The sequence below is a fragment of the Streptomyces aurantiacus JA 4570 genome (assembly GCF_000414115.1).
In the GTDB taxonomy this organism is placed as follows: Bacteria; Actinomycetota; Actinomycetes; order Streptomycetales; family Streptomycetaceae; genus Streptomyces; species Streptomyces aurantiacus_A.
In genome coordinates this window covers 54,951-96,953 of the sequence record NZ_AOPZ01000019.1, presented here as the reverse complement: position 1 = coordinate 96,953, position 42,003 = coordinate 54,951, and the positions used below count along the sequence as shown (strand labels likewise).

35 protein-coding genes and 1 pseudogene (1 of these 36 cut by a window edge) are annotated in these 42,003 nt (G+C 71.8%); 19 read left to right on the top strand and 17 right to left on the bottom strand.

Annotated features, from left to right (window positions below; genetic code table 11):
• From STRAU_RS42845 to STRAU_RS03110, 4 genes and pseudogenes are all read right to left on the bottom strand, one after another.
• Positions 1-227, bottom strand: a pseudogene (locus STRAU_RS42845) (YIP1 family protein); the annotation flags it as partial.
• A gap of 126 nt (positions 228-353) precedes the next feature.
• Positions 354-1,859 (bottom strand): FG-GAP-like repeat-containing protein, encoded by a 1,506-nt coding sequence (locus STRAU_RS03120; RefSeq protein ID WP_016638774.1) that lies wholly within the window; start codon positions 1,857-1,859, stop codon positions 354-356.
• Between the two features lie 177 nt (positions 1,860-2,036).
• Positions 2,037-3,470 carry an FG-GAP-like repeat-containing protein gene (locus tag STRAU_RS03115; RefSeq protein ID WP_016638773.1) on the bottom strand — a complete coding sequence of 478 codons (1,434 nt, stop codon included), beginning with the start codon at positions 3,468-3,470 and terminating at the stop codon, positions 2,037-2,039.
• Positions 3,471-3,530: 60 nt separating this feature from the next.
• The gene (locus tag STRAU_RS03110) at positions 3,531-4,925 is read right to left on the bottom strand and encodes an FG-GAP and VCBS repeat-containing protein (RefSeq protein WP_016638772.1); all 1,395 of its coding nucleotides are present in this window, start codon (positions 4,923-4,925) and stop codon (positions 3,531-3,533) included.
• 219 nt (positions 4,926-5,144) lie between these two features.
• Between STRAU_RS03110 and STRAU_RS03105 the strand changes: the two genes are divergently transcribed.
• Together STRAU_RS03105 and STRAU_RS03100 are read left to right on the top strand one after the other, a co-directional pair.
• Entirely contained in the window at positions 5,145-6,407 is a 1,263-nt protein-coding gene (locus tag STRAU_RS03105; RefSeq protein ID WP_016638771.1) for a helix-turn-helix domain-containing protein, read from the top strand.
• Between the two features lie 87 nt (positions 6,408-6,494).
• Entirely contained in the window at positions 6,495-7,001 is a 507-nt protein-coding gene (locus STRAU_RS03100; protein ID WP_259299810.1) for a hypothetical protein, read from the top strand.
• A 174-nt stretch (positions 7,002-7,175) separates the two neighbouring features.
• Here STRAU_RS03100 and STRAU_RS03095 read toward each other — a convergent pair whose 3' ends face one another.
• Entirely contained in the window at positions 7,176-8,492 is a 1,317-nt protein-coding gene (locus tag STRAU_RS03095; RefSeq protein WP_016638769.1) for an FG-GAP repeat domain-containing protein, read from the bottom strand.
• Between the two features lie 151 nt (positions 8,493-8,643).
• Positions 8,644-10,911, bottom strand: coding sequence for a (Fe-S)-binding protein (locus tag STRAU_RS03090; RefSeq protein WP_016638768.1), 2,268 nt, complete (start codon positions 10,909-10,911; stop codon positions 8,644-8,646).
• A gap of 367 nt (positions 10,912-11,278) precedes the next feature.
• Between STRAU_RS03090 and dnaK the strand changes: the two genes are divergently transcribed.
• The 5 genes from dnaK (at position 11,279) to STRAU_RS03065 (ending at position 16,380) form a co-directional block, all read left to right on the top strand.
• Positions 11,279-13,150: a molecular chaperone DnaK gene (gene dnaK / locus STRAU_RS03085; RefSeq protein ID WP_016638767.1), complete on the top strand. Its 1,872-nt coding sequence runs from the start codon at positions 11,279-11,281 to the stop codon at positions 13,148-13,150.
• The gene (gene grpE / locus STRAU_RS03080) at positions 13,150-13,866 is read left to right on the top strand and encodes a nucleotide exchange factor GrpE (protein ID WP_016638766.1); all 717 of its coding nucleotides are present in this window, start codon (positions 13,150-13,152) and stop codon (positions 13,864-13,866) included. The genes dnaK and grpE overlap by 1 nt, the downstream gene beginning before the upstream one ends.
• Before the next feature lie 84 nt (positions 13,867-13,950).
• Positions 13,951-15,144, top strand: a complete 1,194-nt coding sequence (dnaJ, locus tag STRAU_RS03075; RefSeq protein ID WP_016638764.1) for a molecular chaperone DnaJ — start codon at positions 13,951-13,953, stop codon at positions 15,142-15,144.
• Positions 15,145-15,148: 4 nt separating this feature from the next.
• Positions 15,149-15,604 carry a heat shock protein transcriptional repressor HspR gene (locus STRAU_RS03070; protein WP_016638763.1) on the top strand — a complete coding sequence of 152 codons (456 nt, stop codon included), beginning with the start codon at positions 15,149-15,151 and terminating at the stop codon, positions 15,602-15,604.
• Between the two features lie 257 nt (positions 15,605-15,861).
• On the top strand, positions 15,862-16,380 hold the full coding sequence (locus STRAU_RS03065) for a hypothetical protein (protein WP_016638762.1): 519 nt from the start codon (positions 15,862-15,864) through the stop codon (positions 16,378-16,380).
• A 303-nt stretch (positions 16,381-16,683) separates the two neighbouring features.
• Here STRAU_RS03065 and STRAU_RS03060 read toward each other — a convergent pair whose 3' ends face one another.
• Positions 16,684-17,748 carry a helix-turn-helix transcriptional regulator gene (locus STRAU_RS03060; protein WP_016638761.1) on the bottom strand — a complete coding sequence of 355 codons (1,065 nt, stop codon included), beginning with the start codon at positions 17,746-17,748 and terminating at the stop codon, positions 16,684-16,686.
• 29 nt (positions 17,749-17,777) lie between these two features.
• A complete protein-coding gene (locus tag STRAU_RS03055) occupies positions 17,778-18,833 on the bottom strand; it encodes a helix-turn-helix transcriptional regulator (RefSeq protein WP_016638760.1) in 1,056 nt (351 codons plus the stop codon).
• Between the two features lie 908 nt (positions 18,834-19,741).
• Here STRAU_RS03055 and STRAU_RS03045 point away from each other — a divergent pair.
• Positions 19,742-20,356 carry an MmyB family transcriptional regulator gene (locus STRAU_RS03045; protein ID WP_158692001.1) on the top strand — a complete coding sequence of 205 codons (615 nt, stop codon included), beginning with the start codon at positions 19,742-19,744 and terminating at the stop codon, positions 20,354-20,356.
• 122 nt (positions 20,357-20,478) lie between these two features.
• Positions 20,479-20,796 (top strand): hypothetical protein, encoded by a 318-nt coding sequence (locus tag STRAU_RS03040; protein ID WP_016638758.1) that lies wholly within the window; start codon positions 20,479-20,481, stop codon positions 20,794-20,796.
• Positions 20,797-20,831: 35 nt separating this feature from the next.
• Here the strand turns inward: STRAU_RS03040 and STRAU_RS03035 are convergent, their stop codons facing one another.
• From STRAU_RS03035 to STRAU_RS03025, 3 genes are read right to left on the bottom strand one after another with little or no spacing between them, the layout of a single operon-like run.
• Positions 20,832-21,740, bottom strand: a complete 909-nt coding sequence (locus tag STRAU_RS03035) for a helix-turn-helix transcriptional regulator (protein WP_016638757.1) — start codon at positions 21,738-21,740, stop codon at positions 20,832-20,834.
• Between the two features lie 52 nt (positions 21,741-21,792).
• On the bottom strand, positions 21,793-22,668 hold the full coding sequence (locus tag STRAU_RS03030) for a helix-turn-helix transcriptional regulator (RefSeq protein WP_016638756.1): 876 nt from the start codon (positions 22,666-22,668) through the stop codon (positions 21,793-21,795).
• Positions 22,665-23,654: a helix-turn-helix domain-containing protein gene (locus tag STRAU_RS03025; RefSeq protein WP_106967790.1), complete on the bottom strand. Its 990-nt coding sequence runs from the start codon at positions 23,652-23,654 to the stop codon at positions 22,665-22,667. The genes STRAU_RS03030 and STRAU_RS03025 overlap by 4 nt, the downstream gene beginning before the upstream one ends.
• A gap of 316 nt (positions 23,655-23,970) precedes the next feature.
• Here STRAU_RS03025 and STRAU_RS03015 point away from each other — a divergent pair, with 316 nt between their 5' ends.
• Positions 23,971-24,363: a Rieske (2Fe-2S) protein gene (locus tag STRAU_RS03015; protein ID WP_016638754.1), complete on the top strand. Its 393-nt coding sequence runs from the start codon at positions 23,971-23,973 to the stop codon at positions 24,361-24,363.
• 108 nt (positions 24,364-24,471) lie between these two features.
• On the opposite strand, the gene STRAU_RS03010 is transcribed toward STRAU_RS03015, so the two are convergent.
• The gene (locus STRAU_RS03010; RefSeq protein WP_016638753.1) at positions 24,472-24,900 is read right to left on the bottom strand and encodes a pyridoxamine 5'-phosphate oxidase family protein; all 429 of its coding nucleotides are present in this window, start codon (positions 24,898-24,900) and stop codon (positions 24,472-24,474) included.
• A gap of 143 nt (positions 24,901-25,043) precedes the next feature.
• Here STRAU_RS03010 and clpB point away from each other — a divergent pair, with 143 nt between their 5' ends.
• Positions 25,044-27,635, top strand: a complete 2,592-nt coding sequence (clpB, locus tag STRAU_RS03005) for an ATP-dependent chaperone ClpB (RefSeq protein ID WP_016638752.1) — start codon at positions 25,044-25,046, stop codon at positions 27,633-27,635.
• Between the two features lie 89 nt (positions 27,636-27,724).
• Positions 27,725-28,267 (top strand): type III secretion system chaperone family protein, encoded by a 543-nt coding sequence (locus tag STRAU_RS03000; protein ID WP_016638751.1) that lies wholly within the window; start codon positions 27,725-27,727, stop codon positions 28,265-28,267.
• Between the two features lie 68 nt (positions 28,268-28,335).
• Here the strand turns inward: STRAU_RS03000 and STRAU_RS02995 are convergent, their stop codons facing one another.
• Both STRAU_RS02995 and STRAU_RS02990 read right to left on the bottom strand, forming a co-directional pair.
• The gene (locus tag STRAU_RS02995) at positions 28,336-29,529 is read right to left on the bottom strand and encodes a hypothetical protein (protein ID WP_397892052.1); all 1,194 of its coding nucleotides are present in this window, start codon (positions 29,527-29,529) and stop codon (positions 28,336-28,338) included.
• 90 nt (positions 29,530-29,619) lie between these two features.
• On the bottom strand, positions 29,620-30,837 hold the full coding sequence (locus tag STRAU_RS02990) for a pyridoxal phosphate-dependent aminotransferase (RefSeq protein WP_037657241.1): 1,218 nt from the start codon (positions 30,835-30,837) through the stop codon (positions 29,620-29,622).
• Positions 30,838-31,714: 877 nt separating this feature from the next.
• Here STRAU_RS02990 and STRAU_RS02985 point away from each other — a divergent pair.
• The 7 genes from STRAU_RS02985 (at position 31,715) to STRAU_RS02955 (ending at position 38,838) form a co-directional block, all read left to right on the top strand.
• Positions 31,715-32,269 carry a DUF2617 family protein gene (locus STRAU_RS02985; protein ID WP_016638747.1) on the top strand — a complete coding sequence of 185 codons (555 nt, stop codon included), beginning with the start codon at positions 31,715-31,717 and terminating at the stop codon, positions 32,267-32,269.
• Positions 32,270-32,295: 26 nt separating this feature from the next.
• Positions 32,296-33,885: a polyamine aminopropyltransferase gene (locus STRAU_RS02980; RefSeq protein WP_016638746.1), complete on the top strand. Its 1,590-nt coding sequence runs from the start codon at positions 32,296-32,298 to the stop codon at positions 33,883-33,885.
• Between the two features lie 164 nt (positions 33,886-34,049).
• Positions 34,050-34,922 carry an SRPBCC domain-containing protein gene (locus STRAU_RS02975; RefSeq protein WP_016638745.1) on the top strand — a complete coding sequence of 291 codons (873 nt, stop codon included), beginning with the start codon at positions 34,050-34,052 and terminating at the stop codon, positions 34,920-34,922.
• A 105-nt stretch (positions 34,923-35,027) separates the two neighbouring features.
• Entirely contained in the window at positions 35,028-35,843 is an 816-nt protein-coding gene (locus tag STRAU_RS02970) for an aldose epimerase family protein (protein ID WP_016638743.1), read from the top strand.
• 42 nt (positions 35,844-35,885) lie between these two features.
• Entirely contained in the window at positions 35,886-36,437 is a 552-nt protein-coding gene (pyrE, locus tag STRAU_RS02965; protein ID WP_016638742.1) for an orotate phosphoribosyltransferase, read from the top strand.
• A 103-nt stretch (positions 36,438-36,540) separates the two neighbouring features.
• Complete coding sequence (gene fbaA / locus STRAU_RS02960; RefSeq protein ID WP_016638741.1) at positions 36,541-37,563, top strand: class II fructose-bisphosphate aldolase; 1,023 nt, start codon at positions 36,541-36,543, stop codon at positions 37,561-37,563.
• 78 nt (positions 37,564-37,641) lie between these two features.
• A complete protein-coding gene (locus STRAU_RS02955; protein WP_016638740.1) occupies positions 37,642-38,838 on the top strand; it encodes a MalY/PatB family protein in 1,197 nt (398 codons plus the stop codon).
• A 48-nt stretch (positions 38,839-38,886) separates the two neighbouring features.
• On the opposite strand, the gene STRAU_RS02950 is transcribed toward STRAU_RS02955, so the two are convergent.
• From STRAU_RS02950 to STRAU_RS02940, 3 genes are all read right to left on the bottom strand, one after another.
• Complete coding sequence (locus STRAU_RS02950) at positions 38,887-39,780, bottom strand: alpha/beta hydrolase (RefSeq protein ID WP_016638739.1); 894 nt, start codon at positions 39,778-39,780, stop codon at positions 38,887-38,889.
• A gap of 142 nt (positions 39,781-39,922) precedes the next feature.
• Positions 39,923-41,206: a kynureninase gene (gene kynU / locus STRAU_RS02945; RefSeq protein ID WP_016638738.1), complete on the bottom strand. Its 1,284-nt coding sequence runs from the start codon at positions 41,204-41,206 to the stop codon at positions 39,923-39,925.
• Positions 41,199-42,003 carry the 3' portion of a tryptophan 2,3-dioxygenase family protein gene (locus STRAU_RS02940; protein ID WP_016638737.1) on the bottom strand. It continues 71 nt past the right edge of the window, so the window shows 805 of its 876 coding nt (coding positions 72-876); the start codon falls outside the window, past its right edge; it ends in the stop codon at positions 41,199-41,201. Before STRAU_RS02940 ends, kynU begins: the two co-directional genes overlap by 8 nt.

Sequence of the window (42,003 nt, the reverse complement as noted above, 5' to 3'; positions counted from 1 at the left end):
TGAGGCCCGTGCCCGCCGCCGTACTGGCCGGGGCCCGGGCCGCCATAGGGCGGCTGCCCGCCGTACGGGGGCTGCGGGGCCGGGCGGCCGCCGCCCTGCGCGGGCGGGTAGCCGTACGCCGGGCCACCGCCCTGGGGGCCCGGGTGCCCTCCCTGGTGCGGTCCCTGTCGGGGTCCTTGCTGTGCGCGGTTGTCCCGGCCGCCGCGTCCGCTCCTGAATCCAGCCACGGAATCGAACGTACCTGGTCTGGCGGGGTGCGGTCGTCCGTCCTGTGGAGGAGAGCGGGTTTGCGGCTGACCTGTGACAACCCCTAGGGGGACCCTGAAGGGATTGCCCCAGGTCAGCGGTGGTGGCTAGCGCCCGAGTACGGCTCCGTACGTCAACGGGGCGGAAGTGGCCGGAAGGGAGAGGGAGTTGGGAGTGAGGGCGGTGGTGCCGGGCGGCACGGCGCCGGGCGCGGCCCACACGCCACCGGACGAGGCGTTCTCACCGGGGGCCGAGACGGCCAGGTCGGGCTTGCCGTCCTTGTCGTGGTCGCCGGTGGCGAGGGCCGCGCCGAAGCGGTCACCGGCCTCGGCGGCACCGGGGACCTGGTAGGTGTCCTGGTGGAACGAGTAGCCGTTGGCGACGCCGTCGCCGAGTTCGTCGTCCGCGCTGAGGATGCCCTTCTCGCCGCCGAACAGGACGGTGGCGGTGCCCGCCGCCTTCTTGCCGCCGCCGCTGCCGATCGCCTCGCCGGGCGCTCCCACGATCAGGTCGTCGCGGCCGTCGCCGTTGACGTCCGCGGCGGCGACGGCCTCACCGAAGCCGTCGCCGGTCTCGGCGGCGCCGGGGACGCCCGGGGTGTCCTGGTTGAGGGTCTGGGCGCGGGAGCCGAAGGAGCCGTTGGGGTTGCCGTAGCGGATGTGCACGCCGCCGCCCTTGGTGAGCTCCTCGGGGCCGCACGGGTCGTCGATGTTCTCGTCGGCGATCTCACGGCAGTTGCCGAGGGCCAGGTCGTCGAGGCCGTCGCCGTTGAAGTCGCCGGTGGCGAAGGCGGAGGTGGCGCCGTTGCTGTTGGACCAGGAGAGGAGGAGGCGGCGCTCCTGCTTGTCGTAGCGGTAGAGCATGACGTGGGACTGGGTGTACGGCTGCTGTTTCGTGTAGTACGCGACGGCGAGGTCGGTGAGGCCGTCGTCGTCGAAGTCGCCGGTGGACAGGACGGGGGCGCGGCCGCCCATCCGGTTGCCCATGCCCGGCTCGGTCCGCGCGGCGCGCGGGTCGTAGTTGACGACGACCTTGTCCGTGCCGCCGATGGCCAGGTCGGCCCTCTTGTCGCCGTTGAAGTCGGCGGCGGCGAGGGCGTTGCCGTACGCGTCCTTGGCCTTGGCGCCGCGGCCCGCGGAGTTGGCGGCGCCGAAGCCGCCGTCCGCGCCGTACACCACGGTCACGTTGCCGGCGTCCACGCGGCCGTCGACGTCCTCGCCGGGCGCGCCGATCGCGAGGTCCGCGTGCCCGTCGCCGTTCACGTCGGTGACGGCCACGGCCGCGCCGAACCGGTCCCGGGCCTCCGGGGTGCCCGGCACGTTCGCGGTGGACTGCGTGATGCGTACGTTGCCACTGGCGCGCAGGCCCCGGGGGCCGCCCCAGACGACGCTCACGTACCCGGCCGCGGCCTTGCCGCCGACGGTCGCGGCGGGGACGCCGACGGCGAGGTCGGCGTAGCCGTCGCCGTTGAAGTCCGCCTTGGCGGGGGCGGGGCGTTCGGCGCGGGGGGCCGCCGTTGCCGGCGGGGCTGCGACCGTGAGCAGGCCGCCGGTCAGGGCCACGGTGGCCGTGGCGGCGGCCAGGTGCAGTCGGCGGCCGGGTCTGTGAGGCATGGGGTCTCTCTTCTGTGGTGTGGTGTGTGGGGTGCGGGTGGGTTGGTTCTCGCGGGGGCGCCCCAGTCCCGCCCCTTCTCCGAAACCGGGCGTCCGGCGATTGAGGACGAGGCGCGGAGCGCCGAAGGGCGGGGGAAAGGGGCGCAGCCCCAGATACAGCAGGAGGGCCGGGGAGCGTCAGCTCCCCAGGACCGCCCCGTACGACCGCGCCCCCGCGAGCCCCAGCTTCGCGGGCGTCACCGACACCTGCGCTGCCGGCCGGTCCTTCGGGGTGCCGTACCAGACGCCGCCGGACGAGGCGTTCTCGCCGGGGGCGGCCACCGCCGAGTCGGGGTACGTGTCGCCGTTGTAGTCGCCCACGGCGACCGCCGCACCGAAGCGGTCACCCGCCTCGGCCGTGCCGGGGACGCCCGGGGAGGTCTGGTTGACGCCGCTGCCGTAGAGCTCCTTGCCGGTGCCGGTGGACTCCAGGATCCAGTACGCGCCGGCGGCCTTGTCGCTGCCGACCGACTCGGCACTCGCGCCCGCGATCAGCTCGTCGCCGTCCTCGCGGTCCAGGTCGCCCACGGCGAGCGCCGCGCCGAAGTTGTCCTCGGCCTCGGCGTTGCCGTCGACCCGGGGCGTGTCCTGGTTCGTGCAGGAGACGGCGCCGCCCAGCGTCGTACCGGACTTGCCGTACACGGTGGCGATCGCGCCGCCGAGACGGTCCGCGCAGAAGCCCTCGTCGCCCTCCTCGGCCTCGGGGTTGGGCTGGACCTGGCCGAGGGCGAGGTCGGCGGTGCCGTCGCCGTCGAAGTCGCCGGTGGCCAGGGACGTCGCGGTGTCGCCCGCGCGCCACGTCGCCTTCCACGCCCCGGACCCCGTGCCGTACACCGCCGTGCCCGCGATCTCCATGCCCCCGTACGTCACCGCGAGGTCGTCGCGGCCGTCCGCGTCGAAGTCCCCGGACGTCACCGCGCGGGGGCCGCTGAAGTGCCAGCTGTCGACGCGCTGCAGGGCCGCGGGGGACCCGGCCTTGAACGGGCCGGGGCGCGTCTCCATCGCGGCGCTCTCGTCGTTCTTCGAGCTCAGCGCGATGTCCCGGTCGCCGTCCCCGTCGTAGTCGCCGGTGGTGACGAGGCCGCCGATCTGATGGCCCGCGTACGCGCCGTTGGCGGCCGTGAAGCCGCCCTTGATGCCGGACTTCGCGCCCCAGAGGATGGTGAGCGTGCCCGCGGATGCCCCTGCGTCGTTGTCCTCGCCGGGTGTGCCGACGACGATGTCCGTGATGCCGTCGCCGTTCATGTCGGCGGGCGACACCGCGTATCCGAAGCCGTCGTCCTTCTCCACGGTGCCGGGAACCCCGGCGGTGCCCTGGCTGACGGTCGTCGAACCGTGGCCGCCCAGGCCCTTCTTGCCGCCCCAGACCACGTTCACGTAGCCCGCTTTGGCCTTGCCGCCGACGGTCGCGCCGGGGACGCCGACTGCGAGGTCCGCGTAGCCGTCGCCGTTGAAGTCCGACTTCGGCTTCGGCGCGGGCCCGGCCGCGGTGGCCGACGTCGCGGACAGGCCCGCGACGCCGAGTACGGTCGCCGCGCACAACACTGCGGCGGAGAGGGTCTTCTTACGCAAGGTGTCTCCAAGTAGCCGAAGAGGTACGTGAGTTCGAGGGCCGCGGGCGGGAGTCGGCGTTCAGCGCAGCGTCTCGCCGAAGCCTCGCCCCGCGCCGCCCACGCCGAAGTCCGAGCCATTGAACGAGGTCGCGTACGACGACGTGAGACCCGTCGTCGTACCGCGAAGGACCCACACGGCGCCCGCGTCCGCCGAGCTGCCGATGTCTTCGCCGCGCGCGCCGGTCGACAGGTCGGCCCTGCCGTTCTTGTTGATGTCCTTCAGGCGCACGGAGGACCCGAAGTGGTCGTTCTTCTCGGCGACTCCGGGGACGCCCGCCGTCTCCTGGTGCCAGGACTTGCCGCCGGTCAGGCCCCCGTTCGCCGCGCCCTTGAACAGGGTCACGCTCCCCGTGCCCGGAATGGTTCCGACCTGTTCGCCGGGCGCGCCCACCGCGATGTCCGCGCGGCCGTCGCCGGTCACGTCGCCCGCGGCCACCGCCGAGCCGAAGGCGTCGCCCGCCTCGTCCGCGCCGGGCACGCCCGCGGTGTCCTGCGTGTACGTCACGGGCGCGCCGAGCTTGCTGTCGGCGCCGTAACGGACGCTGAACGAACCGCCCTTGCCCGCGCGCGGGTTGCCGGTGACGAGGTCGTCGTAGCCGTCGCCGTTGACGTCGGCCCCCGCGAGCGGGCCGCGCGTCGCCGTCGCGTCGTCGCCCTCGGCCAGCACGCCGGACCAGTAGCCGAGGTCGCCCGCGCCGCCCTTCATGTACGCGGTGTAGGCGCCGCCGTCCGCGCGCTCGCCCGCGAGGATGTAGGTGTAACCGTCCTTGTTCGTGAAGTGGCCCGCGGCCATGTCGTCCAGGCGGACGCCCTTGGGCAGGAAGTCGGTCTCCAGCGGGATCGCGTGGCCGTCCTGCGGGTCGCCGTCGGCGTAGAACCACCAGTGGCTGCCGCTGATCACCGCGAGGTTGGCCACCTCGTCGCCGTCGATGTCGACGAAGGACGCGGCCTCGCCGAAGCGGTGGTCGCCTGCGCTCGGCGCGGTGAGGGTCTTGCCGCCCGTCTTGAAGCCGTTCTTGCCGCCCCAGACGAGGGTGACCGTGCCGTCGGGCTTGTTCGCCACCTTCTCGCCGGGCGCGCCGACGATCAGGTCGGCGTAGCCGTCGCGGTTCACGTCGCCGCTGGTGACGTTCTCGCCGAACTCGTCGCCGGTCTCGGTGGTTCCGGGGACCCCGGCGGTGTTCTGCGTGACGGTCGTCGCGTGCGACGTGCCCACTCCGGAGGCCGAACCGTACGTGACCGTAACGGAGTTGCCGTTCGGCGCGCCCACCGCCAGGTCCCGGTAGCCGTCCCCGTTGAAGTCGTCCTTCAGGGCGGCCGGGGCCGCGGTGGCCGTGCCCGCCAGGGGCAGGGTCAGCCCTCCGGCGGTGAGGGCTGCGGCGGCGACCGCAACGGCCAGGTTCCTTGCGCGCACGTGGGGCTCCCGGGAGGGGACGGGGAAGTGGACGGGGGGTGAATGCGTGGTGAGGCTCGGGGGGTGTGACTGGCGGCGCGGGGGAAAGGTTGTGCGAGCCGGGGGCTTCTGGGCCCGGCTGCTTGCTTCCTCGCGCGAGGGCGGTGGCTGCTGTTCCGCCCAACGGGGCGGCTTCCAGGGGTACGTTCGAGGTGTCCAGCTTTGAACGGAGGCGCCGGTATGCCCGAGACCCCCGACACCGGTGAGGTACCTCAACTCACCTTCGGCCAGCGCGTCCAGCGCGCGCGGACCCGTACGGGCAGGACACGTGCGTACGTCGCGGACGTGATGGGCCACTCCGAGGAGTGGGTGAAGGCCATCGAGCGGGGCACCATCGCCATGCCCCGGCTGCCCAAGCTGCTGCGGCTCGCGCAGGTCCTCGGGGTCGAGGACATCGCGGAGCTCACCGGAGACGACCGCATCGCAGCCGCCAGTTTCACCAAGGCCGAGCACCGGCAACTGCCTGTCGTCAAGCAAGCCTTGAACAAGCACCAGCTGGCTGCCGTCGACCGACCGGCCGAGCCGGTCGAGGTGCTCGACGCCAGGTTGCGGCAGGCGTGGAAGCTGTGGCACGCGGCTGAACGGCCCGCATCCCGGCGGGATTTGGGCGAGGGCAACCGCACCCGCATCGGCCGCCTCCTGCCCGCACTGCTCGCCGACACCAGGCACGCCGCCCGCACCCTCGAAGGAGCGGACCGCCGCAGGGCGCTCATGGCGCAGGCCGAGGCGTACCACCTGGCGCAGTTGTTCCTGTCCTTCCAGCCCGCCCCGGACCTGATCATGCTCACCGGAGACCGGGCGATGACGGCGGCGCAGGACGCCGACAGCCCGCGCGCCATCGCCGCCGCGGCCTGGTACGTCAACCACGTCCACCGCGACGCGGGCGAAGCGGCCGAGGCGCGGGTCGAACTCGCCGAGCAGGCCGCCGCCCTGCTGCCGGACACGGAGGACCCGGAGAGCATCGCCCGCCGTGGGCTGCTGTACCTGGCGGTGGCTCTGTCCTACGCCAAGACGGGGCAGGCGGGAGACGCCTGGCGGTACTGGGACAAGGCCGACGCGGCCGCGCGCAGGCTCGGTGACGACTACGCGCACCCGTGGCTGATCTTCGGCCGGGGAATCGTCGGCGGGTACGCCATCACCATGCACAACGACCTGGTGCAACCGGGCAAGGCGTTGGAGGTCGCGGACGCCCTGAACCTGCGCCAGATCCCCTCGGCCACCCGCCGCTCGTACCACCTCATCGAGACAGCGCGGGCGCACGGCCTGCTCAACGAGGGCGCGGCCGTCGTGTCGTACCTGCAACGCGCCCATCGGGAGTCCCCGGAGACCATCCAGTTCAACCTCTACACGCGGTCGGCGCTGCCGGGCCTGGTGACGTCGGGGCCGCGGATGGTGAGGGAGGACGCGGAAGAACTGGCGCGGGAGCTCGGCGTGCCTGTCTGATCACGTAGGGGGTAGCAACGCTGCCCCTTGGCGAGGGGGTACGGGCCCTGCCCCTGGCAGGGCCCGGGCGCATTTACGGTCAGTCCCGTGACCCGAATCCCCCCGCCCCCGAGGCCCCCGGTGACCCTGCCCGAACGCGACAAACGCCTGATCAGCGCATGGCTCGCGGGGGCCGATGCCCACCCGGGCGCCGTCCACGCCGCCTGGGCGGACCGCGGCCTCGCCCTGCTCCCCCTCGGCCACCGGTTCGACGCGATCCGCGTACCCGCCGCCCGCGTGCACGCCGCCGTCCACAGCGACGATGCGCGAACCGTGGCCGCGTTCCTGGGCGACTGGCTCGCAGGCACCGTCATCCGCGACACCCGCAGTGGCCTCGGCCCGTACTACGTCCTTATCGCCCCGGACTCCGCCTGGAACGGCATGGAAGAACGGCTGAGCACCGGCACCTTCCTCGGCGTCCCGCGCCTCGGCCACCCCGTCTCGACGCTCACGCGCTGGGTGGTCCCGCCCACGGCCCCCGGCGACCTGTGCGACCCCGCGCACCTGAGCGCGTTGCTCATGACCGCCGAGACCCTGAAGGCGGTCGAGCCGTGAGCGCCGCCGCCACCGCCGCTGAGCTCGACGCGCGGGCGACGGCCGTCTACGCCGACTTCATGGGCCACTTGTACGGATGCCGCCCGTGCCAGCGCGGCGACTACTGCACTGCGGGCACGCGCATGCGAGCGGCGTGGAAGGCGGCCAGGAACACCTCCCTGCGAGCCCACCGGGCTAGTCGAACCCCTCCGTGGAGAACGTGACCCCCGGCTCCCGGGACACCGGACCCTCCGCCCCCGCCCTGCCGGGATACACCTCCACCCGGTCCCGGCCCTGCCCCCAAGCGGTGCGGACGACCAGATCCGCCCGCCGGTCCCCGTCGAAGTCGGCCACCTTCAGGACCTGGACGGCCCCCTCCCGGCCCCGGGAGGGCACCAGCGTCGCCGTGGCGTTGGCCGCGAGGCCCGTCGCGCGACCCCGGTACACCCACACCTCGCCGGGCCCGCCCCCGCCCACGACCAGCTCGCTGCGGCCGTCCCCGTCGAGGTCGCCCGCGTACACGGTCGCGTTCCGTACGGCGAGCGCCCCGCGCGCGGCGCCCGGCACGTCGTACCGAAGCGCGATGCCGCCCGGCGCCGCGAGCGCCGCGTCCGTGCCCTTGCCCCGGCCGAACGCGCCGAAGGCCACAGCGGTGCTCGCGGGGAACAGGACGCCGGTACGGGTGGGGCCCTTGGGGCCGCCGAGGACCAGGCTCCCCTTCGAGGCGCGCCCCTCCTCGCGGACGACCAGGTCGTCGTAGCCGTCACCGTTCACATCGACGGCGGGCGCGCCGGTGGCGAGGTCGTTGCCGGGGGCGGTGATCGGTTTGCCCGCCGCATGCGGGGAGCCTTTGCGCGTGAACGGGCCGCGCAGATACGTCAGATGGGCCCCGCTCGCGTGCAGTACGAGGTCGTGCGCCCCGTCGCCGTCGAAGTCGCCGCACACCGGCTGGTCCGCCCAGTCGTTGCCGAGCCTGGCCCGCGCGGGCACCTGGAGCTTGACGGCCTTGCCGGTGAGCCCGGTGGGGGAGCCGAAGAGGAGCTGGAGCGGGACCGGGGGCTGCCCCTGTCCGTCGTAGGGCGGGTCCGTCGACACCAGGAGGTCCGTGAAGCCGTCCTCGTCCAGGTCGCAGGACGCCTCCGACTCGAACGCGGCGGGCAACTCACCTTTCGTACGGGCGCCGTTGGCGCGTGCGGTCAGCAACTGGCGGGCGCCGGGGACGAGGCCGCCGCGGCGGCTTCCGTAGACGACGCCGATGCCGGGGTCGTCGCCCTGGCCGCGGTGCGCGAGCGCGTCCAGGACCAGGTCGCGGGCGCCGTCGCCGTTGAAGTCGTCCGGCACCTTGCTGCCCTTGCCGCGGGGGACGGGCTGGTGGGGCGCGCTCTTGTTCGCGAGGTCGGCGGATGCGGGGCGGGAGGGGGAGTTGTCGCCGTCACCGCCGCCGCTGCACCCCGCGAGGACCAGGGTGCCGCCGATGACGGCGGCCAGCAGACGTCTTCCGGAACCCCTCATGCCCCATCCACCCCTACTCGTCCCTACGTCACCGCATGACTTCATGCTCACGACAGAACCGACAGCACCACAGGTTTACACGAACGACGAGGGGCCGGTCCCGCCCCCAGGCGAAACCGGCCCCTCGTACCGCGACTACGTGCCTACGTACCTACTTGACCGGCTCCGGCTCCGGCGCGTCCGCCGACTCCTCGTCGCCCGCCGGGTCCACCGGCGTCTTCACCGAGTCCAGGAGCAGCTGCGCCACGTCCACGACCTGGAGCGACTCCTTCGCGGCGCCATCGTTCTTCTTGCCGTTCACGGAGTCCGTGAGCATCACGAGGCAGAACGGGCAGGCCGTCGACACGATGTCCGGGTTGAGGGACAGCGCCTCGTCCACGCGCTCGGTGTTGATGCGCTTGCCGATGCGCTCCTCCATCCACATCCGCGCGCCGCCGGCGCCGCAGCAGAAGCCGCGCTCCTTGTGGCGGTGCATCTCCTGCTGGCGCAGGCCCGGGACCTTGTCCATGATCTCGCGCGGCGGCGTGTAGATCTTGTTGTGGCGGCCCAGGTAGCACGGGTCGTGGTAGGTGATCAGGCCCTCGACCGGCGTGACCGGGATCAGCTTGCCCTCGTCGATGAGGTGCTGGAGCAGCTGGGTGTGGTGGATGACCTCGTAGTCGCCGCCGAGCTGCGGATACTCGTTGCCGAGGGTGTTGAGGCAGTGCGGGCAGGTCGCGACGATCTTCTTCGCGGACTTCGGCTTCTTCGTCGACTCGTCCTCGTCGTCCTCACCGAACGCCATGTTCAGGGAGGCCACGTTCTCCGCGCCCAGCTGCTGGAACAGCGGCTCGTTGCCGAGACGGCGGGCCGAGTCACCGGTGCACTTCTCGTCGCCGCCCATGATCGCGAACTTGACGCCCGCCATGTGCAGGAGCTCCGCGAACGCCTTGGTGGTCTTCTTCGCGCGGTCCTCCAGGGCGCCGGCGCAGCCGACCCAGTAGAGGTACTCGACCTCGGTGAGGTCCTCGATGTCCTTGCCGACGACCGGCACCTCGAAGTCGACTTCCTTGGTCCACTCGAGGCGCTGCTTCTTGGCGAGGCCCCAGGGATTGCCCTTCTTCTCCAGGTTCTTGAGCATCGTGCCCGCCTCGGACGGGAACGCGGACTCGATCATCACCTGGTAGCGGCGCATGTCGACGATGTGGTCGATGTGCTCGATGTCGACCGGGCACTGCTCGACGCAGGCGCCGCAGGTGGTGCAGGACCACAGGACGTCGGGGTCGATGACGCCGTTCTCCTCGGCGGTGCCGATGAGGGGGCGCTCGGCCTCCGCCAGGGCCGCGGCGGGGACGTCGGCGAGCTGCTCGGCCGTCGCCTTCTCCTCGCCCTCCATCGTCTTGCCGCCACCGGCCAGCAGATACGGGGCCTTGGCGTGCGCGTGGTCGCGCAGCGACATGATCAGGAGCTTGGGGGAGAGCGGCTTGCCGGTGTTCCAGGCGGGGCACTGCGACTGGCAGCGGCCGCACTCCGTGCACGTGGAGAAGTCCAGCAGGCCCTTCCAGGAGAACTGCTCGACCTGGGAGACGCCGAACGTGTCGTCCTCGCCCGGGTCCTCCCAGTCGATCTGCTTGCCGCCGCTGGTCATGGGCTGGAGCTCACCGAGGGCGGTGGAGCCGTCCGCCTCGCGCTTGAACCAGATGTTGGGGAAGGCCAGGAAGCGGTGCCAGGCGACGCCCATGTCGGTCTTCAGGGCGACCGTGATCATCCAGATGAAGGAGGTCGCGATCTTCAGGCCCGCGAAGAAGTACGTGAGGTTCTGGAGCGTCGAGACGTCCATGCCCCCGAACCACGAGACGAACGGGTACGAGATGAAGAACGACGCCTCGTAGCCGTCCACGTGGTGCTGGGCGCCCTCCAGGGCGTGCAGCGTGAAGATGCAGACGCCGACGATGAGGATGACGCCCTCGACGAAGTACGCCTGGCCGGTGTTCGAGCCCGCGAAGCGGGACTTGCGGCCGGGCCGGCCGGGCCTGCTCAGCTGCCGTACGACGATCAGGGTCAGGATGCCGAGCACGGTCATGGTGCCGAGGAACTCGACGAACATGTTGTACGGCGCCCAGTCACCGATGATCGGCAGCATCCAGTCGGCCTTGAAGAGCTGGCCGATGGCGTTGACGATCGTGAGGAGCAGCGAGAAGAAGCCCACCGCGACGAACCAGTGCGCCACTCCGACGATGCCCCACCGGTTCATCCGGGTGTGGCCGAGGAACTCCTTGGCCACGGTGAGCGTTCGTTGGGCGGGCGCGTCGGTTCGGGTGCCGGCGGGCACGGGCTGGCCGAGCCGCATGAACTGGTAGATCTGCACGATGGCACGGCCGAACAGCGCGACGCCGACCGCGATTAGGACCAGCGACACGATGATCGCGGCGAGTTGCATGGGGGCTCCCCGGGCCTGCGAGGCGAACTATTACTAAGCGGTAACTTATGCAGTCCGTCTGAGACTACCCACTTACTTCGCCGCACTGTAGCCAGGCCGGCGGTGATCTGCGTCGCTCAGGTACGCCTTGCTCCCTGCGCGCTCTCCTCCGGCCGCCCGGCGTCGCGGCCTATGGGGCTTCGCCCCTTCCCCCCCCTTGTCGGCGCTTCGCGCCTCGCCCTCAAGCGCCGGGCGGGCTGGTCCCTCGACTTGCGCGTAAGGGCGGGATAAGAGTTGAGTCGGGGTGACTCAGCTCTGTTGACGCAAGGAAACCCCTGATGCATCCTTGAGTCAGTTCCACTCAAGTAGGTATCTGGAGGAAAACGAAATGGCACGTGCGGTCGGCATCGACCTGGGCACGACTAACTCCGTCGTCAGCGTTCTGGAGGGCGGCGAGCCCACCGTCATCACCAACGCCGAGGGTGCCAGGACCACGCCGTCCGTCGTCGCCTTCGCGAAGAACGGTGAAGTGCTGGTCGGCGAGGTTGCGAAGCGCCAGGCGGTCACCAACGTCGACAGGACCATCCGCTCCGTCAAGCGCCACATGGGCACTGACTGGAAGGTGGACATCGACGACAAGAACTTCAACCCGCAGCAGATCAGCGCCTTCATCCTGCAGAAGCTGAAGCGCGACGCCGAGTCCTACCTGGGCGAGAAGGTCACGGACGCGGTCATCACCGTGCCCGCGTACTTCAACGACTCCGAGCGCCAGGCGACGAAGGAGGCCGGCGAGATCGCGGGCCTGAACGTCCTGCGCATCGTCAACGAGCCCACCGCCGCCGCCCTGGCGTACGGCCTGGACAAGGACGACCAGACGATTCTCGTCTTCGACCTCGGTGGCGGCACCTTCGACGTGTCCCTCCTGGAGATCGGTGACGGCGTCGTCGAGGTGAAGGCCACCAACGGCGACAACCACCTCGGTGGTGACGACTGGGACCAGCGCGTCGTCGACTACCTGGTCAAGCAGTTCAACAACGGCCACGGCGTGGACCTCTCCAAGGACAAGATGGCGCTCCAGCGCCTGCGCGAGGCCGCCGAGAAGGCGAAGATCGAGCTGTCCTCCTCCACGGAGACCACGATCAACCTGCCGTACATCACGGCGTCCGCCGAGGGCCCCCTGCACCTGGACGAGAAGCTCACGCGCGCCCAGTTCCAGCAGCTCACGTCCGACCTCCTGGAGCGCTGCAAGACGCCGTTCCACAACGTCATCAAGGACGCGGGCATCCAGCTCTCCGAGATCGACCACGTCGTTCTCGTCGGCGGTTCCACCCGCATGCCCGCCGTCGCCGAGCTCGTCAAGGAGCTGACCGGCGGCAACGAGGCCAACAAGGGCGTGAACCCGGACGAGGTCGTCGCCATCGGCGCCGCCCTGCAGGCCGGTGTCCTCAAGGGCGAGGTCAAGGACGTCCTGCTCCTCGACGTCACCCCGCTGTCCCTCGGCATCGAGACCAAGGGCGGCATCATGACGAAGCTCATCGAGCGGAACACGACGATCCCGACCAAGCGGTCCGAGATCTTCACCACCGCCGAGGACAACCAGCCCTCCGTGCAGATCCAGGTCTACCAGGGCGAGCGCGAGATCGCGGCGTACAACAAGAAGCTCGGAATGTTCGAGCTCACCGGTCTGCCCCCGGCGCCCCGCGGCGTCCCGCAGATCGAGGTGTCCTTCGACATCGACGCCAACGGCATCATGCACGTGACCGCGAAGGACCTCGGCACGGGCAAGGAGCAGAAGATGACCGTCACCGGTGGCTCCTCGCTGCCGAAGGACGAGGTCAACCGGATGCGCGAAGAGGCCGAGAAGTACGCGGACGAGGACCACGCCCGTCGCGAGGCCGCCGAGTCCCGCAACCAGGGCGAGCAGCTCGTCTACCAGACGGAGAAGTTCCTCAAGGACAACGAGGACAAGGTCCCGGGTGACGTCAAGACCGAGGTCGAGACCGCCGTCGGCGAGCTGAAGGAGAAGCTCAAGGGCGAGGACACGGCCGAGATCCGCACCGCCACGGAGAAGGTCGCCGCCGTCTCCCAGAAGCTGGGCCAGGCGATGTACGCCGACGCCCAGGCCGCGGGTGCCGCGGCCGGCGCCGAGGGCGCTGCCCCCGGTGACGAGGCGCCGAACATGTCCAAGGACGACGACGTGGTGGACGCCGAGATCGTCGACGACGAGAAGCCCGGTGACGCGAAGGGCGGCGCTGCCTGATGACGGAGGAGACCCCGGGCTTCGGCGAGAACGCCGAGCAGCCCGACGTCCCCTCCGGCGGCGCCACCCCTGACGACAAGGCGCCGCAGGCCGACGGGCCCTCCACCGAGGAGGGCCCGGCGGCCCCGGCCGGGGACGCGAACCAGGCGGCAGGTCTGACGGCCCAGCTGGACCAGGTGCGTACGGCGCTCAACGAGCGCACCGCGGACCTCCAGCGGCTGCAGGCCGAGTATCAGAACTACCGCCGGCGCGTCGAGCGGGACAAGGTGACGGTCAAGGAGATCGCCGCGGCGAACCTCCTGACCGAACTGCTCCCGACGCTCGACGACGTCGGCCGCGCGCGGGAACACGGCGAGCTGGTCGGCGGCTTCAAGTCGGTCGCCGAGGCGCTGGAGACCGTCGTCGCCAAGATGGGTCTGCAGCAGTTCGGCAAGGAGGGCGAGCCCTTCGACCCGACGATCCACGAAGCGCTGATGCACAGCTACGCACCGGACGTCACCGAGACGACGTGCGTCGCGATCCTCCAGCCGGGGTATCGCATCGGCGAGCGTGTCGTGCGCCCCGCGCGCGTGGCCGTGGCCGAGCCGCAGCCCGGCGCGCAGACGGTGAAGTCCGAGACGCCCGAGGGCGACGAGGCCGCGCCGGACGCGGAGGGCAAGGCCGACGGCGCCGAAGGCGCCCAGGACAAGGAGAGCGGTGGCCCGGACGAGGGCTGACGCCGAGACGGACGGCGGTGTCGGCACCGAGGGCGACCTCGGCGCCGGCGCCCGCCGGATGACAAGGAAGGAGGGACGTCGGGGATGAGCACCAAGGACTTCATCGAGAAGGACTACTACAAGGTCCTCGGCGTCCCCAAGGACGCCACCGAAGCCGAGATCAAGAAGGCGTACCGGAAGCTCGCCCGCGAGAACCACCCGGACGCCAACAAGGGCAACGTAAAGGCCGAGGAGCGCTTCAAGGAGATCTCCGAGGCGAACGACGTCCTCGGCGACCCGAAGAAGCGCAAGGAGTACGACGAGGCCCGCGCGCTCTTCGGCAACGGCGGTTTCAGGCCGGGCCCGGGAGGCGCCGGCGGCGGTTCGTTCAACTTCGACCTGGGCGACCTCTTCGGAGGCGGCGCCCCGGGTGGCGGTTCGGCGGGCGGGGCCGGCGGCTTCGGGGGCGGTCTCGGTGACGTCTTCGGGGGCTTGTTCAACCGCGGCGGCGCGACCGCCGGCACGCGTACGCAGCCGCGCCGCGGCCAGGACATCGAGTCCGAGGTCACGCTGAGCTTCACGGAGGCGGTGGACGGCGCGACGGTTCCGCTGCGCATGTCGTCCCAGGCCCCGTGCAAGGCGTGCTCGGGCACGGGCGACAAGAACGGCACCCCGCGCGTCTGCCCGACGTGCGTGGGCACCGGCCAGGTCTCGCGCGGCGGCGGTGGCGGCTTCTCGCTGACCGACCCGTGCGTGGACTGCAAGGGCCGCGGCCTCATCGCGCAGGACCCCTGCGAGGTGTGCAAGGGCTCCGGCCGCGCCAAGTCGTCGCGCACGATGCAGGTGCGCATCCCGGCGGGCGTCTCCGACGGCCAGCGGATCCGCCTGCGCGGCAAGGGCGGCCCCGGCGAACGCGGCGGCCCGGCAGGCGATCTGTACGTGGTCGTGCACGTCGACGCCCACCCGGTCTTCGGCCGCAAGGGCGACAACCTGACGGTGACGGTGCCGGTGACGTACGCGGAAGCGGCGCTCGGCGGCGAGGTCACGGTGCCGACCCTGGGCGGCCCGCCCGTCACCCTGAAGCTGCCCCCCGGCACGCCCAACGGCCGCACTATGCGCGCCCGCGGAAAGGGCGCGGTCCGCAAGGACGGCACCCGGGGCGATCTGCTCGTGACAGTGGAGGTGGCCGTGCCGACCACCCTGTCCCCCGCCGCGACGGAAGCCCTCGAGGCGTACCGCGAGGCGACTGCGGACACCGATCCGCGGGCAGAACTGTTCAAGGCCGCGAAGGGAGCGTGACCTCATGGAGCGGGACGGCCGCCGACGCAACCCGTATCAACTGACGGACGAGACCCCGGTGTACGTCATTTCGGTGGCGGCCCAGCTCTCCGGCCTGCACCCGCAGACCCTCAGGCAGTACGACCGCCTGGGCCTGGTCTCGCCCGACCGCACCGCAGGACGGGGCCGGCGGTATTCCGCCCGCGACATCGAACTGCTGCGCACCGTCCAGCAGTTGTCGCAGGAGGAAGGCATCAACCTCGCCGGCATCAAGCGCATCATCGAGCTGGAGAACCAGGTCGCCGCGCTGCAGGCGCGCGTGGCCGAACTCTCGTCGGCCGTCGAGGGCGCGGCCGCGGCGATGCAGCAGCGGGAGGCCGCGGTGCACGCGTCCTACCGCCGCGATCTGGTGCCGTATCAGGACGTGCAGCAGGCCAGCGCGCTCGTGGTGTGGCGGCCGAAGAGGCCGCAGGATCCGTAGGCCGCGGGATCCGTAAGTCGCAGGATCCGGGGCCCGCGTGCGGGCGTCCTGAGGGCCGGGTGGGTTTCCGCTGGTGCGGGAACTGCCCGGCCCTTTCACGCGTTGCGCCGGACGACTCTAGGCTGGTCGTCGGGGGGTCGACATCGGGCTGACCGCCGAGCCGACCGCTCCGTTTCACCTTTCACCTTCATCGTTCACCTTCATCGTTCGTCGTCATCGTTCATCGTTCATCGTTCATCGGGGGGAAGTGAGTTCTCATGGCCATGGTGGGGCTGTTCTGGATCGCCGAAGGCGATGTGTACGTGGGCGCGAAGCCGTCGGGCCTCGCGCCCGGGGTGCGGATGACGCCGGAGGGCGTCACGTCCCTCGGCCATCAGCAGTCCGGGCTGTGGCTGTGGGACGACGTCCACACGCTCACCGTCGAGGACGTCCCCGTGAAGTCCCTGAAGCGGCAGCTGGGCGTGGTCGTCGACATGGCGCTCTCGGTGGGCCTCGGCGGCCAGGACGCGGCCGCCACGATGACCGTGTGCGTCGGCACGGCCGACGAGGAGATCGAGCTGACGACGTACGTCGCCGCCGCGTCCGGCTACACCCAGACCGAGTACGACCTGTCCCGCGCCCTGCTGTCCCGGCTCACCGACGGCGCCGCCACGATGATGACCACGCTGGCGGCGATGGCCGAGTGGGGCCGCTCGCACGAGGGCGGCACCCCGCGCCAGGGCGAGCGGGAGCGGCTGCTGCGGGAGTGGGCGGGCGAGAACGCGCCGCGGGCCTGAGCCCCCCGGGCCGCCCGCGGTGCCGGGGCGCCCACCCCCCCGGAGACTGAGCGCCCCGGCCGGCCACGGGGCGTAGCCGAACCGGGGCGACCCTTAGGGAAGCGCGGCTCTGCGGGGGGAGACCACGACAGAGCCACATGGCGGCCGGGAACGCACCGGTTCCGGTACCGGATCGGGACCGGGCCCGTTCCCCGCCGCTGTCACCACGATGCAGTGCCGCGCCCACTCTCCGCTACCGTCATCTTGTTGCGGTGCAACGGGCGGAGGTGGGGGCAAGTGGCGGCAATTCCGGACGTTCGTGATTCAGCGGGTTTGCCCGGGGCCCAGGATTCCTGAGCGGCCGATGAGGAAGCCGAGTTGGGCGCGGCTGGTGCTGCCGAGGTTGGTGGCGAGCTTGGAGATGTGGACGCGTACGGTCCGCACGTTCATGCCGAGCCGGTCGGCGATGTCGGCGTCCGTGAGGCCCTCGACGAGGAGCTCCGCGATGGTCCGCTGCCGCGCGGTGACGCCGTTCTCGGCGGGCTGCGGGGCGGCCGGGTGCGGGAACATCGGCGTGGCGAGCTGCCAGAGCCGGTCGAAGAGGGCGGCCAGGTAGCCGACGAGGGCGGGGGCGCGGACCTCCAGGGCCTCGGCGAAGTCCCGGTCGGCGGGGAGGAAGGCGACCGTACGGTCGAACACCACCAACTGCTCGGTGACTTCACTCAGCGTGCGCACCTCCACGTCCCCCTCAAGGCGTTCGAAGTGCGCGATCACGGGAAAGGCGTGCCGGGTGGTGTGCTGGTACAGCGTGCGCATCCGGCACCCGCGCGACAGCAGGGCCTGCTCGCGGGGCGGCGCGGAACCGAGGTCGGAGACGGGGCGGAAGCCGCCGGGCTGGATGGTCAGGACCTCCCGGGTGCAGCGGGAGACGGCCGCGTCTATGGCGGCGGTGATGCGCGGGACGCCTCTGAGCGGCGTGAGGGCGGCGGGTCTGTCGCGGGCAGGAGTGCGCGCGGCTCCGGCACCGCTGCCGGCGACCGCGGTGGTGGCGCTCGGGCGGCCGAGGGCCAGCAGCGGCTCGAACGCCGCCGCCACCTCCGCCTCGCGCTGCCGCTCGTGCGCGACCTCCTCCTCGATCCCGCGCAACAGCCGCAGCAGCGCGTGCGCGGGCTCGCTCGGCAGCAGCCACCGCATGTCGTCGACGTCCGGGTGCAGCAGCCCGAAGTCGACGAGGCACGGCACTGGTTCGGCCTCCCGGCTGTGCACGCGGCCCTCGCGCAGGGCGCGGGCGTAGAGGGCGGAGCCGGGGGCGCACGGCTCGTCCGCGCGGTGCGGCCGGTGCCGCGCGGCGGCCGTGCCCGGTCTGTACGGTCCGGTGTCTCTGGACATGCTGATGCTTCCTCCCCGTGCCCGCGCGCCTAGCGCTGTCGGTCGAGCAGTCCCGACCGGCCGATGAGGAAGCCGAGTTGGGTGCGGCTGCCGCTGCCGAGCGCGGCGGCGATCTTCGCGATGTGCACGCGGACGGTGCGTACGTTCATGTCGAGGCGGCCGGCGATCTCCGCGTCGGTGAGGCCCTCGGTGAGCAGGCTCGCGATGGCCCGCTGGACCGGGCCGACCGCCTGGTCCGGGGGGCACGGGGTGGCTTCGCGGTACACCGGGCTCGCCAGCCGCCACAGGATGTCGAAGGCCGTCGCGACATAGGCGATCAGCGCGGGGGAGCGCAGCTCGAAGACGGTCCGGCCGTCCTCGGCGGCGGGGACGAACGCCACGTCCCGGTCGAAGACGAGCAGACAGGGCGGGAGTTCGTCGAGCGTACGGACCTCGCGGGCGGCCGTGGGCCGGTCGGGGTGCGCCGCCGCGGGCAGCGCCTCGTGGGCCGGGTGCGGCCGGGAGAGCGTCCGCGTCCGCCCGCCGCGCGCCGCGAACTGCGCCATGCGCCACGCCCCGTCGTGCGGCAGCAGCCGGTCCTGGCCGGGGTCGCCCGGCTCGATGCCGATGACCTCGTGCGAGGCGTCGGCGAGGGCCTGCCACACGGCCCGCCGGATGCGGGTCACGCCCTGGAGGACGGTGACGTGCGGAGCCGTCGAGCCCACCGCCGCGCCGGGCTCCGCGCCGCCGCCGAGCCGCAGGAACGGTTCGAAGGCGCCCGCGAGGCGGGCGGCGCGGCCGCGGTGCCGCGCGATGCTCTCCTCGATGTCCCCGAGCAGCCGCGGCAGGGCGAGCAGCGGGGTGGCGGGAAGCAGCGACGACGGGTCGTCGGGGTCCCCGTACAGGAGCCCGGCGTCGACGAGACAGGCCGCGCGGGCCGCCTCGGCGCGCGGCACCCGGCCCTCGGTCAGCGCGCGCGCATAGGCGGCGCGGCCCGCCTCGCAGAGCACCGTGTGGTCGTGGTCGTTGTGCCGCATGTGCGTCGTGCCGCCCCCATGGGTGCCGGTGGCGGGGCCGCCTCCCGCCGAGGCACCCGCCTCCCGCACCGCTCCGTCCTGCGCGGTGCTCCCTCGTCCCCCTGCCCGGGTGGCGGCCCGCCCGGCTGCCGACGTTCGCGCCCGTGCCGGATCATTCGCACGCGCGACGGTGTCGTACGTGGGTGGCCATTGTTGCCAGCGGCCCCCGCGTATTCAATGGCGGATCTATTTCTAGGAATCCTGCCCCAATTATTCGGGGCGCGGCGGAACTTAGGCTTCCGCGCGCGGGGGGCAGCCCACGGGCACGGGCGCATCGGCCCGGTAACCGGCGCCGCGCGTCGACGACAAGCGTGGCCGGATGACGCGCGCGCGGCGCCCGCGGATCCCGCGACAGGCTCCCGCAGTCGGCGTGAAGACTCCCGAAGACGCCCTGCGACACGCGAAGAGGGATGCGCGACAGGCTGCCCATACGTCCCAAACCGGCCACACATCAGCCATCGGGAAGAAAGCCGCACGAAGAGAATCGGCCCCGCCAGGTCAGTTCGAGCCGATCTTCCTTCGCGTTTCCGGGAGTTGACCATACGGCATGGATGACCTGCCCGCTTGGTGCGTGCGACGGCTGTTCGGACGACCGGGCCGCGTTGTGCGCGGGCTCCATTGGTTGACGAGGCGCTGGGGTTTATGGTGCAGAGGCTGCGCTCGGGGGACTTCGCGGCCGCAGCTGCGGGGAAGGGGGGTGAGGCGTGGCCGAGGACGGACTGCGCGCTCTACTCAGAAGACTGCGGGCCAGAATCCGGCCCGAGGAAGTGGGGTTGAATCCGAAACCTTCGGGACGGCCCGGACCACGGGTTATCGGGCTCTCGCAGCCCGATATGGACATTCTCACCGATCGGGCTGTGGGTACGTACCACCGATTCGAGGCCGGGAAGATATCGCCGCGCGACGACTATCTGCGCCGGGTGGGCCACATTCTCCGAATGAGCGAGGAAGAGTTCACGCACGTGTACTTGCTCGCCCTGGGCCAGCGCCCGCCCCATCCGCTGTCGCCCGACGGCGGGATCGCGCTCGCCTCCGTCGGGGCCTGGCAGCGCGCGGTGTCCGGGCAGCGCGAGATGGCGTACGTCAGCAACGTGCAGTGGGACCTGATCGCGTACAACGAGCCGTTCGCCGAGCTGTTCCTCGGCGGTGTCCCGCCCGAGAACCCGCTGCGCTGGATCGCGCTGTCCGACGAGGCCCGCGAGCACACGCTCGTGGACTGGGAGACCCGCTGGGCGCCGCTCGCGCTCAGCCGCCTCAGATACGCCCGCATCCAGAACCCCGGCAACCGCGCGCTCGCGCAACTGCACCAGGATGTCCTCAGGGACCGCCGCGCGGGCCCCATCTACCGGCGCGGAGCGGAGCTGAATCTCCATTCGGCGGACGACGTACGGCCGTTGCGGCACCCTACGAAGGGACCCGGAACGGTCACCGTGCTGACGTCGGAGCCGGAGAGTTCGCCGGGGGCGCGGCATGTGGTCCTGCTCTTCGACCCGCAGGGCGGGGGGTACGGGGGTGCCGCGGCCCCGGCGGGTGCCGGGCGGGCCATGAGTTGAGTGGACGATGAGGTGAGAACCGTATGGACGCAGCCCGGGTGAGGACTCCCGCCCCCTCTGCCGACGAGGCCGCCGCGCCGCCGTCGGCTCCGGGCCCCCCGACCGCCTGTTACTCCCTTCTCATGCACGCCATCGCCGCCGACCTCAACGGCCGTGGGTACCCCGTGACCTGGGTCGTGGACCGCCGGACGCTGGCCGGGGACTTCCCCCTCCAGGTCGTCGCCAAGGTGTCCGTCGTCCGCGTCCTGAACATAGCCCTCGACGACCGCCCGTCCCCGTGCGCGCCCTCCTGGCAGGTCAGCATGGGGCGCCCGTCCTCCGTGCGGTGGGAGCAGTCCGCCGTTCTCGCCCTCGGCCCGGGCGGCCTCGACGCGGAGTGCGTGGTCCGGGAGGCCCTGCGGGCGCTGGGGTTACCGCTGCAGCGGGCTGTCTACCACTGACGTGGCCGCCGCCTCCGGCCCGTTCCCGGGGCCGCTCAGCGGGGCTCGTCGAGAATTCCCGACTTGCCGATGAGATAGCCGAGTTGGGCCCGGCTGTGGCTGTCGAGCACGGCCGAGAGTTTGGCGATGTGGACGCGGGCGGTGCGGACGTTCATGCTCAGGCGCGCGGCTATTTCCGTGTCGGTCAGGCCCTCTGTCAGGAGGGCGGCTATGGACCGCTGGCGGGCCGTGATGCCGTTGCCTGTGGGGAGTGGTTCCGCGGGCGGGAACAGGGGCGTGGCCAGGCGCCACAGGATCTCGAAGATGGCGACCAGATAGTCGATGACCGCCGGCTGCCGGAGTTCGAGGGCCACGTCGTCACGGCTCTTTCCGGCCGGGACGAAGGCTGTCGCGCGGTCGAAGAGGATGAGGCGCCCGGGGAGTTCGTCCAGGGTGCGGACTTCGACGTCGCCGTCCAATGGTTCACAGTGGGCCGGCGCGGGCTGAGAATGCCGCGCGGTTCGCCGGCAGAGCGTGCGCATGCGGCCGCCCCGGTCGAGAACCCCTTGCGCGAGGGGCAGAGCAACCGCGAGTTGCGCGGTCGGCCGTGTGCCGCCGGGCCGAATGCCGGGCTGAATGACGAGCAGTTCCTCGGAGGCCCCGGCGCCTGCCCGGCCCATGGCCAGTTGGATCCGGTCCAGGCCGCGCAGGATCGTCACCCCGGAGGCGTGGGCGATGTGTTCCTTCACCCGGTGGAGCAGCTGGGGCAGGGCCACGGAGGGCGCGGTGGGGCGGAGCAGCGTCGAGTCCTCGGCGTCGGGGTAGAGAAGGCCCAGGTCGAAGAGGCACGTGACCCTTTCGGCGTCCGCGAGGCGCAGGCCGCCCTCCTGGAGGGCCCGGAGGTATGCGTCCCTGCCGGCCTCGCAGAGCAACACCGCCTCGTGCGATCCGTGCTCCGTCACCACGTCGCCGTACCTCCCCGCCCCCTCCTGAAGCCCCCGCCCCAGGTGCCCACAGCTAGTGATTCTGGTCGAGGATCCCTGACTGGCCAATGAGATATCCGAGTTGGGCACGGCTGTTGCTGCCGAGGATCGCGGCGAGTTTGGCGATGTGCTCACGGGCGGTGCGGACGTTCATGCCGAGACGGGCGGCTATCTCCGTGTCCGTGAGGCCCTCTATGAGGAGTTCGGCGATGGCCCGCTGACGGGTGGTCACGCCGTTTTCGGCGGGCAGCTGGGCCGCGTTCGGGAACATGGGGGTGGCCAGCCGCCACAGTCGTTCGAAGGTGGTGATGAGGTAGTCCACGATGGCCGGCTGGCGTACTTCGAGCGCCACCGTGCGGTCCTTGCTTCCGGGGATGAAAGCCACCGCGTGGTCCAGGACCACCATGCGCTCGGTTACCTCGTTGAGCGTGCGGACCTCTACGTCTCCGTCCAGTTGTTCGTAGTGGGCCAGGGCGGGGAGCGAGTGGCGCGTGGTGTGCTGGTACAGGGTGCGCATGCGGCAGCCGCGGGAGAGGAGCTCCTGTTCGCGGGGCAGCGCGTCGGCCAGGATCTCGGGGGAGCGGGCGCCGCCGGGCTGGACGGTCAGGAGTTCCTCGGTGGCGTCGGACATCGCCTGGGTGATCGCCGCGTTGATGCGCTCGAAGCCGTCGAGAACCGTGATCTCCGGGCCGCGCAGGAGCTGCGGCAGCGCGACGGCCGGGGCGGTGGGGCGCAGCCAGGCCGTGTCGTCGGTGTCCGGGTGCAGCAGGCCGAAGTCGAGCAGGCAGGGGGCGGCGTCGGCGTCCTGGTGCCGGACGCGGCCTTCGCGCAGGGCGCGGGCGTAGAGGGCCGAACCCGCCTCACACAACTCGTCGGGTCCGTGAGGGTGAGGGCGGGGTTCGGAGGTCATTTCGGTTTGTCCTGCTCGAGGATGCCGGACTGGGCGATGAGGTAGCCGAGTTGGGCGCGGCTTCCGCTGCCCAGGGCGGCGGCGATTTTGGCGATGTGGGCGCGGCAGGTGCGGACGTTCATGCCGAGGCGGCGGGCGATGGCTTCGTCTACGTGGCCTTCGATGAGGAGTCGGGCTATGGAGCGCTGGACACCGGTGATGCCGTCGGTGGACGGCGGGTAGGGAACTTCGTCCACCAGCGGCGTCGCGAGCTGCCATTGTTGCTCGAAGACCTTGGCCAGGTACTCGACAAGCACGGGATGGCGGATTTCCAGCGCGTCCTGACGGTCGGCGCGCGCCGGGAGCAGCGCCACGCTCCGGTCGAAGATCATCAGCCGGTCGATCAGCTCCTCCAGCGTCCGTATCTCCACGTTCTTCGACGTCATACGGGCCGCGTAGGCGAGGGTTCCCTGGCTGTGTCTGACCGTGTGCTGATAGAGCGTGCGCATCGTGATGCCGCGGTCGATGACGGACTGTCCGCGCTTCAGGGCGACGTTCAGGACGTTCTCGCTGCGGCCGCCTCCGGGCTGGACGGTGAGCACTTCGTGACGGCATTCCGCGGTGGCCCGTTCGATGGCCTCATTGATGCGGAGTTCGCCTTCCAGCAGGGTGATCGCGTGCGTCGTGGGCGCGGCCCTGGTGGTGATGGCCATGAATGGCTCGAAGACATCGGTAAGTTCTACCGCGAGGCGCCGCCGCTCCTGGATCTCCTGCTCGATGGGGTGGAGACGCTGTGCGAGTGCTGTGGAGGGAAGTACAGGACGCAACCAGTCCGGATCGTCCGGATCGGGGTGCAGAAGCGAGGAATCCAGTAGGCAGGGAGCGTTCTCAGCCTCGGCGCGGGTCAGACGGCCGTTGCTCAGGGCGCTGGCGTACAACCTCGCGCCCTCACCGCAAAGTGGCGTTGCGGGGTGAGGATGTGTCGGTTTCGTATCTGTTGTGAGCAATTCTCCACCCCCCAGGGTCCTGAACGTGCAGGAACATGATGCATCCACCCTGTGGCTTTGACGTGCTCGATTGAGACATCGTCTTGTTGTGCCGGGGGAGAGGAACCTACCAAGTGAGGACGAAGCCGACCATGTATCAGCGCATGCTTCGCTCGGTGCTTGTCACCACCCTCTCCGCAGGGGTGGTCTTGGGCGCGGTGAGCACTCTCGACCTTGGTTGGAACGCGCCAGCCAAGTCGGCCCCCGCCGAGACGACTTCGGCTTCCGTTGCGCCGCCCGACCTGGGCTGGATCGTGGCGCCGTCAGGAGGCGAGGCATGACCACGCCCCCTGATGACCGCACCTTCCGCCGCGAGATGGCCACCGCCTACCGCTCCGGCTGGCACTTCATCGACCTCGTCACCGCGATCCCCCACCCCGGCGACTCGTTGATGGTCACCCTGGTCGGAGAGCCCGTCATCATCGTGCGCGACGACGACGAGGACATCCGCGCCTACCGCTGCCTCCGCCGCCCCCGCGGCGCCCCGCAGCCGGTCCGGTGCGCCGTGCGCTACGGCATGGTCTTCGTGAACCTCGACCAGCGCGACCACCAGGTCATCGACAAGCGGAAGCGGGCCGCCGACCACAAGGCCGTCGAGCGGCACACCGCCGCCGACCCCCTCACTACCACCCCCCCCGCAGCGCCTGACGCGATTCCCCCGTCGTTGTAAATCGCGCAGGTGCTTCCCCCAGCAGCGGCGCCACCGTGGACCTGAACACGGTGGCGCCGCTGTGGTGTGCGCGCACCTCGGCCCGCGGGCTCACGCCGGCCCAGGCGCTCACCCGGCCGCCTTGCCCAGCGCCCGGTCCAGGTGGATCTCGATCACCACCCGGTCCGGGTTCACCCGGGGCGCCCGCCCGTACCGCTCCTCGTACCGCCGCTCCCCCTCGGCCACCCGCCCGGCCTCTGCCGACACCACGGCCCGCCCCTCCAGCGTCGCCCACCGCCGCCCGTCCACCTGGCACACCGCGACCCGCGCCCCGGGTCCGTCCGCCCCGGACGCCCCGGACGCCGCCAGGACGTGCGCCACCTTCCTGCTGGACTTGTTCGCGAGGACCCGGGCCAGGCCCGCCTCGGGGTCGTAGGTCACGCCGACCGGCACCACGTGCGGGGTGCCGTCCGGGCGCAGGGTCGTCAGGGTGCACAGATGGCGTTCGCGCCAGAAGCTGAGGTACGGGGCGGGCGGGGCGCCCGGATCGATGGCCATGGTCAGGAATGTAATCGCCGGGTCCGGTGGGCCTTCCTCGCTCCCCTTGAGTGGAATAGACTCAACTTTGTGTACGTTGGTTAAGTCAGTATTGGACGTGGGTACCCGAAGGCCCCCAGCCGACCCAGGAGGAGAACGCGCACGTGGACGCCGAGCTGACCAACAGGAGCCGGGACGCGATCAACGCGGCGACCAGCCGGGCCGTGTCCGGAGGCCACCCCGATCTGACCCCCGCGCATCTGCTCCTGGCACTGCTTGAGGGCCAGGACAACGAGAACATCACCGACCTGCTCGCCGCCGTCGACGCCGACCAGGCGGCCGTGCGCGCCGGCGCCGAGCGCGCGCTCGCCGCGCTGCCCAGCGTCACGGGGTCGACGGTCGCCCCGCCCCAGCCCAACCGCGACATGCTGGCCGTCGTCGCCGACGCCGCGCAGCGCGCGAAGGAGCTCGGCGACGAGTACCTCTCCACCGAGCACCTGCTCATCGGCCTCGCCGCGAAGGGCGCCGCCGCCGGTGACGTACTGAACCAGAACGGCGCGAGCGCGAAGAAGCTGCTCGACGCGTTCGAGACCAGCCGCGGAGGACGTCGCGTGACCACCCCCGACCCCGAGGGTCAGTACAAGGCCCTGGAGAAGTTCGGTACGGACTTCACCGCCGCGGCCCGGGAGGGGCGCCTCGACCCCGTCATCGGGCGGGACCAGGAGATCCGGCGGGTCGTGCAGGTGCTCTCCCGGCGTACGAAGAACAACCCCGTGCTCATCGGCGAGCCCGGCGTCGGCAAGACCGCCGTCGTCGAGGGCCTCGCGCAGCGCATCGTGAAGGGGGACGTGCCGGAGTCGCTGAAGAACAAGCGGCTCGTGTCGCTGGACCTCGGCGCCATGGTCGCGGGCGCCAAGTACCGGGGCGAGTTCGAGGAGCGGCTCAAGACCGTCCTCTCCGAGATCAAGGAGAGCGACGGGCAGATCATCACGTTCATCGACGAGCTGCACACCGTGGTCGGGGCCGGCGCGGGCGGTGACTCCGCCATGGACGCGGGGAACATGCTCAAGCCCATGCTCGCCCGCGGCGAGCTGCGGATGGTGGGCGCCACCACCCTCGACGAGTACCGCGAGCGGGTCGAGAAGGACCCCGCCCTTGAGCGGCGGTTCCAGCAGGTGCTCGTCGCCGAGCCGTCCGTCGAGGACTCGATCGCGATCCTGCGCGGGCTCAAGGGGCGCTACGAGGCCCACCACAAGGTGCAGATCGCCGACGCCGCCCTCGTCGCCGCCGCCACGCTCTCCGATCGGTACATCACCTCCCGGTTCCTGCCGGACAAGGCCATCGACCTCGTGGACGAGGCGGCCTCGCGGCTGCGGATGGAGATCGACTCCTCGCCCGTCGAGATCGACGAGCTGCAGCGCGCCGTCGACCGGCTGCGGATGGAGGAGCTGGCGCTCAGCAAGGAGACCGACCCGGCCAGCAAGCAGCGCCTGGAGAAGCTGCGCCGCGACCTCGCCGACAAGGAGGAGGAGCTGCGCGGCCTCACCGCCCGCTGGGAGAAGGAGAAGCAGTCCCTCAACCGCGTGGGTGAGCTCAAGGAGCGGCTCGACGAGCTGCGCGGGCAGGCCGAGCGGGCGCAGCGCGACGGTGACTTCGACACCGCCTCCAAGCTGCTGTACGGGGAGATCCCCACCCTGGAGCGGGACTTGGAGGTCGCATCCGAGGCCGAGGAGGAGGCCGCCAAGGCCGACACCATGGTCAAGGAGGAGGTCGGGTCCGACGACATCGCCGACGTCGTCGCCGCCTGGACCGGCATCCCCGCCGGGCGGCTCCTGGAGGGCGAGACACAGAAGCTGCTGCGCATGGAGAGCGAGCTCGGCAAGCGGCTCATCGGGCAGGGCGAGGCCGTGCGGGCCGTCTCGGACGCGGTGCGGCGCACCCGCGCCGGAATCGCCGACCCCGACCGGCCGACCGGGTCCTTCCTGTTCCTCGGCCCCACCGGCGTCGGCAAGACCGAGCTGGCCAAGGCCCTCGCCGACTTTCTCTTCGACGACGAGCGGGCCATGATCCGCATCGACATGAGCGAGTACGGCGAGAAGCACAGCGTGGCCCGCCTCGTCGGCGCCCCTCCCGGCTACGTCGGGTACGAGGAGGGCGGTCAGCTCACCGAGGCCGTGCGCCGGCGGCCGTACTCCGTGGTGCTGCTCGACGAGGTCGAGAAGGCCCACCCGGAGGTCTTCGACATCCTGCTCCAGGTGCTCGACGACGGGCGGCTCACGGACGGCCAGGGCCGGACCGTGGACTTCCGCAACACCATCCTCGTGCTCACGTCCAACCTCGGCAGCCAGTACCTGGTCGAGCCGCTGACCAGCGAGGAAGAGAAGAAGCAGCAGGTTCTGGAAGTCGTCCGCGCCTCGTTCAAGCCGGAGTTCCTGAACCGGCTCGACGATCTCGTCGTCTTCTCGGCGCTCACCAAGGACGAGCTCGCGCACATCGCCGAGCTGCAGATCGGGCGGCTCGCCAAGCGGCTCGCCGACCGCCGGCTCACCCTCGACGTCACGCCCGAGGCGCTTGCCTGGCTCGCCGACGAGGGCAACGACCCCGCGTACGGCGCGCGGCCGCTGCGCCGCCTCATCCAGACCTCCATCGGCGACCGGCTCGCCAAGGAGATCCTGGCGGGCGAGGTCAAGGACGGCGACACGGTCCGCGTGGACGTCTTCGGGGACGGCCTCATCGTCGGCCCGGCACAGGCGTAACCGGTCACTTCCGCGGGCGGGGGTTGCGGGCCCCCGCCCGGCATGGGAGAGGATGGCTCAATCCGTACGAAGTACGAAGGGAAATAACGGTGACCATCGACCCGTCCTCGATTCCGAATTTCGGGGGCCAGCCCGAACCGCAGCAGGGCGCAGGACCGGCGGGCCCCGTCGTCCCTGACCAGGACCTGGTCAAGCAGCTCCTGGATCAGATGGAGCTCAAGTACGTCGTCGACGACGAGGGTGACCTCGCGGCGCCGTGGGAGGAGTTCCGTACGTACTTCATGTTCCGCGGCGAGGACGACCAGCAGGTCTTCTCGGTGCGGACGTTCTACGACCGGCCGCACGGCATCGAGGAGAAGTCTCAGCTCCTCGAGTCCATCGACGACTGGAACCGGCGCACGCTGTGGCCCAAGGTCTACAGCCACACCCACGACGACGGCACGGTCCGCCTCATCGGCGAGGCCCAGATGCTGATCGGCACCGGTGTCTCGCTGGAGCACTTCGTCTCGTCGACGGTGAGCTGGGTGCGGGCCGCGATCGAGTTCGACCGCTGGCTCGTCGAGCAGCTCGGCCTCGAGCAGGCCGTCGACTCCGCCGACGGCGAGGAGAAGCCCGGGGACGACGAGGTCTGAGGACCCGTCGGTTCCGGCGGCGCGGCCGGCGGGGGCACAGGCCCCGGGCAGGCGCCGCGCATGAGCGACTACAACGGCATCCGGGCGATCGCCACCAGATACGTCCCGTACGCCACCGAGAGCCCGGCCAGGGCGCCCACCACCAGGTAGGCGTTCCTCGGCCGGGCTCTCGCCGTCCGGACCAGCGCCCCGGCGAGCGGGATCAGGAGCGGGAAGGCGGGCAGCAAAAAGCGCGGCTTGGACTCGAAGAAGCCGGAGCCGCCGACCGTGATCAGCAGCAGCACGCCGGTGTAGACGAGCAACGGCAGCGGCGCCCGGTCGGCCACGAGCAGCGCGTACAGCAGCACCGCCACCGCGACGATCACCAGCGTGACGGAGTGCACCAGCTTGTCGCCGTGCAGCAGCAGATGCTCGACGAAGGCGAGCGAGCCCGCGCCGAAGTCGAAGCGCGAGCCCCAGCCGCGCTGCACCGCGAAGTAGCCGCCGAGCGCGTCCCCCTCGCGGACGCCGACCCACAGGACGTACGCGGCCCAGCCGAGCGGGGCGAGCAGCGCGCCCGCCCACAACCCTCGGGGAACGCCGCGGCCGCGGCGCCGCACGATCTCGTACACCGCCACGGCGAGCACCGCCGCCGCGACCGCGAACCCGTTCGGCCGGGCCAGGCCCGCGAGCGCCGCGAGCGCGCCCGCGCACAGCCATCGGCGGGTGAGCAGCGCGTACAGGGACCAGGCCGCGAGCGCGGTGAGGACCGGCTCGGTGTAGCCCATCGACAGGATGACGGAGTGCGGCAGCAGACCCCACAGGACCACCAGGACGGTGGCGGTGCGGCGGTCGTACAGGCGGGCGGCGAGCAGGTAGATCCCGAGGGCGGCGGCCCCGGCGGCGAGCCAGGACACGACGAGCCCGGCCGCGCCGTGGGACAGCGGCGTGAGAGTGGTGACCGCGCGGATCAGGCCCGGGTACAGCGGGAAGAACGCCAGGTCGCTCTGGACCACACCCGGCTCGAAGTGGAGGGTGCGGCCGTAGCCGTGGGCGGCGATGCCGGTGTACCAGCGGGAGTCCCAGGAGCGGCCGAGCAGGCGGAAGGTGTCCTGGCCGGTGGCGTGCGCCACGGCCGTCACGGCGAGAAGGCCGGTGAGCCGCGCCGCGGCGAAGACGCCCAGGGCGCGCACCGCCGTCGGCCCCTCGGGCGCGTAGGAGCGGCACTGGGTGCGGGGTGGTTCGGTGAGCGGGGCCGGGACCGTGGGGCTCGGGTGGGTCACACCCGAACCCTCGGGGGTCGTGGCGGCGGACACCAGCGGGATGGGTCCGTGTGGGTGCGTGCCGCCACCCTCACGCGGCCAGGGCGTGTCCTACAGGGCCTTCAGCCGGTCCACCGCGTCCGCGAGGACCTCCGTGCGCTTGCAGAACGCGAACCGCACGAAGGGCGCGCCCGCCTCGCGGTGGTCGTAGAAGACCGCGTTCGGGATGGCGACGACACCGGCGCGCTCCGGCAGGGCGCGGCAGAAGGCGAAGCCGTCGCCGCCGCCCGAGCGGTCCGCGCCGAGCGGGCGGATGTCGGTGGTGATGAAGTACGTGCCCGCCGGGCGGTAGACCTCGAAGCCCGCCGCTGTCAGGCCCGCGGACAGCAGGTCCCGCTTGGCGCGCATGTCCTCGCGGAAGGACGTGAAGTAGCTGTCGGGCAGCGCGAGCGCCTCCGCGACGGCGTACTGGAAGGGGCCCGACGCCACGAACGTCAGATACTGCTTCGCCGAGCGCACCGCCGCGACCAGCTCCGGCGTGGACGTCACCCAGCCGACCTTCCAGCCCGTGAACGAGAACGTCTTGCCCGCCGAGCCGATGCTGACGGTGCGCTCGCGCATGCCGGGGAACGAGGCGAGCGGCAGGTGCGCGGGCGTCGTCCCGTCGGTCTCGTCGGTGAAGACCAGGTGTTCGTAGACCTCGTCGGTGACCACGAGCAGGTCCCGCTCGACGGCCAGCTTCGCGATCTCGGCCAGTTCCTCGCGGGTGAGGACGGTGCCCGTCGGGTTGTGCGGGGTGTTGAGGAGCAGCAGCCGGGTGCGCGGGGTGACGGCGTCGCGCAGCTCGTCCAGGTCGAGTACGAAGCGTCCGTCCCGCGGCCGCAGGGTGACGGGGACCCGGGTGCCGCCGGCCAGCGCGATCGAGGCGGCGTACGAGTCGTAGTACGGCTCCAGGGCGATCACCTCGTCGCCCGGCTCGACCAGGGCGAGCAGCGAGGCCGCGATGGCCTCGGTGGCGCCGGCCGTGACCAGGACCTCGCGGTCGGGGTCGTAAGCCAGGCCGTAGTGGCGCAGCTGGTGCTCGGCGACGGCCGTGCGCAGCTCCGGCACGCCGGGCCCCGGCGGGTACTGGTTGCCGCGGCCGTCGCGCAGCGCCCGCACCGCGGCCTCGCGCACCTCCTCGGGGCCGTCCGTGTCCGGGAAGCCCTGGCCCAGGTTGATCGCGCCGGTGCGCACCGCGAGCGCGGACATCTCGGCGAAGATCGTCGTGCCGAACTCGGCCAGGCGGCGGTTGAGCAGCGGGCGGGCGTTCATCGAAGAGGGCGTCATGGCCGTCATCCTGCGCCGAACCTCTGGACTTCCTCAACTCTGCTTTGGCCGGGTGTGGCCGGGGGCATTCCCTTGTCACGCGACGACGCGGGACGAGATCAGCACGGCGGGACCGGCCCGGGGGAACGGCTCCGGCCCGCTACGGGGGAACGGAAAGGAAGGTGAGGGCCATGATCCTGATCCTCTTCTTCATCTTGTGGCTCGTGATCGTGACGGCGATCGGCTACGGCGTCAGCCGGCGCACCAGGCGCCCGAGGATGAGCCGGGCGTCGGGCAGCAGCTGGTGGGCGAGCTCGGGCTCCCACAACTCGAGTTCGGGCGCGGCCAGTTGCGGCGGCGGGTCGTCCTGCGGTGGCGGGTCGTCCTGTGGCGGCGGTTCGTCCTGCGGTGGCGGGGGCGGCGGGGGTGGATGCGGCGGAGGCAGCTGACACGGGGCAGCTGGTCCACTGGGCGAAGCGCCCGGCGGGAGTCAACTCCCGGCGGGCGCTTCGTCGTTGAGGTGGCTTCCAGGTTTCGCCGACGAGGACCGGGCAAGAAGCCAAGAGGGCTGCACAAGGGGTTGTTGAAGGGCGACAGGGGGGATATAGGTCTATTGGCGACCGTACCGGGACGCTTCCGGATCGTCTGAGTTCGAAGAAACGTGAACAGATGAACTGTTCAGCCCTCTAGGGTATGGAAACCCTACGAAGTTGGGTAAAAACGCTGTGGCAGTGTCGCAGTTCATGATTCCCTCTTAACCGTCACACCGCCCTCGGACGTTCTCGGCTCAGCGATCGGGACTTCTCCGTGGGCACGAGCCGGCATTCCGACCTCCTGGTGTCCGACCGGGTGCGCCGGCCCTCCCCCCACCTCCATTGCGTGCTAGCGGAGCCGACCCATGCTCACGACCCTGAAGACTGTCTATACCGACACGCGCGCCGGGGACCTGGCCTGGGCCCTCGGCCGCGAGCCGTTGCCCGCACTTGCCACGCTCGACCTCGAACTGTCCGGCGCCGCCGTGCAGTTGAGACTTCTCGGGGCGTCGCACCAGGTGCTTCTGGAGGAGGAGCGGGGGACCTGCTCGGAGACGGTGGCCTGCATCCCCGGCAGCAGCACCCCGCTGCCGCTCGGCGTCTCCAAGCGGGTGGGCGAGTGGGAGTACGAGTTCGCGGCCTGCGTGGAGACCCTGTCGCGGGGTCAGTTCACGGGCCGCGCCCAGGAGTTGCTGGCCCTGGTCACCGAGCACCCGCACGGCCTCGCCGGCGTCTTCCCCGGCATCCCGCACGCCTTCACCGCCATGCTCGCCCAGCGCCACGAGGGCGCGGTCATGTGGCGTACGTGGCACGCGTACCCGCAGGACGGGCAGCTGGTGGCGACGCGGACCCGGGTGGGCGTGGCCGGCCGGTTACACGTTCCCACGGGCACCTCCACCCATGTGGGGGACTTGGTGTAAGCATTCGGTGACGTAGCGTTCGCAGCGTGATCGAGCCGCCCGTGCGCCTGCCCGTCACGCCCCGGACAGGCCGCTTCCTCGTCCTCGCGGGCGTGTTCATCTGTGCCGCCTGCGGCCTGGTGTACGAACTCGAACTCGTCGCCCTCGCCTCGTACTTGATCGGTGACTCCGTCACCCAGGCTTCCGTCGTGCTGTCCGTGATGGTGTTCGCGATGGGCGTCGGCTCGCTGCTCGCCAAGCGGCTGCGGTGCCGGGCCGCCGCCGGTTTCGGCCTCGTCGAGGCGGCGCTCGCGCTGGTCGGCGGGTGCAGCGCGCTGGTCCTGTACGCGGCGTTCGCCTGGACCGGCGACCGGGGCGAGATGTGGGCGAGCGGATCGCGCTACCTCTTCGTGGCGTTCTCCTTCGTCATCGGCGCCCTCATCGGCGCCGAGGTGCCCCTGCTCATGGTGCTGATCCAGCGCATCCGGCGGCAGGACGCGGGCGGCGCGGTCGCCGACCTGTTCGCCGCCGACTACGTGGGCGCGCTGGTCGGCGGCCTCGCCTTCCCCTTCCTGCTGCTGCCGTGGTTCGGGCAGCTCACCGGGGCGCTGCTCACCGGCGCCGTCAACGTCCTCGCGGGCGGCGCGCTGGTCTTCGGCCTGTTCGGGCGCGATCTGAGCGGCCGCGGCCGCTGGATACTGATCCTCGCCAACGTCACGGTCCTCGCCGTCCTCGCCTCCGCCGCCGTGCTCGTCGACGACTTCGAGCGCGCCGCGCGCCGCGCCGTGTACGGCTCGGACATCCGCGTCGCCGTGCAGACCGACGTCCAGGAAGTCGTCCTGACCGGCGGCGACCGCGAGTCCCTGCACCTGTTCCTCGACGGCCGGCTGCGCGTCAGCGGCCGCGACGAACGCCGCTACCACCAGGCGCTCGTCCAGCCCGCCATGCGCGGCGGGCCGCACGCGCGCGTGCTGATCCTCGGCGGCGGCGACGGCCTCGCCGCCGCCGAGGTGCTGCGGCACTCCGGGGTGCGCCGCGTCGACGTCGTCGAGATCGACCCGGGCGTCGTGCGGCTGGCCCGCAACGATCCGGCGCTCAGCGAGCTCAATGGACACGTGTACCGGGACCGCCGGGTCCGCGTCACCCACGCCGACGCGTTCCGCTGGCTGCGCGGGCCGCACGAGCGGCGCCGGCCCTACGACGTCGTGCTCGCCGACCTGCCCGACCCCGGCATCACCGCGAACACCAAGCTCTACTCGCAGGAGTTCTACGGCCTGCTCGCCCGCGTCCTCACCGACGCCGGCCGGTTCGCCGTGCACGCCGGGCCGGTCGTCACCCGGGGCCACACCTACTGGACGGTCGACGCGACGCTGCGCGCCGCGGGCTTCGTCACCACGCCCTACCGCGTGACGGGCCGTCACGCCGGCTTCGCCGCCGGGCCCGACCGGACCGCCGACGGCACCGCCGAGCCGCGCGACTGGGGCTTCGTGCTCGCCGCGCGCACCCCGGAGCGGCTCACCGGGGCCGGGGCGTCGGGGGTCCTGCGGGCTGGCGCCCGGGCCGCCGAACGGGTCCGCCCCGCCGCCGGTCACGGCATCGCGCCGTCCACCCTGGTGCATCCGCGGTACGCCGACTGACGGGTCGTCCGGCCGTGGACACGGTCAAGTGGCGTCAGGTCCTGTCCGATGGGTCGGCGTGGAGCAAGGAGCGGCGTCTGGCCAGGCGTCGCGACGCCGCGCCGACCCATCGGGCAGGGCCTAGGGCATACATCATGCGGCGGGCGTCGGTACGCTCGTCTGTCATGGAGCATGAGGTGTTCGTACCGGTTCCGGAAGAGCCGCTCCGCGAGGCGCTGGCCGACCCCGAGCGGGTCGCCGGTGCGGTGCCGGGGCTGCAGCGCGCCGCCGACGCGGACTCGCCGCCCGTGTCCGGGCGGCTGAGAGTGCGGGTCGGCGGGCACACGATCACCTATCGCGGTGCGCTGCGGGTCGCCGCGCGGGGCGACGGCGGGTTCTCCCTGGAGGGCGAGGGGGCCGAGGTCCGCGGCAGCGGGGCCGTGAAGTTCTCCCTCGTCCTGCGGCTCGCGCCCGCCGCGGAAGGGGGCACGAACCTCGCCTTCAGCGGGAGCGGGTCCGGGGACGGACGGGTCGCCGAGATCGCGGAAAGTTCTCCACAGGCTGTGGAGGGGGCGGTGCGGAGGCTGCTCGGGCGGTTCGCGGAGGGGCTCGCCTCGGGCGGGGCGGGGGCGGGGGCGTCCGGCTCCGCGAAGGCCGACGCCGAGCCGGCGGAGTCCGCCGAGGCCGCCGGGCCCTCCGATTCCGCCGAGCCCGCCGGGCCCGAGGAACCCATGGGGCCCACCGGGTCCGCGGACGGTTCGTACGGGATCTTCCGGGCCGAGGTGCCGCCTCCGCCGTTGGATCCGCTCTCCGACGATCTTGACGGGCCGTTGGACGCGGGGGTGCCGGCCGCGGAGGCCGCGCATGCTCGGCGGACGATGATCGGGCGGAGCGCGGAGGAGGTCGATCACGCGCCGCCGCGGGGGCGGTACGCGCCCGTGCCGGTGCCCGAGGCGATGTCTGGCGGGGTCGCCACGCTGCGGTGGGCCGCGCCCGTGGCCGCGGTGGCCCTCGCCTCGGCGATCGTGGTGTCGCGGGCGTTGCGTCGCCGCCGTTGAGCTTTCCCCAACCCCGCCCCTTCCCGAAACTGGGGGCTCTGCCCGGTTTCGGGAAGGGGTGGGATTGGGGAGCTCCCAGCCGGGCCGAGCCGTAAGGTCGACCCCGTGAGTAGCAGCAGCGAAGAGATCAGGCTGGCCGCGGGTACCGCGGAGGTCGGCGTTCAGCCGGGCAACGGCTGCCGCCTCGGCAGCCTCACCGTCGACGGAGTCGAACTGCTGCGGCAGGGTGAGCGCTACGGCAGCTTCCCCATGGTCCCGTGGTGCGGCCGCACCCGGGACGGCCGCTTCAGGAACGGCGGCACCCTCCACCAGCTCCCCGTGAACTCCCCACCGCACGCCATCCACGGCACAGCCCGCGACGCCGCGTGGAAAACGGCCCGCCAGAGCCCCACGGAGGCCGTGTTCACGTACGACCTGACGGACCCCTGGCCCTACCCGGGCCGCGTCACGCAGGTCGTCGAGCTGACCGAGGACGCGCTGACCCTGCGGATGGCGATCGAGACGTACGGAGACTCCTTCCCGGCGCAGGCGGGCTGGCATCCCTGGTTCAACCGCCACCTGGCGGGAGGGGACGGCGGGCAGGACGACTCCGGCGTACAGCTGAGCTTCACCCCCGCCTGGCAGGAGCAGCGAGGCGACGACCACCTCCCCACCGGCACCCGCGTCGCCCCCACCCCCGCCCCCTGGGACGACTGCTTCGGCATGCCGGGCGGCGTGGACGTGACCCTGACCTGGCCGGGCCGCCTGGAGCTGAACGTGGCCAGCCGCGAGGAGTGGGTCGTGGTGTACGACGAGCCCGCCGACGCGGTGTGCGTGGAGCCGCAGACCGGCCCGCCCAACGGCCTGAACACCCTGCCGCGCCTGGTGACCCCGCTGGAGCCGCTGGAGACGTCGACCACCTGGACCTGGCGGCGGCTGTGACCCCCGCGCCCCGCGCCCCGCGGCGCGCTTAAGCTCGTAGCCATGACGAACGACGTACGCGGCGACCTGCTGCAGCAGATCAAGGACAAGGCCGTCGTGCACGGCAAGGTGACGCTCTCCTCGGGCATCGAGGCCGACTACTACGTCGACCTGCGCCGCATCACCCTGGACGGCGAGGCCGCCCCGCTGGTCGGGCAGGTGCTGCTCGACCTGACGGCGGACCTGGAGTTCGACGCCGTGGGCGGGCTCACCATGGGCGCCGACCCCGTCGCCGCCGCGATGCTGCACGCCGCCGCGGCCCGCGGGAAGCGGATCGACGCGTTCGTGGTGCGCAAGGCCGCCAAGGCGCACGGCCTGCAGCGCCGCGTCGAGGGCCCGGACATCAGGGGCCGCCGCGTGCTCGTCGTCGAGGACACCTCCACCACCGGCGGCTCCCCGCTCACCGCCGTGGAAGCGGTGCGCGAGGCCGGCGCCGAGGTCGTGGGCGTGGCGACCATCGTGGACCGGGCCACCGGCGCCGCCGAGAAGATCACCGAGGGTGCCGGGGTCCCGTACCTCTTCGCGTACTCGAAGGACGAGCTCGGGCTGGACTAGTACGCGGACTGAGCACGTCCCGTAAGTCTGGAAAGATGGGGGCGACGACATCGCCGTCGCCGCCCCCAGAGCACTCACCCCGCACATCACAAGGAGCGGACACATGCCCATCGCAACCCCCGACGTCTACAACGAGATGCTGGACCGGGCGAAGGCAGGCAAGTTCGCCTACCCGGCGATCAACGTGACGTCCTCGCAGACCCTGCACGCTGCGCTGCGCGGCTTCGCGGAGGCGGAGAGCGACGGCATCATCCAGATCTCCACAGGCGGTGCGGAGTTCCTGGGCGGCCAGTACAACAAGGACATGGTGACGGGCGCGGTGGCCCTCGCCGAGTTCGCTCACATCGTCGCGGCGAAGTACGACATCACGGTCGCGCTGCACACCGACCACTGCCCGAAGGACAAGCTCGACGGGTACGTCCGCCCGCTCCTCGACGTCTCCGCCGAGCGCGTCGCCCGCGGCGAGAACCCCCTGTTCCAGTCCCACATGTGGGACGGCTCCGCCGAGACCCTCGCCGACAACCTGTCCATCGGCCAGGAGCTGCTCGCCAAGGCCGCCGCCGCGAAGATCATCCTTGAGGTCGAGATCACGCCGACCGGCGGCGAGGAGGACGGCGTCACGCACGAGATCAACGACGAGCTGTACACGACCGTCGACGACGCCATCCGCACCGCCGAGGCCCTGGGCCTGGGCGAGAAGGGCCGCTACCTGCTCGCCGCGTCCTTCGGCAACGTCCACGGCGTCTACAAGCCGGGCAACGTCGTCCTGCGCCCCGAGCTGCTCAAGGACCTCCAGGAGGGCGTCGGCTCGAAGTACGGCAAGCAGTCGCCGTTCGACTTCGTCTTCCACGGCGGCTCCGGCTCCACGGCCGAGGAGATCGCCACCGCCCTTGAGAACGGCGTCGTGAAGATGAACCTCGACACCGACACCCAGTACGCCTTCACGCGGCCCGTCGCGGACCACATGTTCCGCAACTACGACGGCGTCCTGAAGGTCGACGGCGAGGTCGGCTCGAAGAAGACGTACGACCCGCGCACCTGGGGCAAGTCCGCCGAGGCCGGCATGGCCAAGCGCGTCACCGAGGCGTGCGCGAACCTGCGCTCCACCGGCACGAAGCTCAAGTAGCCCACTGTCTCGTCCGCTCGCCGGGCCCGGTACTCCGCGTGGGTGCCGGGCCCGCGGCATGTCCGGAGGGAACCGATCATGACCACTGCGGCATACGACTTCGACACCCCCGTCGACCGGTACGGCACCTGGTGCGTCCAGTGGGACGGCATCGCCGACCGTTTTCCCGTGCCCGATCTCCTCCCGTTCACGATCTCCGACATGGACTTCGCCTGCGCCCCCGAAGTCCTCGACGCGTTGCAGCGGCGGGTCGCGCACGGTGTCTTCGGCTACACGGACTGGCGCAACGACGACTTCCGCGGCGCGATCCGCGACTGGTTCAAGCAGCGCTACGACACGGAGGTCGACCCCGACTCGCTCGTGTACGCCCCCTCCGTGCTCAGCCAGGTGTCGCAGCTGCTGCGGATGTGGAGCGCGCCGGGGGACGGGATTGTGGTGCACACCCCTACGTACGACGGGTTCCGCAAGGCGGTCCTCGGCCTCGGCCGGGAACTGCGCGGCGTGCCCCTGGAGGATCCCGGACTGGCGCTGCTGGAGGCCGAGTTGGCGCGGCCCGACAGCCGGGTGCTGCTGCTCTGTTCCCCGCACAACCCGACCGGGCGGGTGTGGACCGACGCCGAGCTCGCCGCGACGGCCGAGCTGTGCGAGCGGCACGGCGTCGCCGTCATCAGCGACGAGATCCATGCCGACCTCACCCACGACGGGTACGTCCACCGGCCCTGGACACGGTACGGGCGGGGGCGCTGGGCGCTGGTCACCTCGGGCACCAAGGCATTCAACTTCCCCTCGCTGAGCGGCAGTTACGGCTTCATCGGCGACCCGGACGAGCACGCGGCCTTCGTGGCGCGGATGAACACCGGGGAAGGGCTCGCCTCGCCCGCGGTGCTCTCGCTCACCGCGCACATCGCCGCGTACCGGGAGGGCGAGGCGTGGCTCGATGCCGTGCGGGCCTATGCGTACGGGAACCTTCGGGTCGTGGGGGAGCGGCTGAACGCGGCCTTCCCCGAGCTGGGGTGGGTCCCGCCGCAGGCGGGGTATCTCGCCTGGATCGATCTTCGTCCCGTGCTCGGGGAGGGGGTCGGCGACGAGGCGCTCCAACGGGAGCTGGTGGAGCGGCAGGGGGTGGCTGTGATGCCTGGCGGGACGTATGGGGCGCCCGGGTTCGTGCGGCTGAATGTGGGGTGCCCGCGGGCGAAGGCGGAGGCGGGGGTTGCGGCGTTGGTGCGGGGGGTGAGGGCTGTGCGGGGGCTTCCCCAGTCCCGCCCCTTCCCGTAACCAGGTCGCGGCTCGTCCTCAATCGCCGGACGGGCTCTATATCGCCCCTCAGAACGCCAGCTGGGCGATTTCTTCCGCCACCACCGCGCACGCGTCCGCCGCCGGGTCGATCAGGGGGAAGTGGCCGACGTCCTCAAGCAACGTGACCCCGACGACCTCACCGGCTTTCGCGGCAGCGTCGGCGTACGCCTCGGCGACGGCCTGCGGTACGACGATGTCGGTGCGGCCCTGGACGACGGTGGTGGCGATGCCGGTGGGCAGCAGGACGGCCGGGTCGGCATGCGCGAGCCGCTCCTCGAACAGCTCCTCGGCGTCGCCGAGGAACTGCCGCACCGCCCCCGAGCAGACGTCGAGTTCGTCCGCCACCCGCAGGTCGGCGATCGGCGCGAGGGCCACCACGCCCCGCAGCGGTGCGGGGCGGGCCCGGTACCAGCGGGAGCCCTCCGGCAGTACGTGCCGTGCCGCCGCCCACAGCGCGAGCTGGCCGCCGGCCGAGTGGCCGGTCACCACGACCCGCTTCGGGTCGGCCATCGGCAGGGCCTCGCGGGCCAGGTCGGGCAGCGCGTCGAGCGCGGCGGCCACGTCGTCGAGGGTCTCGGGCCAGCGCCCCGCGATCGGCCCGGCGGCGCCCTGCGCCGGGATCGGGCCGCCGGGCGAACTGCCCTTGCGGTACTCGACGTTGGCGACGGCGAAGCCGCGCCGGGCCAGGAAGTCCGCGAACGGTGTCACGTGCAGGCGGTCGTACGGCGCCCGCCACGCCCCGCCGTGCAGCACGACGACGAGCGGCGCGGGGCGGTCCCCGGTGCCGCGCGGGGCGTAGAAGTCGACGATCTGGTCCGCGTGCGTGCCGTACGCGGCGGTGCTGTCGGGCGGCACCGCGGGATGCGCGAAGGCGGCTGCTTCCTCGGCGGCATCGCGGGCCACGGCGGCGTCGTCCGGCATGCGGCAACCCTCCCAAACTCGCCCGGGCGTCCGCCCTCCGGGCCCCGGTGGCAACAGACCGGCGACCGGAGGGCGTTCGAATCATGATCCAGATTTGCCGGACGGTATCAGGACCCGCCCGGCGCCCGAGCCGTCAGGCCCCCTAGAGGCCCTCGGGTGCTTCTTCCGGCGCCTCCTCCAGTGTGTCCGCAAGGGTGTCCGCGAGGACCCGCGCGGCGCGCTCCGCGTCCGCGAACGACACGTACAGCGGAGTGAAGCCGAAGCGCAGCACGTCCGGCGCGCGGTAGTCGCCGACCACGCCCCGCTCGATCAGCCGCTTCATCACGCCGGCGGCGTCCGGGCAGCGCAGCGCGATCTGGCTGCCCCGCTCGGCGTGCGCGGCGGGCGTGATCGACTCGACCCGCCCCTCGGGGACGTACGCGGCGACGCACTCCAGGAAGAAGTCCGTCAGGGCCAGGGACTTGGCGCGCACCGCCGCCGCCGACACCCCCTCCCACACGTTGAGCGCCGCGTCGAACGCGAGCAGCGACAGGATGTCGGGGGTGCCGACCCGGCCGCGCACCGCGTCGTCGGCCGGTTTGTACTCGGCCCGCATCCCGAAGGGCTCGGCGTGCGAGTTCCAGCCGGGCAGCGGCGAGTCGAAGCGCGGCTGGTGCTCCTTGCGCACGTACAGGTACGCGGGCGAACCCGGGCCACCGTTCAGGTACTTGTAGGTGCAGCCGACCGCCAGGTCCACGCCGTGCTCGTCCAGGCCGATCGGCAGGGCGCCCGCCGTGTGGCACAGGTCCCAGACGACGAGGGCGCCCACGGCGTGCACGGACGCGGTCAGCCCGGGCAGGTCGTGCAGCCTGCCGGAGCGGTAGTCGGCGTGGTTGAGCAGCACGGCGGCGGTGCGCGGACCGAGGACGCCGGGCACGTCCGCCGGGACGGCCGGGATCAGCCGGCAGCCGGTGAGGCGGGCGGCGGACGCGGCGATGTATCCGTCGGTGGGGAAGGTGGTGGCGTCGACGACGATCTCGTCGCGCGCCGGGTCCGGGCCCGGGTCCGGCGCGTCCCCGCGGGCGATGCGGACGGCGGCCACCAGCGCCTTGAAGACGTTCACGCTGGTGGAGTCGGCGACGACGACCTGGCCGGGGGCGGCGCCGAGCAGCGGGGCGAGGCGGTCGCCGATCCGCTCCGGCGCGGTCCACCAGCCGCTCTCCTCCCAGGAGCGGATGCGGAGCTTGCCCCATTCGCGGGTGATGACGTCGGCGACGCGGGCCTCGACGTTCGCGGGCAGGGCGCCCAGCGAGTTCCCGTCCAGATAGACGGTGTCGTCGAGGACGAACTCGCCTCGTTTGGCGGCGAGTTCGTCCTTGGCGTCGAGCAGTTCGGCCCGCTCCCGCAGCTGCGCGTACGTCTCCTGTGCCTGGTGCGTCTCAGACATGGCTGCGCGCCGTCCACAGCTCCGGGAACACGTTCTTCGTGGCGCGTTTCTCCAGCCAGGCCACCCCGGCGGAGCCGCCCGTGCCGGTCTTGGAGCCCATGGCGCGGCGGGTGGCGACCAGGTGGTCGTTGCGCCAGCGCCAGACCAGCTCGCCGACGTCGGTCAACGCCTCGCCGAGCCGGGCGAGTTCGTCGCCCTCGTCCCCCGCGTACAGGGCCGTCCACACGGCCTCGACCTCGGGCGACGGCTCGTACCTGCGGGATATGTCGCGCTCCAGGACGGCGGCCGGGATCGGGTGCCCGCGCCGCGCGAGGAGCCGCAGCACCTCGTCGTACAGGCTCGGCTCCTGCAGCGCCTTCTCCAGCTCCGCGTGCACGCGCGGGGCGCCGCGGTGCGGCACCAGCATGGACGCGGACTTCTCGCCGAGCAGGAACTCCATGCGCCGGTACATCGCCGACTGGAAGCCGGAGCCCTCGCCGAGCGCGCCCCGGTAGGAGTTGAACTGGGCGGGGGTGAGCTGGCCGAGCGGCTTCCACGAGTGGTTCAGCGCCTCCAGCTCGCGCACCGACCGCTTCAGCGCGGCGATCGCCACCGGCACGTCGTCCTCGCGCAGCGCACGCGCCGCGGTCTCCCACTCGTGCACGATGACGGTGAACCACAGCTCCATGACCTGCGTGGTGACGAGGAAGACCATCTCGCCGGGGTCGTCGGACCGCAGGTGCTGGAGGTGGGTGAGGACGTCCGCCTGGACGTAGTCCTCGTAAGGGGTGGTGCCTGCGAAGTCGAGGTTCGGGCTC

Excerpts from the sequence above, each read along its gene's own strand:
- STRAU_RS03120 (WP_016638774.1), bottom strand. The coding sequence starts at position 1,859 with ATGCCTCACAGACCCGGCCGCCGACTGCACCTGGCCGCCGCCACGGCC.
- STRAU_RS03105 (WP_016638771.1), top strand. The coding sequence starts at position 5,145 with ATGCCCGAGACCCCCGACACCGGTGAGGTACCTCAACTCACCTTCGGC.
- STRAU_RS03095 (WP_016638769.1), bottom strand. The coding sequence starts at position 8,492 with ATGAGGGGTTCCGGAAGACGTCTGCTGGCCGCCGTCATCGGCGGCACC.
- STRAU_RS03090 (WP_016638768.1), bottom strand. The coding sequence starts at position 10,911 with ATGCAACTCGCCGCGATCATCGTGTCGCTGGTCCTAATCGCGGTCGGC.
- dnaK (WP_016638767.1), top strand. The coding sequence starts at position 11,279 with ATGGCACGTGCGGTCGGCATCGACCTGGGCACGACTAACTCCGTCGTC.
- grpE (WP_016638766.1), top strand. The coding sequence starts at position 13,150 with ATGACGGAGGAGACCCCGGGCTTCGGCGAGAACGCCGAGCAGCCCGAC.
- dnaJ (WP_016638764.1), top strand. The coding sequence starts at position 13,951 with ATGAGCACCAAGGACTTCATCGAGAAGGACTACTACAAGGTCCTCGGC.
- STRAU_RS03070 (WP_016638763.1), top strand. The coding sequence starts at position 15,149 with ATGGAGCGGGACGGCCGCCGACGCAACCCGTATCAACTGACGGACGAG.
- STRAU_RS03065 (WP_016638762.1), top strand. The coding sequence starts at position 15,862 with ATGGCCATGGTGGGGCTGTTCTGGATCGCCGAAGGCGATGTGTACGTG.
- STRAU_RS03060 (WP_016638761.1), bottom strand. The coding sequence starts at position 17,748 with ATGTCCAGAGACACCGGACCGTACAGACCGGGCACGGCCGCCGCGCGG.
- STRAU_RS03045 (WP_158692001.1), top strand. The coding sequence starts at position 19,742 with ATGAGCGAGGAAGAGTTCACGCACGTGTACTTGCTCGCCCTGGGCCAG.
- STRAU_RS03040 (WP_016638758.1), top strand. The coding sequence starts at position 20,479 with ATGCACGCCATCGCCGCCGACCTCAACGGCCGTGGGTACCCCGTGACC.
- STRAU_RS03030 (WP_016638756.1), bottom strand. The coding sequence starts at position 22,668 with ATGACCTCCGAACCCCGCCCTCACCCTCACGGACCCGACGAGTTGTGT.
- STRAU_RS03015 (WP_016638754.1), top strand. The coding sequence starts at position 23,971 with ATGACCACGCCCCCTGATGACCGCACCTTCCGCCGCGAGATGGCCACC.
- STRAU_RS03010 (WP_016638753.1), bottom strand. The coding sequence starts at position 24,900 with ATGGCCATCGATCCGGGCGCCCCGCCCGCCCCGTACCTCAGCTTCTGG.
- STRAU_RS02990 (WP_037657241.1), bottom strand. The coding sequence starts at position 30,837 with ATGACGCCCTCTTCGATGAACGCCCGCCCGCTGCTCAACCGCCGCCTG.
- STRAU_RS02985 (WP_016638747.1), top strand. The coding sequence starts at position 31,715 with ATGCTCACGACCCTGAAGACTGTCTATACCGACACGCGCGCCGGGGAC.
- STRAU_RS02975 (WP_016638745.1), top strand. The coding sequence starts at position 34,050 with ATGGAGCATGAGGTGTTCGTACCGGTTCCGGAAGAGCCGCTCCGCGAG.
- pyrE (WP_016638742.1), top strand. The coding sequence starts at position 35,886 with ATGACGAACGACGTACGCGGCGACCTGCTGCAGCAGATCAAGGACAAG.
- fbaA (WP_016638741.1), top strand. The coding sequence starts at position 36,541 with ATGCCCATCGCAACCCCCGACGTCTACAACGAGATGCTGGACCGGGCG.
- STRAU_RS02955 (WP_016638740.1), top strand. The coding sequence starts at position 37,642 with ATGACCACTGCGGCATACGACTTCGACACCCCCGTCGACCGGTACGGC.
- STRAU_RS02950 (WP_016638739.1), bottom strand. The coding sequence starts at position 39,780 with ATGCCGGACGACGCCGCCGTGGCCCGCGATGCCGCCGAGGAAGCAGCC.
- kynU (WP_016638738.1), bottom strand. The coding sequence starts at position 41,206 with ATGTCTGAGACGCACCAGGCACAGGAGACGTACGCGCAGCTGCGGGAG.